Below are 56,585 nucleotides of genomic sequence, written 5' to 3'. Positions count from 1 at the left end.
GCTCCTCGAACTCGTCGCCGACGCGGGGCGGCGGGTGGAGCTGGCCATCGAGACCAAGCACCCCACGCGGTGGGCGGGCCAGGTGGAGGAACGCCTGCTGGTCCTGCTCAAGCGGTTCGGACTGGACGCGCCCGCCACGGCCGCCGACTCCCCGGTGCGGATCATGAGCTTCTCGGCCCGCTCGCTGCAACGCGTGCGTGCCGCGTCGCCGGCGCTGCCCACGGTCTATCTGATGCAGTTCGTCTCGCCCCGGCTGAGGGACGGTCGGCTTCCGGCGGGGGTCCACGTCGCGGGGCCCTCGATCCGGATCGTGCGCAATCACCCGGCATACATCGAGCGGCTGAAACGCGCCGGTCACCAGGTGCACGTCTGGACGGTGAACGAGCCGGAGGACGTGGATCTCTGCGTCGGGCTCGGCATCGACGCGATCATCACCAACCGACCGCGCGCGGTTCTGCGCCAGCTGGGGCGATAGCCAAAACGGCGCCAACTGGTAAAGACCTGTGAAGACATCTTGACCCCGCCCCTCGTGCACCCGCATTCTCCCCATCGGCCATAACGGCGAAATCCGGCCATATGATTACAGGGAGTGCTCCGGCGCGTTCGGACCGTATTCGATCGTGACGAATGCGTCAGCGGACCTTGATTGGCCGGTTTCCGGTACAGGCCAATGGGGCATCCACACCGTGGCGTGGGGCAAAGGAGGTCTCGGGGGTGGCGTTGGTGGTGGCACAGGAGGTGCCCACGTCGTCGAGCATGGCCGTACCCCATGGCCCTGCGGGCGTGGGGGAAGCACGACACCGGATGCGTTCTCAACTGCGCAGGGGTGGTGTGTCGGAGACGGTCATCGACGACGCCGTACTGATTCTTTCCGAACTCTTGAGCAATGCGTGCAAGCACGGTCGGCCCCTGGGTGACGCCCTGGCGGGGGACGGGGATGTCCGGGCCGCCTGGCGCGTGGACACCTGCGGCAGACTCACGGTCGAGGTGACGGACGGCGGTGGGCCCACTCGCCCTGCTCCGGCCACGCCCTCGGTCACCGCGCACGGCGGCCGCGGGCTGAACATCATCACCGCGCTCTCCGACGACTGGGGCGTCCGGGACGACGCCTGCGGTGAGGTCACGGTGTGGGTGGTCGTGCACGACGACGTCCACGACCCGGACGCCGGTCACCGGCGCGACGACTTCGCCACGCGCGTGACGGCCCCGTCGGTCTCGGCGATCGCGGACCTGGACTTCGCGGACGCGTTCACCGACCTGGACTGACGACCCGGTCGGACGACCCAGGCCCGCGGGACATCCCCCGACCCCGCTCAGCCGCCCCGGCAGGCCAAGCCGATCCCGGCCCCCGCGGGCAACCCCGGCACACTCAGCCGACCCCGCCCCCGACCCCGCGGGCGTCGCCGACCCCGACCCCGCGGGCGTTGCCGACCCCGACCCCGCAGGCAACCCCGACCCGCTCAGCCGACCCCGACCAAGGCGAGCAACCCCGGGCCCGCTCAACCGACCCCGACCCCGCTCAGCCGACCCGACCAAGGCGAGCAACCCCGGCGGACACCCCAGGCCCGCTCAACCGACCCCGACCCCGCTCAGCCGCCCCGGCAGGCCAAGCCGATCCCGGCCCCCGCGGGCACCCCCGGCACACTCAGCCGACCCCGACCCGATCCCCGCCCCGGCGGACACCCCGGCCCCGCTCAGCCGACCGGCACGTTGTCCACAGCCTTCCGTCGGCCATCGCCTGAACGGCTAGGCTCCCGCCGTACGAGACCAGCCGTAACCGGGAGACCTCACGATGGCCAAGAAGCGACCCCAGACGAAGGCCAAGCGCCCTCAGATCACGGACGGTGAGATCCCGGTCGTCGGTGCCCGCGAGCCCTGCCCCTGTGGCAGTGGCCGCCGTTACAAGGCCTGCCACGGCCGGGCCGCCGCGCACGCGGTGACCGAGCTGGTGCACCGCCCCTTCGAGGGGCTGCCGGGCGAGGGCGACTGGGTGGCCCTGCGCGAGCTGGTCCCGGCCGCCACCGTCGAACTGACCCTCAAGGGCGGACTCCCCGAGGGCGTCCCCTCGGTCTCGCTGGCCACCGTGCTGCCGATGGCCTGGCCGGCCCTGCGCCGCGACGACGGCTCGGTCCTGCTCGGCCTGCAGAACGACACGGCGTCCGGCGACATCAGCCGCGACCTCGCCGACACCCTCCGCCGTGCGCTGGAGGCCGAGCCGGGCACCCCGGTACAGGGCCGCCGCGCCCCGGCCGAGGGCCCGCGTCTCCAGGACCTGCTCGACCCCGAAGGCGCGTTCGAGCCAGTCGTGCACGCGGGCTTCGAGTTCTGGGTGCCGGACGCGGAGAACGCCACGCCTGAGGTGACCGCCTCCCTGGAGCGGGCCAACGCCGCGGCCATCCCGACCGCCAAACTCCAGGGCGTGGACGCCGCGTACTGGTGCGAGACTCCGGACAAGAACCACCTGCGGTGGGTCATGCCCCATCCCGAGGAGCAGCTTCTGGACGCGCTCGCGCGGCTGCACGCGGCCGGAAAGTCGGGCCTCGGCGAGGGCACCCGGCTCGTGGGTTCCTTCCGTGCGCACGGACTCACCGTGCCGGTCTGGGACCTGCCGAGCGGGGTCACCGCGGAGGACGTGGAGAAGCCCGCGGCCGAGTTCGCCGAGCGGCTCACCGCGGCGCTGGCCTCGGACGCTCCGCTCACCGCGGACGAGCGGCGCGCGCGGGGCGGGCTGACCAACCGACAGGTCACGCTCAGCTGACCCACAGGTTCGACACCCGGGATCCGCTGACCGGTCGGTCAGCGGATCCCGGGGCCCGGGGGACGCAGGGGCCGGTTCACAACTCCCGTCAGTTACAGGTGAGTCGGTGTCCGGAAAGCCGATGGCAGAGTGAGATCGAATTTGCGAACAGCCGATCTCTTGTTACCGTTCCAGTAGCCCGGTTGCTGGTGCATCCCCCGTCGCCAGCAACCGGGTCTTTGCGTATCCGATTCCGTTTACGGAACGCTGCCGAGCGTCAACTGCCGGTAGGTGAACCCGAGTTGGTCACGACGTCGCTCGCGGTGTTGCTTCCGGAGCGCAGCAGGAGCGGCCCCTGACCGCCGCCGCGCCGCGCGAACTCCGCGACCGCCGTGTACGTGCCCGGCTCGCCCTGGGTGCGCTCCCTGGGCGTCTCACAGGCCCCCGGCTCGTCGTCCGCGCTCACGGCACAGCGCATCTGCACGGTCCGCCCGGCGGGCCCCATGAGGCTGAGAACGGCGTCCAGCGCGTCGCCGGTGACGTTGCGGTAGTAGGTGCGCGCCCAGGTGTCCTCGCCCTGCGTCAGCACACAGGTCTGCGCCTCGATGCCCTCGGGGGAGGTGAGTTCGGGCCCGCAGCGGGCGGACGTGGTCAGACCGGGGCCGAGCGGCCACGGCGCACCGTTCGGATCGCCCGCCTTGTCATCGGCACGCGCCGCCCCGTCCTCCGAGACCGCGCCCTCACCCGCGGCGGCCTCCGCACGGGCCGCGGATCCGTCCCGTACGGCCGACTCACCCCGTACGGCGCTCTCGTCGGGCGTGGCCGCGCGTCCGCCCTCGCCGACCTGCCCCGCGGACGCCACGGCCAGAGGAAGCGCGACGGCGCATGCCACGACGCCCGCGAGGGCGAGCAGACGAAGGTTCATGACAGGGGACGATAACGACCGGGCACGGGCGGTCCGTTCCGCGCGCGCCCGACACCCCTACAACTCGGGGGCGCTCACACCCGTACGAGTGAGGGCGTCCACCACCGCGTCCACCACGGCCTCGACATCGGGCACCCACGGGGAGGCCGAGCCGGGCAGCGGGGCGCGCTCCCAGCGGATGACGCCGTGGCCCGTCCCGGACGGGGGCAGGGCGAGGTAGCCGCCCTCGCCGTGGAAGCGCAGGGAGCCGGGGACGAAGTCCTTGGCGTACAGCAGTTCGCCCAACTGCTCCATGGAGTACGGCTTGACGAGGATCGCCCAGCGGTTGGGCGCGGCGACCACCGGACCGAGCCGCATGCCCTGCCGGTCGAGGGCGGCCAGCGCCCGCGAGGCCGCGAGGGCCGGCAGGGAGACCGCGCAGGGTGCCGTGCCGCCGGTGGCCAGGACGATCGGCGCGGTGGGCCGGTTGGTCCACCACCAGCGCACCATGCGCTCGTCGGTGGTGGCCGCGAGGAGCCCGGGGTCGAACGGGTGGGCGCCGGGAACCGTGCACTCGGGATCGGGGCAGCTGCAACGGGCCCGCCCCTGCGGGTCCGGCGCCGCTCCCGGGAGTACGGGCCACTGCCATTCCGTCGCGAAGGTCAGGGCCGCGCTGATCAACTCAGGCGCCCCGTCGTTCCGCTTGGACAGGAGCCTGCGTGCCTTTCCGAGGATCTCGCGCATGAGCGCTCGTTCCTTTCCGTTGCACCGCTGGCAACACCGTGGGCCACATCACACCATGTGTCGATCACTGCACTGTGCGTACCTTTTGGCGCATCACACCCCTGTCCGAGACAAGGGGAACCCCTCTGGGTCGAGCGTTGGCTGCGGCCATGGCAGCCCGACCCACACTGCGTCTATCAAAAGCATGGGCGTGGCGTGGGGGTGGCGAAGTCTGGCGTTTTGCCGTCCCGCGTGTTTCTTCTCGCCTCCGCCACGGAGGATGGGGCACGGTCGTCGGTGGTTAAGACGCCCGGGTCCGTCACCAGGTTCCGGGTGACTGTCAACCACCCCTGGTCTTCTCCGAGTACGTACCCATCACGACCGCTGTGACGCTCAGTGGAGCAAGGCCAGTCGACCGCAATAGGCCGTTGCCCGAGTCAGTTTTCAGCCAACTTTGCTTTTCCGCAAGAGGTGCACCCGTGACGCACGGACACCAGGAATCCCAGCAGGACAATGCTGGACATCCCCTCACGAGTGCGTGTACATGTGGAGACACTGCTAGCGGCGCAGAATGACATGGGGGTTTGCGATGCTTTTGAGCAATACGCACCGGTCGGAAAGCCGGACGCCATGAACGCCCCGCACCCTCCGAAAGTGGCCGGAATCGATTCAACGGTTCCCTCGCCCGCACACACTGTCGCGCCCGCGCCCGCCGCCCCCGAGACCGCACCGGTCCCGCCGCCGAGCACCCCGGGCGTACCGGTCGCACCAGAAGTACCGGCGAGCGCCCTGCTCCAGGACCGGCTCGCGGGCTGGGTCTCGGACCTCACCACGCTCCACGAACTCACCGAACGCCTGGCCCGCACCGGGGCACTTCAGGAAGCCCTCCAGGAAGTGCTGCGCGCCGGAGCCGCCCTGGTGGGCGCCCGGCGCGGTCTCGTCGTCCTGGAGCCGGCCGACGGACTCGGGCCCGACACCACGATCGGCCTGGGCCTCGCCCGGGCCGATCTCGGTCATATCGAGACCGTGCCGCGCAGTGCCATGTCGTACGGCCGGATCCTGGACGGACTGCCGGGCGCCGACGGGGAGATCGCCCAGCCGGACCTGTTCGCCGAGGACGGTCTCGACCCCCGCCACCGCGAGGTGGCCGCCCGCCTCGGCTACGCCGCGTGCTACGCGCTGCCGCTCGCCTCCGAGGCCGCGGGCCGCCTCGGCGCCGCGGTGTGGCTGTACGACGAGCCCGCCGAACCGGCCGAGCGCCGGCGCCATCTGGTCGGCCTGTACGCGCGCTACGCCTCCGAGCACCTCGCGCGCCTCCTCGAGGTCGAGCGCACGCGCGCGTGCATGGCGACGATGTCGGAGGAGCTGCTGCCGTCCCGGCTCCCCCGCGTCGCCGGCATGCGCCTGGCCGCCCGGCACCGCACCGGACCGCGCGGCGGCGGCGACTGGTACGACGCGCTGCCGCTGCCGGACGCGGCCCTGGGGCTCGCGGTGGGCGCGGTGACCGGCTCCGGACCGAGCGCGGTCGCCGCGATGGGACGCCTGAGAGCCTCCTTGCGGGCGTACGCCGTGATGGAGGGCGAGGACCCCGTCGCCGTCCTGTCCGACCTGGAGCTGCTGCTGCGGCTGACCGAACCGGCGCGCTCCGCGACCGCCCTGTTCGCCTACTGCGAGCCCGCGCTGCGCAAGATCACGCTGGCCGGGGCCGGGCACAGCCCGCCGCTGCTGATCGGGGAGCGGCGCACGGAGTTCGTGGAGACGTCCGTGTCGGCGCCGCTCGGGATGCTCGCCTGCTGGGAGGCGCCCGGCGTCGAGTTCACGGCCGAGCCGGGCGAGACGGTTCTGCTGTACACCGACGGGCTGCTGCACCGTACCGGCGACCCCACGGACCGGGCCTTCGCGCGGTTGCACGCGGCCGCGGCGGGGGTGCCGCGGGCGCTGCGGCACGACCCCGACGCGATCGCCGACCATGTGCTGCACACCGTGCTGCCGGACGGGCTCGACGAGGCGGACTCAGCGGACGACGTCGTGCTGCTCGCCGCACAATTCGAGTAGGCCTTCGAACAGCACGTCCCGTAGTGCTACGGGTACCTCTCGGTAACAGGTCCAACGGCCCTGGGCCCCCTTCCGTACGACCGTACGATGGAGGGGGTCCAGTGCCGTATCTAGGAGGATGACCGTGGCCGACGAGCTCAATCCGGCCGAGCCGATCGCTGCTACCGCAGCGGGCCCGGAGACCGAGTCCGAAGAGCCGATCAAGCAGCGGAAGAACGGGCTGTACCCGGGTGTGTCCGACGAGCTCGCCGAGAGCATGAGGTCCGGCTGGGCCGACACCGAGCTGCACGACCTGCGGCCGATCCCCCAGGCCGACCAAACCGCCGCCCGCCGTGCCGCGCTCTCGGCGCGTTTCCCGGGCGAGCGGCTGGTGATCCCCGCGGGCAACCTGAAGACCCGCTCGAACGACACCGAGTACCCCTTCCGGGCCTCCGTGGAGTACGCGTACCTCACCGGCAACCAGACCGAGGACGGCGTGCTCGTGCTGGAGCCGGTCGCCGAGGGCCACAAGGCGACGATCTACCTGCTGCCGCGCTCCGACCGTGACAACGGCGAGTTCTGGCTCTCCGGGCAGGGCGAGCTGTGGGTGGGCCGTCGGCACTCCCTGGCGGAGTCCGAGGCCCTGTACGGCATCCCCGCCTCCGACGTGCGCGAACTGGCGGACGCGCTGCGCGAGGCGACCGGTCCGGTGCGCGTCGTGCGCGGCTACGACGCCGGCATCGAGGCCGCGCTGACCGACAAGGTCACCGCCGAGCGCGACGAGGAGCTGCGGGTCTTCCTCTCCGAGGCCCGGCTGGTGAAGGACGACTTCGAGGTCGGCGAGCTGCAGAAGGCCGTCGACTCCACGGTCCGCGGCTTCGAGGACGTCGTGAAGGTCCTGGACAAGGCCGAGGCGACCTCCGAGCGGTACATCGAGGGCACCTTCTTCCTGCGCGCGCGGGTCGAGGGCAACGACATCGGCTACGGCTCCATCTGCGCCGCCGGCCCGCACGCCTGCACACTGCACTGGGTACGCAACGACGGCCCGGTGCGCTCCGGGGACCTGCTGCTGCTGGACGCCGGCGTGGAGACGCACACGCTCTACACCGCGGACGTCACCCGCACGCTGCCGATCAACGGCACGTACACCGAGATCCAGAAGAAGATCTACGACGCGGTCTACGAGGCCCAGGAGGCCGGTATCGCGGCGGTGCGGCCCGGCGCCAAGTACCGCGACTTCCACGACGCCGCGCAGCGTGTGCTGGCCGAGAAGCTCGTGGCGTGGGGCCTGGTCGAAGGGCCCGTCGAGCGGGTGCTGGAGCTGGGGCTGCAGCGCCGCTGGACGCTGCACGGCACCGGCCACATGCTCGGCATGGACGTCCACGACTGCGCCGCCGCGCGCACCGAGGCGTATGTGGAGGGCACGCTGGAGCCGGGCATGGTCCTCACCGTCGAGCCCGGTCTGTACTTCCAGGCCGACGACCTGACCGTGCCCGAGGAGTACCGGGGCATCGGTGTGCGCATCGAGGACGACATCCTCGTGACGCAGGACGGGAACCGGAACCTGTCGGCGGGGCTTCCTCGGCGGTCGGACGAGGTCGAGGCGTGGATGGCGTCGCTCAAGGGCTGACGTGCGGACCGACGGCCGGGTACCAGCGGGGTGCCCGGCCTTTCGCTGCGGTCGGCGGGGCGGTGGGGGCTGGTCGCGCCCACGCGGCGGTAGCCGCACATCGACACGGCCCCGCGCCTCCTGGGGGTGGATGTGGACCTGCATATCGAGCTCGGGTCTGTAGAGGGGCGGCGCGCCGGGCTTGAGCGTGCCTTGCGGGATGCCGTACGGGAGGGGCGGCTCGCGCCCGGGGCCCGGTTGCCCGCCACCCGGCGGCTGGCGGCCGAACTCGGCGTCTCGCGCGGGACCGTGAAATCGGCCTACGACCAGCTCGTCGCCGAGGGGTACCTGACCGCTCGGCAGGGGTCCGGTACCCAGGTCGCCTCCCTGCCGTCGGTCCACGAGCAGCCACCGGAGGCGTCCGCACGCACGCGTGCCCCGCGTTTCGACCTGCGGCCCGGCAGCCCGGACGTCGGGGCCTTCCCGGCGGCGGCCTGGCTGCGGTCGCTGCGCCGGGCGATCGCGACGGCACCCTCCCTGGCGTACGACTACGGCGATCCGCGCGGGCGCATCGAGCTGCGCACCGCGTTGTCGGGGTATCTGGGGCGGGCCCGCGGGGTGGTGGCGCCGCCCGAGCGGATCGTGATCACCTCCGGGTACGTCCAGGGGCTCGCGCTGCTCACGCGCGTGCTGGACGGCGGCGAGATCGCCATGGAGGACCCGGGGCTGCCCTTCCACCGGGAGGTCGTACGGCGCGCCGGCGGGACCGTCGTGCCCGTGCCGGTGGACGACAGCGGGGCCCGCACCGAGGAGTTGGGGGAGCCCGCGGCCGTCGTGCTCACGCCCGCCCATCAGTACCCGACCGGCGTGACGCTGCGTCCAGAGCGGCGGCGGGCGTTCACCGACTGGGCACGCGCGCGGGGCGGGCTGATCGTCGAGGACGACTACGACGGGGAGTTCCGATACGACCGGCAGCCCGTCGGCGCGCTCCAGGGGATGGCGCCGGGGCACGTCGTGTATCTGGGCACGGCCTCCAAGACGCTGGGCCCCGCGCTGCGGCTCGGCTGGATGGTGCTGCCGCCGCACCTGGTCGACGCGGTCGCCGACGCCAAGCTGCACAGCGACCACCACACCGAGTCCATCGGGCAGTTGGCACTCGCCGACCTCATCGGCAGCCACGCCTACGACCGTCATGTGCGAGCCTGCCGGCTGCGCTACCGGCGCCGCCGGGACCAGTTGTTGCAGCGGCTCGGGGGACGGCGGCCGGTGCGCGGGATCGCGGCCGGGCTGCACGCGCTGGTGGAGGTCGCCGACGAGAAGGAGGCTCTGGCGCGCGCTGGGGCGGAGGGGCTCGCCGTCGGGCACCTGGGGGACCACTGGCACGCGCCGGACGCCGAGGGGCGGCCTCAGGGGCTCGTGGTGGGCTACGGGACGCCACGGGAGCGGATGTATCCCGAGGCGCTGGAGGCGCTGGGGAAGGTGCTGGACGGATCGGGCCGGTGATTGGGCCACTGAAACGGGCGGTCATTGGGTCTGTGGCGGGGTCCAGTTCGCTTCTACCGTCGTAGTCATGACGAACTCCCTCGTCCCGCCCGCGGGTCCGCGACGCGTCCTGGCTCTGGCCCAGTTGACCAACGCCGTCGGTGACGGCGCCTACCTGGTGACCTCCGCGTTCTACTTCACGGACGTCGTCGGACTGTCCCCCGCGCGCGTGGGGCTCGGACTGACCCTCGGCTGGGCGCTCGGGTCGGTGGCGGGGGTGCCGCTGGGGCGGCTCGCGGACCGGCGCGGGGCGCGCGGTACGGCCGTGCTGCTGGCGCTGGCCGCAGGGCTCGCGGTGACGGGGTTCCTCTTCGTCCGCGGCTTCCTGCCGTTCGTCGTCATCGCGTGCGCGTACGCCGCCGCGCAGTCGGGACTGTCGGCGGCCCGGCAGACGCTGCTGGCGTCCCTGGTGCCCGCCGGGCAGCGGACCGGGGCGCTGGCGTACCTCCAGTCGGCCTTCAACGCCGGTCTGGCGGTGGGCGCGGGGCTGGGCGGGCTGGCGATCCAGGCGGGGACGCGGGAGGCGTATCTGGCGGTGTTCGCGATGGACGCGGTGACGTTCGTGGCGTGCGCGGGGGTGCTGTGGCGGCTGCCGTCGGTGGCGGGGGTGCCGGTGTCCTCGGGAGAGGCGCGCGAGGCCCGGCGGCTCGGGGTCGTGCGGGACCGCCGCTATGTGGCCGTCACGCTCCTCAACACCGTCCTGCTGCTGCGGATGCCGCTGCTCAGCCTCGGGCTGCCGCTGTGGATCGCCGAGCGGACGCAGGCGCCGACCTGGCTGGTCTCCGCGCTGTTCGTGCTCAACACCGGGGCGGTGATGGTGTTCCAGGTGCGGATGGCGCGCGGGGTCACGGGGCTCGCGTCGGCCACGCGCGCGGTGCGGCGGTCGGGGTGGGTGATGCTGGCCGCGTGCGCGGTGTTCGCGCTGTCGGCCGGCGCGTCGCCGTGGGTCGCCGCCGGGGTGCTGGTGGCCGGGGCGGTCCTCCAGGTCGTCGCGGAGATGGGGCAGTCGGCCGGATCGTGGCAGCTCTCCTTCGACCTGGCACCGGCCGACCGGGTCGGCGAGTACCAGGGGTTCTTCGGAACGGGCGTGACCGTGGCGCGGACGCTCGGCCCGCTCGTGGTGACCACGCTGCTCATCGGGTGGGGAACGGCGGGCTGGCTGCTGCTGGGAGGAGTGACGCTGGCGGCGTCGTACGCCATGGGCCCGGTGGCGCGCCGCGGCACCGCCTCCCAGCCGGAGGTCAGGCCGCGACCGGCGCTCGTGAACTGACCGCCACCGGGAGCGAGTCCAGGAACAGGGCCCCCGCGAGCAGCCCGGCGCTGCCGCGGGGGCTCCACGCGCGCGCGTGGAGGTCCTCGTCGAAGGAGACCAGGGCCGCGGCGCCCGCCTCGGTGGAGGTGCCGCCCGCCTCCAGGACCCCGCGGGCGCCCGCCTGGACGTGGCGCAGCCCGAGCGGGCCTGCGGCGTACAGCAGTTCGGTGTCCTGGAGGGTGGACATCACGGTGAGCAGGGCGTCGAGGCGGGCCTCGGTCTCGTCGGCACCGGCCGCGCGGGCGGCGGCCAGGGCGTCCAACGCGCGGCGTACATGCGGGAATCCCGCGCGTGCCTCGCCGCGGGCACCGGCGGCGCCGTACTTCGCCGACACCGACGAGCCGTGGGAGGGCCTGCGCGGGGCACGTTTGTCGGTGTGCCGGGCGATGCCCTTGGCGGCGTGGGCGATGTCGGCGGCCCCGGCCCCCGGGTGCAGGGCGGCTGCGGCGACCAGCAGACCGAGCGACCAGATGGCGCCCCGGTGTCCGCCGCCCGCGAGAGCGACCGAGTGCTCGGTGCCGCGGCCGATCGCGCCCAGTTCGGCGCGCAGTTCCGGGGTGGGTTCGCCGGCACGGCGGGCGGCGGCGGCCATCGCGGCGAGGCCGGGCACGAGGGCCTTGGCCGACCAGCGCAGCGATCGGTGGTCCCGGCGGGTGACGCGGGCGTCGAGGTCACGCGGATCGGGCAGCCCCGGCTTGGGGGCCAGGGCCAGTTGCCCGGTCAGCGCGGTCACGGCGGCCTGCGCCAGCGCTTCGTCCTGGCGGCTGCTCACGGCCCCGTACCTTACGAGGACGCCGAGGGGGAGGCGCCGGCGGTCGGCGGTTCGCCCGTCGTGGCACCGCTCGGCGGGGTGCCGCCCGCGCCGCCACCGCTGCCGGCTCCCGTGTTCTCGGCGTCGGGGTCGATGCCGAGGGTGAGGAACCCCTTGTAGCCCTTGGACGGGTCCTTCTTGTGGACGGCCTTGAGGGTGAGCAGGCCACTGGCGGCGCCGCCACCGTCGTAGACCATGTCGTCGTCCAGGGTGGTGTAGCTGCCGGAGTGCCGCGCGTAGGGCTCCAGGGTGAAGATCTCCTCGGCTATGGCGTCGTCGAAGAAGAACTGGCCGGTGTAGTTGACCTTGCCACCCTCGTAGGTGCCGTCCTCCTTCTCGCCGCCGGTGTGGACCTTGACATGGATGTGGCAGGTGCGCGGGGTGTACCAGCCGGGGAAGATCGTCTCGAATGTGACGACCCCGTGGGCGTTGGCGACCTGGTAACCGCGCAGGTACGTCTGGTCGTCGGCGGTCGAACCGTCCTCGCTCTCGGCGGGGGCCGAGCCGCCGGGGTTGGCGGTGGTGTAGCCGGAGTAGTAGCCCCAGGCGTCGCAGTGCCAGATCTCCACGGCCGCGCCGGGCACCGGGGTGCAGCCGTCGGTGGCGTCGACGACGGTCAGGCGCAGGGTCAGCGGGACGCCGCTCTTGCCCTCGGTGATGTCCTTCCTGACCAGCGCACCGTCGAGGTAGTAGGGCCCCTCGGTGACGCTCGTCATGAGCGTCATACACGCGCTGTCGGTGCTCGTGGCGGAGGCGGTTGCCGTCGCCCCGGCGGTGGTCCCGGTGTCGGCGAAGGCCGACTGGTAACCGGCGAACGCGAGGCCGCCGGCGGCGGCCGTGCCGCCGGTCACGGCGATCGCTCGGCGCCTGGTGATCGTCTTGTTCCTGTGGTTTCCCGTCATGAGCGGGAACGTATGGACGCCGTCCGTCAGAGAGGTGGGGGGAGGCTTGGAACCACCTGTGAATTGCGGAAGCCTGAATTCCGCGCCGTTCGCCCTCGCTCAGACCGCCATCAGCGGAGCGTCCTTCTTCCACTTGAGGATCTTGTCGAAGCTCACCACGGCGCCGCCCCGGCCCGGCTTGTTGCCGATGTGGACGTGGTCGGCGAGTTCCCGGATAAGACAGAGCCCGCGGCCGTTCTCGGCCTCGCTGGGCGCGGGCCGCACCGTCGGGGAGGGCCGGCCGAAGCCCGGGCCGGAGTCGGCCACCTCGATACGGCACTTCTCGCCGTCCAGGTACGCGGTGACGCGATACGCCTCGGAGGTGCCCCCGTGCCCGGCGTCCCCGCCGTGCTCGACGGCGTTCGCGCAGGCCTCGCTGAGGGCGATGGAGAGGTCGTAGGAGACGTCGGGGTCGACGCCCGCCGTCTCCATCGTGCCGAGCAGCAGCCGTCGGGCGAGCGGAACGCTCGCGGCTTCGCGGCGCAGATGGAGTGACCACCAGATGCTCATGCTCCAGCCTCCCGGCCGCGGCTCGACATACCGTTACGTATTGCCGCCCGTGGTCGTGTGTAAGCACACGGTTGACGTGATGCCGCCCATATGGACGATGCGTATCGGGTCGTCCATGGGGTATGTGGGGCGATTCGCAGCAGAGAGTGATCTTCCGGTCGTACAACTCGTACGTCATCTAGTGGACCTGCCGTATGGCCGCCGTAGGGCCAGTGCGATGATGAGCCCGCCATGTCTGCCCCCCACCAGCGCACCGGAGCCGATCTCCGGCTCCCGCGGGCCGCGGTCTTCGCCGCGGTCTGTGTCGTGCTGGCCGCGGCCGGGCACACGATGGCCGCCTGCGCCGCCGTCCCGCTGTGGACGCTGGGCGCCGGATTCCTCGGGGTCCTCGCGGTCGTGGCACCGCTCGCCGGGCGGGTGCGCTCGCTGCCGGGGATCGCGGCGCTGCTGACGGTCGGACAGATCGTGCTGCACGCCCTGTTCGGCCTGGGACAGCACGGCACGACGGCGCAGTCCTCCGTGTCGCCGGCGTCGGGGATGCCGGGGATGCCGTCCATGGCGGCCACGGTCTCCGACGCCTCCCTGGTGGAGCAGGCCGCGCGGCTGGTCTGCGGGACCACCGCGGCCGCGATCAGCCCGGCCCAGGCGACCCGGATCCTCACCGAGGCGCGCCTCTACCCGGACCCGGCGCCGCACGCGCGTCACGTGGCCGACACCGTCACCACCGGCTCCTCCACCGCTCTGCTGCCGTCCCTGCCGATGCTGCTCGGCCACGTCCTCGCGGCCCTGACCGCCGGCTGGCTGCTGCGCCACGGCGACCTGGCCCTGCTGCGCCTGAGCGAACTGTCGGCGCACGGGGTGGCCGAAGCGGCGCTCGTACGGTCCCTGCGCGGAGCGCTCGCCCTGGTGCGCGCCCTGCGGGCGGGACTGCCGGGCGCCCCGGCCACCGGCCCGCGTCCGCCGCGCACCGGCCTGCACGCGCCGCCCACGCCTCGTACGACCGCGCTCCGGCACGCGGTGATCCGGCGCGGCCCGCCGGCCGCCGACGGTCTCGTCCTCGCCGCCTGACACGACGCGAGCCCCCGCTTCCCCGGACACCGAGGAAGAGGTGCCGCCGTCGTGCGGCCACACACGCGCGTGCCCGTGTTCCGACCGATCGGGCACCTCCACGCGCGCGTGCCCCTCTTCACCTCCGGAAACCCAAGCGAAGTAGGAGTGCTCCCTTTCATGAAGGCTTCTCGTCTCGCCGCCACCGGCGCCCTCGCCGCGGCCGCCGTCATCGCCGTGTCCTCCCCCGCGTTCGCGCACGTCACCGTGCAGCCCGAGGGCACCGCCGCCAAGGGCGGTTACGCGGTCATCGACTTCAAGGTGCCCAACGAGCGCGACAACGCCTCGACGACCAAGCTCGAGGTCACCTTCCCCACCGACCACCCGCTGGCCTCCGCCATGCCCGAGCCGGTGAACGGCTGGGACATCAAGGTCACCAAGTCCACGCTGGCCAAGCCCATCGAGCTGCACGGCAAGAAGATCTCCGAGGCCGTCTCCAAGATCACCTGGACCGCCGACGGCAAGGGCATCAAGCCGGGCTTCTTCGAGAAGTTCCCCGTCTCGGTGGGCACGCTGCCCGAGGACACGGACGAACTCACCTTCAAGGCGATCCAGACGTACTCCAACAAGGAGGTCGTCCGCTGGATCGAGGTCGAGCAGGAGGGCCAGGAGGAGCCCGAGAACCCGGCCCCCGTGCTGGCGCTCTCGGCCGCCTCCGAGGACGGCCACCACGGCGGCGCGGCGGCCGACGAGGCCTCCGACGACAAGGACGACACCGAGAAGGCCGCCACCGAGACCGCCGCCCCCGCCGACAGCAGTGACACCACCGCACGCGTGCTCGGCGTGGTCGGCATCGCCCTCGGCGTGCTCGGCGTCGGATACGGCGTCCTCGCCGGCCGTCGCCGCACCGGCGCCGACGCCTGAGGTCCACCCCGTCCGCGGTGCACCGGGGTCGTACGCCCTGTCCGTACGGCCCCGGTGCACCCCGGAGCCTTCACATCTGGGACATTTCTCTATGCGCAAGAAGACGTTCGCCGCGGCCGCGCTGCTCGCCGCCGCCTCCCTGACCCTGACCGCCTGCGGCAGCGGTGACGACAGCGACTCGCCCGTCGCGGTGGTCTCCGAGGACACCGGCTCCGACAAGGCCGCCACCATCCTCGACAAGCCGTTCGAGAAGCCGGACCTCGTCCTCACCGACACCACCGGCAAGAAGTACGACCTGCGCGAGCGGACCAAGGGCCGCCCGACGCTGATCTACTTCGGCTACACCAACTGCCCCGACGTCTGCCCGCTGACGATGAACAACATCGCCGTCGCCAAGAAGCAGCTCAGCAAGGCCCAGCAGGACAAGCTGCGCGTCGTGTTCGTCACCACCGACCCCGCCCGGGACACCGCGAAGGAACTCGGCACCTGGCTCAAGGGCATCGACCCCCAGATCGTCGGCCTGACCGGCGACTTCGCCACCATCCAGGCCGGCGCCCGCACCCTCGGCATCTCCATCGAGCCGCCGCACAAGGACAAGAACGGCAAGATCGTCTCGACCCACGGCACCCAGGTCGTGGCGTTCTCACCGAAGAACGACGGCGGATACGTCCTGTACGGCGAGGACGCCACCGTCGACGACTACACCAAGGACCTCCCCAAGCTCATCAAGGGAGAGAACCCGTGAGGTCCCCGGCGCTCCCCGCCCTGACCCTGGCCGGCGCCCTGGCCCTGGCCGGCTGCTCGGACTCCTCCGACCCGGGCGACGCCCACGCCGAACTGTCCGTCAGCGCCGCCTACATGCCCCAGCCGGTCTCCGCCGACATGGCCGCGGGCTTCCTCACCCTCACCAACAAGGGCGGCGCGAAGGCCGAACTGACCTCCGTCACCAGCGACATCGGCGAGGTCACCGTCCACGAGACGGTCGACTCCGCGATGCGGGAGGTCAAGCGCCTCCCCGTGCCCGCCCACGGTCGACTCGTGTTCAAGAGCGGCGGCAACCACCTGATGTTCGAGAAGCTGAAGCGGAAGCCGCAGCAGGGCGAGACGGTCTCCGTGAAGCTGCACTTCGCGCAGTCCGACCCGATCACCGTCGAGATGCCGGTCAAGCCCGCGACGTACACCCCGAAGACCGGGCACTGAGGGAGGGACCACCTTGACACAGACCATCGCCCCCCGCGTCCGGATCCTGGTACTGCTGCTCCTGGCGGCCACCGGACTGCTTCTCGCCGGTGCTGGACCGGCCTCCGCGCACGCCGCGCTCACCGGCAGCGACCCCCAGCAGGGGGTGGTGGTCGACAAGGCACCGACCCAGGTCTCGCTCACCTTCTCCGAGAAGGTCGCGATGTCCGACGACTCCCTGCGGATCCTCGACCCCAAGGGCAAGCGCGTCGACAGCGGCAAGCCGTCCAACCTCAGCGGCACCACGTACTCCGTGGGACTGCACAGCGGACTGCCCGACGGCACCTACACCGTCACCTACCAGGTCGTCTCCGAGGACAGCCATCCGGTCGCCGGGGCCTACACCTTCTCCGTCGGGGCGCCGTCGAAGACGACCGTCTCGGTCTCCGGCCCGACCGCCGGCGGCGGAGTCGTCGGCTGGCTCTACGGCCTCGGACGCTACGTCTCCTACGCCGGGTTCATCGTCATGGTCGGCGGCGCCGCCTTCGTCCTGGCCTGCTGGCGGCGCGGCTCCGGCGTACGGGCCCTGCAACGGCTCGTCGTCTCCGGATGGCTCGCCCTCACCTCCGCCACGCTCGCGCTGCTGCTCCTGCGCGGCTCGTACACCGGCACCGGCAAGGTCGCGGACGTCTTCGACCTGAACCTGCTCGGCCAGGTCCTGCAGACCAAGACGGGCGCCTCCCTGGTCTCCCGGCTGCTGCTGCTCGCCGCCGCCGCGCTGTTCATCGCCGTGCTCTTCGGGGCGTACGACAAACGCGAGGGCCAGGAGAAGCGGGACCTCACCTTCGGGCTCGCGATCGGCGGCACCGTCGTGGCCGCCGGGCTCGCCGCGAGCTGGGCGATGGCCGAGCACGCCTCGACCGGGCTCCAGACCGCGATCGCGATGCCCGTCGACGTGGTGCACCTCCTGGCGGTCGCCGCCTGGCTGGGCGGGCTCACCGCGCTCCTGGTGACCCTGTATCGGGCGGACACCCCGATCGAACGCACCGCCGTACGCCGTTTCTCGCGCCTCGCCTTCAGCAGCGTCCTCACCCTCGTCGCCACCGGCGTCTACCAGTCGTGGCGCCAGCTCGGCTCCTGGTCGGCGTTCACCGACACCACGTACGGGCAGCTGCTGCTCGTGAAGATCGGGCTCGTGACGCTGCTGGTGGGCATCGCGTCGATCTCCCGACGGTGGACCGCGCGGCTGGCGGAGACGGTGTCGGCCGAGGACGGGACGGGCACGGGGTCCGTCGAGGACGGGACGGACATGGAATCCGCCCAGGACGTGAGGAAGGGCTCGGCGTCGGAGCCGCGGCGGGCGGAGGAACGGGACTCCCGGCGGGCCGAGGAGCGGGAGCCGGAGCCGGAGCCCGTGCAGGAGCGGGAGCCGGAGAAGGAGCGCGTCGGCGTCGGTGCCGCGAGCGTGGACCCCGCCCGTGCCGCCCAGCTCGCCCGGCAGCGGGCCGCGGTCGACACGGCGCGGCAGAAGCGACAGCGGGACGCCGACCCCGGCCGGTCCGGGCTGCGCCGCTCGGTGCTCGCCGAGGCGAGCGTCGCCGTCGTACTCCTCGCCATCACCACCGTGCTGACCCAGACCGAGCCGGGCCGCACCGAGGAGGACGCCAAGGCGGCCACGTCGTCGTCCTCCTCCCCGGCCGACACCTCGTCCTCGGGCGCCCTCACGCTCGACATGCCGTTCGACACCGGCGGCGAGGACGGCAAGGGCATCGCGCGCATCGACATCGACCCCGCGCGCGTGGGCGCCAACGAGATGCACGTCTACGTGGAACGCCCCAACGGGCGCGGCTTCGACGTACCCGAGGTGAAGGTCTCCTTCACCCTGGAGTCCAAGGACATCGGGCCGCTGCCCGTCGCCCCCGACCACATCACCACCGGTCACTGGGCGGCGAGCGGCATCCAGCTCCCCATGGCGGGCGACTGGAAGATCTCGGTGACCGTGCGGACCTCCGACATCGACCAGACCACCGTCTCCAAGAACGCGCAGATCGGCTGAACCACTATGGCTGACCAGTCCATCCCGGAGGCCCTCACTCCCGAGACGCCACTTAATGACGGCGCTTCGGAGACGGCCCCCCGTGCAGAAACGGCTCCCCGTGCGGAAGCGGCTCCCCGTGAGGGGGGCGTCTCGCGGCGCCGGCTGCTCGGGACCGCCGGTGCCGCCGGGCTCGTCCTCGGCGCGGCCGGCGGGGCCGTCGGGTACGCCGCACGGCCCGCCGAGGCCACCCCGCTGACCTCGGTCGGCGCGGACGAGGTGATGTTTCACGGGAAACATCAGCCCGGCATCCTCCAGGGCCTCCAGGCCCGCGGCCACCTCGTCGCCTTCGACCTCGCGGCCGGCGCGGGCCGCAAGGGCGCTGCCGCGCTGCTGCGCCGCTGGTCGGAGACGGCCAGGCGACTGATGGCCGGCGAGGCAACGGCCGCGCGGGACACGGACGTCGCCCGTGACGCCGGGCCCTCTTCGCTGACGATCACCTTCGGTTTCGGGCACAGCTTCTTCGCCCGGACCGGTCTGGAGAAGCAGCGCCCGGTCGCCCTGGACCCGCTGCCCGACTTCTCCTCCGACCACCTCGACAAGGGGCGCAGCAACGGCGACCTGTGGGTGCAGATCGGCGCGAACGACGCCCTGGTGGCCTTCCACGCGCTGCGCGCGATCCAGAAGGACGCCGTCGGCGCGGCCAAGGTCCGCTGGCAGATGAACGGCTTCAACCGCACCCCGGGCGCCACCGCCCACCCCATGACGGCCCGCAACCTGATGGGCCAGATCGACGGCACGCGCAACCCCAAGCCGAGCGAGTCCGACTTCGACCAGCGGATCTTCGTGCCCGCGTCGGGGACCCCGGCGTGGATGGCGAACGGGTCCTACGCCGTCGTCCGCCGGATCCGCATGCTCCTCGACGACTGGGAGCAGCTGTCGGTCGGCGAGCAGGAGAACGTCATCGGGCGCCGCAAGGCGAACGGGGCGCCGCTGTCCGGGGGTTCGGAGACGGCCGAGATGGACCTGGAGAAGACGGACTCGCGGGGCGACCTGGTCGTCCCGATCAATGCCCACGCGCGGATCACCCGGCCCGACCAGAACGGTGGCGCGGCGATGCTGCGGCGCCCGTTCTCCTTCCATGACGGCATCGACCCCGACGGGGTGCCGGACGCGGGGCTGCTCTTCGTCTGCTGGCAGGCCGACCCGCTGCGCGGCTTCGTCACCGTGCAGCGCAAGCTCGACCGCGGGGACGCCCTGTCCCGGTTCATCCGGCACGAGTCGAGCGGACTGTTCGCGGTGCCGGGCGGGGCGGCGGAGGGGGAGTACGTGGGGCAGGGGTTGCTGGAGGGGTGATCACGGCGGCCGGGCCTCGCGGAAGCGGTTCACGCGAACGTCCGGGGTGGCCCGGGGTCACGCCGGTTCACTCAGCGGTGGGGCTGTGACGGGACGCGTGCCCCGGGTTTGGCAAGGCCCATTAGGGTGAGGTCATGCCAGCGAGCTACGCGTATCTCGGCCCCGGGGGCACCTTCACCGAGGTCGCCCTGCGCACGCTTCCGGAGACGGCCACCCGGGAGCTGATCCCGTACGTGTCCGTGCAGTCCGCGCTCGACGCGGTGCGCGCGGGTGAGGCCGAGGCCGCGTTCGTGCCGATCGAGAACTCCGTCGAGGGCGGCATCACCACCACCCTCGACGAGCTGGTCGCGGGCACCCCGCTGATGATCTACCGCGAGGTGCTGCTGTCGATCACCTTCGCCCTGCTCGTCCGGCCCGGCACCGCGTTGTCGGAGATCAAGACGGTCTCCGCCCACCCGGCCGCCCAGCCCCAGGTGCGCAACTGGCTGAAGAAGAACCTCCCGGACGTCCACTGGGAGTCCGCCGCCTCCAACGCGGACGCCGCCCGACTGGTCCAGGAGGGCCAGTACGACGCCGCCTTCGCCGGGGAGTTCGCCGCCGCGCGGTACGGCCTGGAGGCCCTGGAGACGGGGATCCACGACGCGGAGAACGCGCAGACCCGTTTCGTGCTGGTCGGCAGGCCGGCCCGGCCCGCGGCCCCGACGGGCGCCGACAAGACCTCCGTCGTGCTGTGGCAGCGCGACGACCACCCCGGTGGCCTGCGCGACCTGCTCGGCGAGTTCGCCACCCGCGGCATCAACCTGACGGTGCTCCAGTCCCGGCCCACCGGTGCCGGCATCGGCAACTACTGCTTCTGCATCGACGCCGAGGGCCATATCTCCGACCGCCGGGTCGCCGAGGCCCTGATGGGGCTCAAGCGGATCTGCCTCGATGTGCGGTTCCTCGGTTCGTACCCGCGTGCCGATGTGACCGCGGCCGATGTGCGGGCGCCGCTGCGCGGGACCTCGGACGAGGAGTTCGTGGCGGCGGCGGACTGGGTGGCGCGCTGCCAGGACGGACGCTTCTAGCCCGTCCCGCCCGGTTCAGGGAGCGTTGCCGCCCTCGTCAGCCGGCGTTGCCGTCACGTTCGGGCCGCGTTTCCGGCATCGTCGGGGAGCGTTTCCGTCCGTTCCTACCTGCATATTTTCGTTATCCACAGGAGTTATCCACAGGCTGCCATCTCGACCTGGGGACAAGTCGACACGGAAGCACCACCTAGTCGACAAATCGGCCTACAGCACCCAACCTCGTCCACAGCCCCACAGGTCACCCTTCGTCCACCTGTTTCCTTCGATCAATCCTTTGGAGCGACCCATTTCCACCCGAAAGTGGGCGCACAGAGGGTTTGGCTCGGGAATTTCTCGCGCCGCACGCCCGAATCGGAATGATCGCCTCCGGCGTCCACAGATCTTTCGCACAGGCTGTGGATAACTCATTCGGGTTGTGGATTGCTGTGGACGGAGACGCCTCCAAGTCCCGTTCTCCTCAAGGGAGTCCGGTCAACGCGGCGCCCGGAACCTGATCCGTTCCAGGGAGTGGGCTGTCCCATATTGACACGGCACGCAATTCCCCCATAACGGTATGTAAGGCGTGGTTCGGAATAGTGAGTCGTGGGCTCTCACCAGGCACCGGTAGCCTTGGCCGCGTGATTGACCTTCGCCTGCTCCGTGAGGACCCCGACCGAGTGCGCGCCTCGCAGCGCGCCCGTGGAGAGGACGTCGCGCTCGTCGACGCCCTCCTGTCTGCCGACGAGCGGCGCAGGTCGTCCGGCGTCAGCTTCGACGAGCTGCGTTCCGAGCAGAAGGCGCTCGGCAAGCTCATCCCCAAGGCCACTCCGGAGGAGCGTGCCGAGCTGCTCCAGAAGGCGGAGCAGCTCAAGGCCGACGTCAAGGCCGCCGAGGCCGCGCAGAACGACGCCGACGAGGAGACCAAGCGCCTCGCCCTCCAGCTCGGCAACCTCGTCCACCCCGACGTCCCCGTCGGCGGCGAGGAGGACTTCGTCGTCCTGGAGACGCACGGCACCATCCGCGACTTCGGCGCCGAGGGCTTCGAGCCCAAGGACCACCTGGAGCTCGGCGAGGCGCTGGGCGCCATCGACGTCGAGCGCGGCGCGAAGGTCTCCGGCTCGCGCTTCTACTACCTCACCGGTGTCGGCGCGCTCCTGGAGCTCGCCCTCGTCAACGCGGCGATCGCCCAGGCCACCGAGGCCGGCTTCATCCCGATGCTCACCCCCGCGCTGGTCCGCCCGCGCGCCATGGAGGGCACCGGCTTCCTCGGCCAGGCCGCGGAGAACGTGTACCACCTGGAGAAGGACGACTACTACCTGGTCGGCACCTCCGAGGTCCCGCTCGCCGCGTACCACATGGACGAGATCATCGAGGCCGACAAGCTGCCGCTGCGCTACGCCGGCTTCTCGCCGTGCTTCCGCCGCGAGGCCGGCACCTACGGCAAGGACACACGCGGCATCTTCCGCGTGCACCAGTTCGACAAGGTCGAGATGTTCTCGTACGTCGCCCCCGAGGACGCCGAGAACGAGCACAAGCGGCTCCTGGACTGGGAGAAGCAGTGGCTGACCGGCCTGGAGCTGCCCTTCCAGGTCATCGACGTGGCCTCGGGCGACCTGGGCGCCTCCGCCTCCCGCAAGTACGACTGCGAGGCGTGGATCCCGACCCAGGGCAAGTACCGCGAGCTGACCTCGGCCTCCAACTGCGACAGCTTCCAGGCCCGCCGCCTGTCGGTGCGCCAGCGCGACGGCAAGAAGGTCCAGCCGCTCGCGACGCTCAACGGCACGCTGTGCGCCGTACCGCGCACGATCGTGGCGCTCCTGGAGAACCACCAGCAGGCCGACGGCACCGTGTACGTGCCGCCGGTGCTGCGTCCGTACCTGGGCGGGCGGGACGTGCTCGAGCCGGTCGCCAAGTGACCGCGCCCTTTCCCTACCGGCTGATCGCGACCGACCTCGACGGAACGCTGCTGCGCTCCGACGAGTCGGTCTCGCAGCGCACCCGTGACGCTCTCGCGGCGGCGACCGAGGCCGGTGCGGCGCACATCGTCGTCACCGGCCGCGCGGTGCCGTGGACGCGGCACATCCTCGACGACCTCGGCTACGACGGCCTCGCGGTCTGCGGACAGGGCGCGCAGGTGTACCACGCCGGCGAGCACCGCCTGCTGACGTCCGTGACCCTCGACCGGCAGCTGGCCGGGGTCGCCCTCGCGAAGATCGAGGCGGAGGTCGGGCCGCTGTACCTCGCGGCGAGCCGGGACGGGCTGGAGGGCGAGGTGCTGGTGGGGCAGGGCTACGCGCTCACCGGCGAGCTGCCCGTGACTCCGTTCACGGACCCCGCGGATCTGTGGTCCGCCCCGCTGAACAAGATCTACATCCAGCATCCTCAGCTGTCCGACGACGAGCTGGCGGCGGTCTCGCGGCAGGCCGCCGGTGGCTTCGTGACGGTCGCGATGGCCGGCGCGGGCATCGTCGAACTGCTTCCGCTGGGCCTGTCGAAGGCGACGGGGCTGTCGCTGGCCGCGCGTCGGCTGGGGTTGAAGGCCGCGGACACGATCGCCTTCGGCGACATGCCGAACGACATCCCGATGTTCGGGTGGGCGGCCCGGGGTGTGGCCATGGCCAACGCGCACGAGGAGCTGAAGGCGGTGGCCGACGAGGTGACCTCCTCGAACGAGGAGGACGGGATCGCGGTGGTCGTGGAGCGTCTGCTGGGTTGAGGTCGTGGGGCGGCTGCTGGGTTGAGGTCGTGGGGCGGCTGCGGGCCGTTTGTGGCTGGTCGCGCAGTTCCCCGCGCCCCTTGGGTGGGTCCGGTCCAGCGTGTTTCGACGTGTTGCGGAGGATGCACGGATCGAACGTGCGCGGGGTTTCCCCCGACCACGGCTTAGCAAGCCGGTGCCTTACCACTCGGCCAATCCTCCGGGTGGGCGGCCCACGCGAGAGCGACGTCGCGTGCTCGAAGCGGCCGCCCGGGCAGTGCCCGTGCGCGGGTTCGACGGTGGCGTAACTACACCGGAACCCGCCGCGGACTGCCCTGCAGGGTGCTCGACAGACTGTCGTGCATGGACATCGTCGAACACCTCCCCAGTCGATGGCGCCGGATCATCCCGGCCTCGCGGACACAACCATCGTGCCCGTACGCCGGGTTGGACGCCACCGAATAAAACAGCCGTACGACTGCGTCAGCGTCGCCACCACTTGCGGCGCGCCTTGCTGAAGAACCAGCCCGCGGGCGGCTCGTCGGAGCGCCACGGTTGCGGCTCGGGCTCCTCGCCGTGCCAGCGGGCCGCGAGCATGCGGGCCCGGGCGGACGGCTCGGAGGTCTCCGCGGAGCGTATGAAGTCCTCGTCCAGGACAAGGTCGTCCCAGGTCTCGTCCCCGGACCGGGCCCGAGCGTCGTCGTGCGCGTCCGCCATCCCCGTTCCTCCCAGCAGGTGCGTTCCCGAAGTCCCAGCGTGGCCGGACAGAGGTCAAGCCCCTGTCAACAAGCGGGCCGTGTGCGTCCCGCCCGGTGACTCCACCGGGCGGGCTGCCCGCCCCGGGAGGGCTACTCCTCGCCCGCCAGTTTCAGCGTCCGCAGCTTCTGGCCCGCGTACCAGGTCGCGAGGACCGTCACCAGGACCAGCAGCACCGTCGCCGTCGGCAGTCCGACGTCCGAGGTGACCAACTCGCCGCCGGCGACCTTGTGGGCCACGGCCAGCGACCACTGCTGGACGCTGAGCGTGCGCGCCCCGGCGACCAGGGAGCCGAACAGGGCCTCCCAGACCAGGGCGTAGACCAGGCCGAAGACCACCGCGTGCCGTGACACCGTGCCCAGCAGCAGGAACAGCGCGGCGTAGGCGATGGAGGAGACCAGCGCGGCCACCGTGTAGGCGACGGCGATCTGCTGGCCGTTGCCGTTGAGGATGAAGCCCGCGATCAGGGTCGGCAGGGCCGAGAAGACCATCGTGACCGCGATCGCGACGATCAGCTTGGTGAAGATGATCGTGGGCCGTTTGATCGGCTTGGACAGCAGGTACACCACCGAGCCGTCGTCGATCTCCGGGCCGATCGCGCCGGTGCCGGCGATGACGCCGATGATCGGCACCATCGTGGCGAGCGCGAGTCCGCCGAGGAGGTCGGAGGCCGTCTGGTCGTCGGCGCCGACCAGGGCGCGCACGATCACCGCGATCACGATCAGCAGGACGGGCAGGGCGCCCAGGATGAGGGCCCGGCGCCGGCCGAGCAGGGCCCGGTAGGTGAGTCGGGCGACTGTGGGGTCGTACATCTTGGGCCTCCTACGCCGCGACCAGGTACGAGAACACGGACTCGAGGGACTCGTCGGACGGCGAGACCGTGAGCAGCCGGATGCCGTGGTCGCGGGCGACCTTGGGCAGCAGCGTGGTGAAGCGGCCGAAGTCGACGGCCTGGACGCGCAACGCGCCCTCCGCCAGGTCGACCTCGATACCGGCCGTCGACGGGTCCGCGATCAGCGCGGCCGCGAGGGCGCGGTCGTCGCTGGAGCGCACCAGGTAGCGGTGCGGGCGGTCCGTCATCAGGCGGCGGATCTTGCGGAAGTCGCCGCTGGCCGCGTGCCGGCCGGCCACCACGACCTCGATGTGCCAGGCGAGTTGCTCGACCTCTTCGAGGATGTGGGACGAGAACAGGACCGTGCGACCCTCGTCGCCCATGCGCCGCAGCAGGTCCATCAACTGCATGCGCTGGCGCGGGTCCATGCCGTTGAAGGGCTCGTCGAGCAGGAGCAGGGACGGGTCGTGGACCAGGGCGGACGCCATCTTCACGCGCTGGCGCATGCCCTTGGAGTACGTCTGGATCTTGCGGTCCTGCGCGTACTCCATCTCCACCGTGGCCAGCGCCTTCTGGGCGGCCTTGGCGCCCAGGCCGTGCAACTCGGCGTTGGCGACGACGAATTCGCGGCCGGTGAGGAAGTCGTACATCGCCTCGCGCTCGGGGACGATGCCGATGTGCCGGTAGATCGCCTCGTTGCGCCACACCTGCTCGCCGTCGAGGGTGACGGTGCCGGTGGAGGGGGCGAGGAAGCCGCCCATCATGTTGATCAGGGTGGACTTCCCGGCGCCGTTGGGGCCGAGCAGGCCCGTGACACCGGGGCCGATCGTCATGGTGATGTCGTTGACGGCGACCACGTTGCCGAACCAGCGGGAGACGTGGTCGATCTGGAGCGTGGTCACAGTCCCACCTTCTTGTAGCGGCGGATCAGCAGGCCGTAGCAGGCGGCGATGACGCCGAGAACGACCAGGACGTAGACCACGCCCTCGCCGTTCGACGGGCCGACGCCGCCCGGGAACGCCGAGCTCGCGCCCAGGAACGCGCTCTGCAGTCCGTCGATGAGCGTGACCGGCGAGAACAGGCCGATCCACGGAATGGCGCTGCTGCTGCCCTGGACGTCGGCGATGGCCTGGAGGGTGGAGACCGCGCCGTAGGAGATGGTCATGACGGCGATCACGGCCGCGATGCCGAAGCCGCGGCGCGGGGTGACCGAGGCGATGACCAGGCCGAGGCCGGCGAACAGCAGGGAGAGCAGCGCCACGGAGACGAGTGCCTGCGCGAACCCCTTGGTCTGGTCGGCGAAGTCCAGCTTCGCGAGCAGGGCGCCCACGTAGAGCACCAGCAGCGGGGCCGCGGTCAGGATGAACAGGGCCGAGGCCAGCGCCGCGTACTTCGCGCGGACGTAGTCGGCGGTCTCGATCGGCCGCGAGAAGTACAGCGGCACGGTCTTGAAGCGCAGGTCGCGCGAGACGGACTGCGGTGCCTGGGAGGCGACGTAGAGGCTGATGACGGCCTGCATGACGATCGCGTAGCGCGTGTAGTCGACGGGCAGGTCGTTGGCCTTCGTGGCGACCGCGACGGCCACCATGATGGCCGCCGGCACGCACATCACCACGAACAGCAGCATCGGCAGCACCTTGGACTTCACCGAACGGCCGAGACCGTAGGCGCCGCGCAGGGACTGCGAGTAGAGCGAGCGGGTGGCGTAGGAGCGGCCGAGGCGCGGGCCGTCGTAGGTGCGGTAGCCGATGTTGTGGATGCGGGTCTGGTCGCCCTGGGTCCCGGCTACGGGGTGCTCAACTGCCATGGCCGACGGCCTCCTTCCGCTGCTCGTTGGTGTTCTGGTCGTCCGTGAAGACCTCGGAGATGTGGTGCCGGCGCTGCTCCATGCGCACCAGACCGAGACCGAGGTCGGCGACCGTGTCCCGGACGACGTCGTAGGTCTCCTCGCCCTGCGCGGTCAGCAGCAGGATGTGGCCGGCGCCCGGCAGGGCGCTGTTGGCGTCGAGAACCTCCACCCCGCGCGCGTGGAGCGCTTCTCGCACCGCGCGGGTGCCGTCGGGGTGCGCGTCGGTGTCGGTGACCTCGATCGCGAGAGTGGTCGTGATCTGGGTGAAGTCGGTGGTGGAGCTGGAGCGCAGCAGCTTGCCGCCGTCGACGACGACCACGTGGTCGCAGGTGCGTTCCAGTTCGCCCAGCAGGTGCGAGGTGACCAGGACCGAGATGCCGAAGTCGGTGTAGATGCGCCGGATGAGGCCCAGCATGTCGTCGCGGCCGACCGGGTCGAGGCCGTTGGTCGGCTCGTCCAGGAAGACCAGCTGCGGGTCGTGGACCAGGGCCTGGGCCAGCTTCACGCGCTGTTTCATGCCGGTCGAGTAGCCGCCGATGGGGCGGTACCGCTCCTCGTACAGCCCCACGTGGCGCAGCGTGTCCGCGGTGCGTTCGCGGGCCGCGGCGGGCGGCAGCCCCGACATGCGCGCCATGTGGACGACGAACTCGGTCGCCGAGACGTCGGGCGGCAGACAGTCGTGCTCCGGCATGTACCCGACACGCTCACGGATGGCACCGCCCTCGGTGGCGACGTCGAGTCCGAGGACCTCGGCGCGGCCCTCCGTGGCGGGGGACAGACCCAGCAGGATCTTGATCAAGGTGGACTTGCCGGCTCCGTTGGCTCCGACGAGCCCGGTCACACCGGGTCCGACGTCGACGGAGAGCCGGTCCAGCGCGGTCACCCGGGGGAACCGCTTGCTCAGGCTTTCGGTCGCGATCACAGTCACGTTCTAGACGGTAGTGACGCGGACCACGCCGGTCGTCACACCCCAGAGCTGTCTTCGGGTCAGCCTCCAGTCGTACGGGCCCGTAGGGGATGCCATGCCTGAGGGCTACACGGGGCGTTTTCCACAGGCCGGCACCCCCTATTGACGCTGCCTGCAACGACTGTCACATTCACTGATGTCACGTTGCGGACACGTAGCGCAGTCGACGCGACCTGCCGCAGGTGCGGCGCTGGACGGAGGACGAGTGACGGTGCCGGGGCGAGGACGTGGGCGAGGGCGAGGGCGGAGGAAGGGAACGGGGATGGCACGCGCTGAGGTGACCGGGGCAGGCCTCGACGGCGCGCGCGAACGCCGGGTGCGCACCGGCGGCATCGAGCTGTGCGTCGCGGAACTCGGGGACCCGTCCTGGCCGACGGTCGTCCTGGTGCACGGCTACCCGGACAGCAAGGAGGTGTGGTCGCAGGTCGCCGCGCGGCTCGCGGACCGCTTCCACGTCGTGCTCTACGACGTCCGGGGCCACGGCCGTTCGACCGCGCCGCGTCCGCTGCGGGGCGGGTTCACCCTGGAGAAGCTGACGGACGACTTCCTCGCCGTCGCGGACGCGGTCAGCCCCGGCCGGCCCGTGCACCTCGTCGGGCACGACTGGGGCTCGGTGCAGGGCTGGGAGTTCACCACCGTCCGCCGCACCGAAGGCCGCATCGCCTCCTTCACCTCGATGTCCGGACCGTCCCTGGACCACTTCGGACACTGGATCGACAGCCGCGTGCGGCGCCCCACCCCCCGCCGGGTCGGCCAGCTCCTCGGCCAGGGCGCCAAGTCCTGGTACGTGTACGCCCTGCACACGCCCGTGCTGCCGGAACTGGCCTGGCGCGGCCCCCTCGGCAGGGTGTGGCCGCGCATCCTGGAGCGCGCGGAGCGGATACCCAGCCGCGACTACCCGACCGCGTCCCTGCCGACGGACGCCGCCCACGGGGCATGGCTGTACCGCGACAACGTACGGGCCCGGCTGCGCCGCCCGCGCGACGACGCGTACGCGCACGCGCCCGTGCAGCTCATCACGCCCCTGGACGACGCCTTCCTCTCCGAGCGGCTCTACGACGATCTGGAGCAGTGGGTCCCGCGGCTGACCCGGCGCACCCTCCAGGCCCGGCACTGGGTACCGCGCACCCGGCCCGACCTGCTGGCCTCCTGGATCGGCGAGTTCGTGACGTCCGTCGAGGGCGGCGGACCCCGGCCGGCCACCGTCACCGGCAAGTACGCCGACCGCTTCGGCGGACAGCTGGTGCTGGTCACCGGCGCGGGCAGCGGCATCGGACGGGCGACGGCATACGCCTTCGCGGAAGCCGGCGCGCGCGTGATCGCCGTCGACCGGGACCCGGAGTCCGCGGCCCAGACCGCCGAGATGTCCCGCCTGCTCGGCTCCCCCGCGTCCTGGGCCGAGACGGTCGACGTCTCCGACGAACAGGCCATGGAGAAACTCGCCGCGAAGGTCGCCGCCGAGTACGGCGTGGTGGACGTCCTGGTGAACAACGCCGGGATCGGTCTGGGCGGTTCCTTCCTCGACACCACCCCCGAGGACTGGAAGAAGGTCCTCGACGTCAACCTGTGGGGCGTCATCCACGGCTGCCGGCTGTTCGGCGCGCAGATGGCCGCACGCGGCCAGGGCGGCCACATCGTCAACACCGCGTCGGCCGCGGCCTACCAGCCCTCCAAGGCACTGCCCGCCTACAGCACCTCCAAGGCGGCGGTGCTGATGCTCAGCGAGTGCCTGCGCGCGGAGTTGGCCGGACAGGGGATCGGGGTGAGCGCGATCTGCCCCGGCTTCGTCAACACCAACATCACCTCGACCGCGCGGTTCGCGGGGGTCGACGCCGAGGAGGAGAAGCGGCGCCAGAAGAAGACCGCGCGGCTGTACCGGCTGCGCAACTACCCGCCGGAGAAGGTCGCCGACGCGATCCTGCGCGCGGTCATGCGCAACGAGGCGGTGGTGCCGGTGACACCCGAGGCCCGCGCGACCCACCTGCTGTCCCGGTTCGCACCCCGGGCCCTGCGGGCGATCGCGCGGGTGGAGCCACCGCTGTGAGGTGCGGGGTGGTCGTGGCGTGGTGAGTCGGGGGGTGGTCGTGGCGTGGTGAGGCGGGGGAGGCGATCGCCGGGGGTGAAGCGGGGGAGGCGCTCGCCGGGGTGAGGCCGGGGGCGCTTCGAGGCAGGTGTTGAGGCGCTCCGAGGCGGGCGTTGAAGAGCTCCTGAGGCGGGCGTCGGGGATGAGATGAGACGGGCGGAGGGTGGGCTCATGGACGGTGTGGGGGACGGTCCGATGAGCGGTGTGGGGGACGGCCCGATGGGCAGCGGGAGGCACGGCTCGATGGGCAGCGTGGCGGACGGCCCCGCCCGTAGCGCGGGGGCCGCTCCGACCGGCGATCCGGGAAACGGCCCGACCGGCGATGTGCCGGACGCGCCGGTGATCCGCCCCCACGACGTGCCACCGCTCCGGATCGAGGACCTCGCCCACCTCAGCGGCACCACCGTCCGCACCATCCGCGCCTATCAGGACCGCGGCCTCCTCCCCCGCCCCGAGCGCCGCGGCCGCGCCAACCTCTACTCCGACGAACACCTCGTCCGCCTGCGCCAGATCGCCGACCTTCTCGACCGCGGCTACACCCTGGCCGCCATCAGGGACCTCCTGGAGGCCTGGGACGCGGGCCGGGGCCTGGGCGGGGTGCTCGGACTGGTCGCCGAGGTCGACGGGCCGTGGAGCGACGAGGAGGCGGTACGGATCTCGCGCGCCGAGCTGGAGGAGCGGTTCGGCGGCACGCCCGACGAGGCGGCGATCGCCGACGCCGTGGAACTCGGCGTACTGGAGCCGGTGCCCGGCGACGGGGACCACTTCGTCGTGCCGAGCCCTCAAGAGCTGGCTGTGGCCGTCGAGTTGCATGGCGCGGGGGTGCCGCTGTCCGCGATCTCGGGCCACCTGCGGGAGTTGAGGGGGCAGGTCGAGCACATCGCCGCCCGTTTCCTGGAGTTCACCACCGAGCACGTCTTCGCTCGCTACCTCGACGGTTCCCACCTTCCGAGCGACGCCGACGCCGCCGAGGCGGCCTTGCTCGTCCGCCGCCTTCGGCCTCTTGCCCAGCAGACGGTGGACGCCGAACTCGCGCGCGCGATGCGCCTGTTGGCGGTGCGACAGTTGCGCCGGCGGTTGGGGGACGGGGAGGGTGCGACGGAGAGGGTCGGGTCGCGTTCTGTGACGTTGCCCGAGGAGACAATGCGGGCGGTGGAGCGGCTGGTTGGAGAGGAAGGTGCGGCGGAGTTCGTGGCGTTGGCGGCTGAACGGGAGGTGCGGGCAAGGGGGTTGGACGCGCTCACGTCAACGTGGCTCCCCCCGACTGATCTTGACGAAGAGGACTGACACGAAGGCGAGTTGTCCACAGAAACGCCAAGTAGCCTGTGGATAACTACAGTTGGTTGTGGATCAAACCTGCGAGTCAAAACCAAGTGCGTGATCCGCGTCTCTCCCTCCATGCTGAGTGGATGGACGAAAGACGCACCGTGAAGGTGTCGAAGTACCTCTCGAAGCACCTGCGCCATCAACCCGAGCGGATCGGGCTCACGCTCGACGAGGCCGGTTGGGTCGAGATCGACGTACTGATCACCGCGGCCACCGCACACGGCTTCCGGTTCACCAGGGACGAGCTGGACCACGTCGTCGCCGCCAACGACAAGAAGCGCTTCGCGGTCGACGGCACCCGCATCCGCGCCAGCCAGGGCCACAGCATCGAGGTCGACCTCGGTCTGCCCCCGGCCACCCCGCCGGCGTACCTCTACCACGGCACCGTCGCCCACCACCTGGACGCCATCCGCGCGGAGGGCCTCCGGCCCATGAACAGGCACGACGTCCATCTCTCCCCCGACCGCGAGACGGCGACCCGGGTCGGCGCCCGCCGCGGCCGACCGGTGGTGCTCTCCGTGGACACCGGGGCGATGCACCGCGACGGGCACGTCTTCCACGTCAGCGCGAACGGGGTGTGGCTGACGAAGGCCGTGCCACCGCGCTATCTGCGCTTTCCCGAGCCGCACTGACCCTCTTCCCGGCATGATCAGTGGTATGGACCACCTCCCCAGCACAGAGGCCGCCGTCATCGCGTTGCGCGCACTCGCCGCCGAGTACGCCCTCGAGATCGAGGTGACGCACGACATCGGCGCCGACCAGACCTCCCGCCGCACCGCAGCGGGCATCGGCGTCACCGCGGACCCGGACGGCTCCCTGCCCCATGAGGCCTACGTCGAGCTCGGCGGGAGGCCCCAGGTGGTCGTGCGGCTCTTCCCAGACGACGATGCGCTGATCACCGTCGACGGCGTGGAGTGCCCGGATGTCGCCCGCGACGACGTGCCCGCCTTCCTGCGCGCCCTCTACGACGGCCACGCCTGGGTCAAGACGCGCCGCTTCCCGCCGGGCAACTACCTGATGGTCCCGCTGCCGGGCGACCGCGTGCACAAGGAGTTCATACTCGTCGGCCTCAGCCCATGGCTCAGTGGCCGCGCACGATGACGGGCGGTCACTGTTTCACGTGAAACCGACCGCAGTCACATAGGTCCGCACGCCTCCGGACGCGACCGAGCAAGGCGCGGAACCGTACACGGTGACCGCGGCGGACTGTCAGCCGTGACGGGTCCGGCGCCTCGAACCGGTGGACCAGACGGGTCGCGGCGACGGCCAGGATGAGCACGGCGCTGACGACCAGGGCAGTACCCATGGCGGTCACACCCCCACGGCGCGTCGCTGATCCCGGCCGTGGGGCGGGAGGACACCACCACCCCTGTCGATCCCGGCCACCGGCGCCGCTAGGCGGACTTGTTCGGTCGTCATGAGTGCGGTCGCGGTCCTCTGCGGGCCGGTGTCGGCGCTGGCGGCGGCCATCAGCCGTGCGGCCGAGGCGGCGCCTGTCTCCGGCGGGATCACCAGGAGGTTCCAGCGACCCGTGGTGGAGGACAGCAACAGGATCGCGTGCGGGTCCAGCTCGGAGGTGAACCAACCGACCTTCAGCACATGGCCGTTGACGTAGATCCTGGACGGGGGGACCGGCCAGTTGCGGGGGTTCACAGCGATCCGGTCGATCCTTCCCCACAGCGGATCCAACACGTCCGCCAGAGCGGCGAGCTCGCCGGGCAGGTCACGTGACCGAGGCCACCAGGCGCCGTCCAGCGCTGCGGAGCCCGCGGAAAGACTCTCGGACTTCAGCGCGAGGCGCGTGGTCGGGGCCCTGAACGGGACGGCCCGCAGCGGGGGATGAGGGGAAAGGATCGCGGACATCGCGCAAACCCGTCTCCGGGCCCTTGCGGTGAGCACAAGCGCCCGAGGTCGTCGCTCACCGGAAACGGCACCGGCATCGAGGCCGGCGCGCGAAGTGCTCCCGATGCGTTCACGCTACTCCCCGCAAGGTCCGGACGGGCCGTTCCGGGACGGCTCACTCGCTCCGGTGGTCGTCCTCAGCGGACCGGCTGGTCTCCAGCCAGGACCGTACGGGTTGGGCCGCGCGGGTGGTGTCCACGGTGAGGTCGAGGCGGGTTCCTCCGTCGACGCCCGAGGGGTAGCTGCGCTGCTCGGTGGTGGCGAAGCAGTGGCGGAGGGCCTCCGCGACCCGGCGCGCGACCTCGGGTGAGGCGGCGATGATGCGGACCTCGGCGTGCCCGTCCGAGGCTGCTTGCGTGGACTGCATGGTGACCTCGGAGTTCGATGCCCTGGCGGGGGGACGGACTGGGTCCCTCACTCTACTCCGTGTCCCACAGGCCCCATTGTGGCTTGCCGTCCGTCACCGGCACCCGAACCCGCACCGCCACGGGCGCCCGAACCCGCAACGCCCACCGGCACCGGAAGCCGCACCGCAACGGGAACCCGAAACCCGCGCCGGTCCCGGTACCCGCACCGGAACCGGCACCAAGCGCGCGTCGTCCGAGACATGAGCGACGGTCAGCCGCGGCGGTCCCCGGGCGTGGCCGTCGCGGGCGCCGGGATGGCGGCCGTGTCGAGCGCGCCCGAGATGATCTGAGCGGCCAGGTCCGACAGGCACAGACGATGGGCGTGGGCGTAGGACCGGAACGCGGCGAAGGCGTCGTCGACGGAGGTGTTCCAGCGTTCCGCCAACACACCCTTGACCTGCTCGACCAGCACCCGACTGGTCAGCGCGGCCTCCAGTTGGCCGTTCTCGACATGCGGCTGCTCCAGCGTGCGCTGCTGGAGGATCGCGATCGTGGCCACGTCGGCGAGAGCCTGGGCGAGCGCGACGTCACCGTCACCGAGGCGGTGCTGCGGGGTCGTCTGGAAGAGGTTGAGGGCGCCGATGATCCGGTGCCGCAGGCGCAGCGGAATGGCGTGGGTCGTCACGTACCCCGTCTCGCGTGCCCGCGCGGCGAAACGCGGCCAGCCTTCGGTCGCCTCCGGCCGCGTCAGGTCGATGTTCGTCCGGGCGGTGCCTGAGCGGTAGCACTCGACGCACGGCCCCTGGTCGTGCTGGAGCGCGAACAGCTCCAGCAGCCGCGTGTGCTCGTCGGAGGCGGCGATGATCTGCAGCTCACCGTGCGCGTCCGCGAGCAGGATCCCGGCCGCCGAGACGTCGAGCAGCTCGACGCAACGCGCGGACAGCCGCTGCAGCAGTTCGATCACGTCGAAGTCCTCCACGAGGGAGTCCGTCACCTCCACGAAGACCTCAGTCAGACGCTGTTCCCGGGCCATGCCGATCATCCCTTTCCACCGTCGGGCGAATACGGCCCGCTCACATCGTCGTCGAAGTCCTCGTCGAAGCGCAGTCTGCGAGCGACCACGTCCGCCGACACCTCGCCGAGGGGACGCTCACTGCTGTAGGCATGAGCCCGCAGCCGCAGCATCGCCTCCTCCATGGACACACCGAGCTGGACGCTGACCATCCCCGTGGCCTGGTGCACGACCGCGCGGCGCAGCCCCGAGGGAGGCTCCGGTGGTCTGCCGGGGCCAGGGCCGCCGCCCTCCCCGTCGCGGGGGCCACCGTCCAGGAAGGCGCTGGTCAGTGCGGCGGTCAGGGCGGTGGTGTCCGTGTACTGCTGCTCACTCAGTCGCCGTTTCTCGTCGCAGAGCACAGTCAGTACGCCGATCCGAATGGCCCCGACACCCAGCGGGAAGCAGCACACGCCGTGTACCCCCAGCTCCCGCGCGGCCGACAGCAGCGCCGGCCACCGCTCCGGGCGCACCCGCTCCAGGTCCGGCGTCATGATGGGCACCCCGGTGCGGACGGCGTCCGGCCCAGGGCCCTCGCCCAACGTGAACTGGAGCTCCTCGAACCGCGCGCTCGTCTCGGGATGGCACCAGACGGGCTCGGCGACCCGAGCCGGTCCGACCAGGAGCGACAGCGCGACGCCCTCGGCACCCAGCGCCCGCGCGGCCGCCTGCGCCAGGTCCTTGATCCCGCCGAGGCGCAGCGACCGCAGGACCTCGGCCATGCCGTCGCTGATCACCTGTCTCCGTTCCGCGGCGGCCGGAACACCCCAGGATGGGGCGCCGCTCGCCCTGCGCCGTACCTGTGCGGTGCCAGGACGGCCACCGCACGGTCCGCGAGTATGCCCTGCCAGGCGTCCTGGGCGCTCGCGTACCGCGGGAACCTCTCCGCCAGGCCGCCGGCCAGGAACACCAGACCCGCCCCCTGCCGGGTGTGGACGACACGCAGCCAGCCGTGCCGCCGGTCGCAGTCGTGCCATGCCGCGCACAGCGGGTCCAGGACGCTGCCGTCCATGAACGTCACGCCGCCCAGATCGACGATCAGGAACAGCCGGCCCCTGCCGTGGCGGGCCGCCTCCAGGTCTCGTGCGAAGGCCGGGGCGGTCGTCAGGTCCAGCTCACCGCCGGAGCGGACCACACGGCACTCTTCGAACAGGTCGGGACAGCGGCCCATGGGCGCGCATCTCCTCTGCCAGGGATGGCTTTCGCCTTGCGCAGGGCCTCTGTTGCGCGGAAAGGACGTCACGGAGAGGGCCAGGGTCATGGGCGACCGTAAAGCCAACCTACTGCCGGGGAAGAAGGGGCGGACCTGTTCTGCGGTTATTGACGGGATGGTCGAACATCCCCCAATACTTGGCGATTGCCACATCGGCAACGCTGTCCGGCCGGAACGCAGGGGCTGTTCCTCCGTACGGTCCGTTCGGCCTGCCCGGGGAGTACGCTGGAAGGACCGAGGATATTTCGCGCACCGGCTTCCAAGCCCGTGTCGTTTTCGGCGATCGAATATGCCGGGCCGGTCGCAGCCGGCCCGGGGCAGGGTCCGCGTCATGACTGCGCCCATCTCCCCCTCGCCGACGCCCGAAGCCGAAGACCGGTTCTCCCCGCCTTCTGCGTCCTCCTCGTCCCCGCTCCGGCTGTCGCTGGCTCCCACCGGTCCCGCACCGGCTCTGCTGGACGGCGCCTGGTGGCCCCGCTCCCGCGATCTCGGGGCGGAACTCCCCTCCCTGACCGCGGCACTGGACCCGCTGTGGGGCCGGATCACCCGGGTCACCGTGAACCCCACCCACTGGCCGGCCCTCCCGCGCAGGGTGCCCGTCGCCGGGCACGTGCTGAAGGTGGGCTGGTTCCTGGCCGAGCAGGATCCGCACGAACTGCTGCTGCTCTCCTACCGGATGGGCCGCTGGAACCTCTTGGTGGTGCCGCCGCAGACACCTCCCCACACGGCCGCCTGGCTGATGGCCGCCGCCAGCGACCCGCTGGGCAGGTCGACCGCGAGCCGGCTGATGGAGGAGGCCGCGAGTCTGCGCACGGTGCACGAGGCGGACCGCGCCGTGGAAGCGGTCTGGGACTCCGAAGGCGGGCACGAGGCATTCGATCCGGCCGCCCGCCCAAGGATCCCCGCGGTGACCGCCGGACCGTCGCACCAGTCGGCAAGGTGGTGAGGGCGGTGGAGACATTCGTGACCGTGACCGTGATCGTGGCGGTGATCGCCTTCGGAGTGGTGATCATCCACCTGCTCAACTCGCAGCACGGCAAAGGCATTTCCGCCTTCCACTACGGCCGCTCCGGGCTGCCCTCCCCAGGACCGGACTCGCCGGTTCAGCGCGGGGCGCGTGGCAGGGCGGGGGCGCGCGGCACCGGCGGGCGCCGTGAGCACCACCTGGGCGGGCGCGGGCGGCTTCGCCCTCGGTGACCCACTCGTACGGCAGCGGGGTGAGCCCACTGCTGCGTCGCGCTCTTCCAGCCCGTCACTGAACCGATCCGGCAGGCGGCCGCGAGCGACAGCACGGTCCGCAGTCCATGACCCCGGCCACAGCACCGCACGGGACAGGCCGGGGTCCTCCCGCATCCTGCGCCCCCCGAATCGATCGTCCGAGGCCGCCCGGTCCGGAAACAGCACTCCTCCCGGACAAGTTCGCCGGGCGCGGAGCCGCGGAACGCCGCCCGGACCCGGCCCGGCCCCGCCTCACGGAATCCCCGACCGACACATCGAACCGAGGAGCCATGCCCCTTCCTCAGCCGAACGTCTCCCGGTACAACGGCCCCAAGCAGAACGTCTCCCGGCACGACCGCCCCGCCACCGCGGGCGGTGCGCCGTGACCGCTCCGCTCCCCCCGGACCCGGCACAGGGCGAGGGACGCATCCGGATTCCCGCTCACGCGCTACGCCTGCGCCGGCTGAACCGCTGGCAGGCCGAGACCCTGCGGGAGGACCTGGCCGACCTGTACGTGGAGTCCACCCAGGCCCAACCGGGCCAGGAGTACCGGGGCCGGGAGGCGTTCCTGCGACGGCTCACCGGAGACATCCGGCGACTCGGATTCTCGCTGCTGGTCGCCGAGGACGTGTCCCTCGCCGGATGCGCCTACGGCTTCCCCGTCCCGCGCCAGGGGTCCTGGTGGAGCGGGTTCGACGGAACCCTTCCGCAGAGCATCGAGCAGCTCACCGCGTCCGGTCACGTCCTCGCCGTCACCGAGATCGTCGTACACCCCCACACCGACGACCGGGGCCTCGCCCGCCGGCTCCAGGAACAACTGCTCGCCGACCACCACGCCTCGCTCGGGGCGACGCTCGTCGCCCCGACCGACGCTCGTGCCTACGAGGCCTTCCTGTCCTGGGGATGGCAGGACATCGGGACCCTGCGCAGGCCGCCGGATCCCACGGCCCTCCGGCCGACGGACCCCGTGACGCTGCGGGCCCTGGTCCTGCCCACCGGCCCGGACACGGCCGCCCACCAGGACGGCCTCGCCCACGAGAGCCGCACCCAACGACCCGACTGACGACCGCCGAACGGCCCGCCCAGGACACCTGTGTACCGATCACGTCTTTCCGCGAATCGCCGGTTGATCTGCGCAGACGCGAGCTGGGTACCGCTCAGCGCAGCTGCGCCGGTGCCTCCATGGCGATCTGCTCGAAGACCTTCTCGTCCGCGGCGAAGTCCGAGTCGGGGATGGGCCAGTGCACGACGATCTCCGTGAAGCCCACCTCCCGATGGCGCCCCGCGAAGTCCACGAACGCGTCGAGGGACTGAAGCGGCCCGCCGCGGTCCGGGGTGAATCCGGTGAGGAGGATCTTGTCGAGACCGTTCGCGTCCCGCCCGATCTCGGCGCACGCGTCGGCCAGCCGTTCAGCCTGTCCGCGAAGGGCCTGCAGCGACTGATCAGGAGTGCCGTTCTCGTACAGCTTCGGGTCCCCGGTGGTCACCCACGCCTGTCCGTACCGCGCGGCGAGCCGCAGCCCGCGCGGACCCGTGGCCGCCACCGCGAAGGGCAGCCGGGGCCGCTGCACACAGCCCGGGATGTTGCGGGCCTCGTGCGCCGAGTAGTAGTCGCCCTCGTAGGACACGGAGTCCTCGGTCAGCAGCCGGTCCAGCAGCCGCACGAACTCCCCGAACCGGTCGGCACGCTCACGCGGCGTCCACGGGTCCTGGCTGAGGACCGTGGCGTCGAAGCCGGTGCCGCCCGCGCCGATGCCAAGGGTGATCCGGCCGCCGGACACGTCGTCGAGGGAGATCAGTTCCTTGGCGAGGGTCACCGGGTGACGGAAATTGGGCGACGTGACGAGCGAACCCAAGCGCATCCGCTCCGTGACGCCCGCCGCGGCCGTCAGCGTCGGGATCGCGCCGAACCACGGGCCGTCCCGGAACGACCGCCAGGAGAGGTGGTCGTAGGTGTACGCGGTGTGAAACCCGAGCTCCTCCGCGCGCCGCCATGCGGCACGGCCCCCCTCATGCCAGCGGCGGTACGGAAGGATCACGGTGCTCAGGCGCATACTCATGGCTCACAAGCCTACGGCGCCCCTCCACGTGTCCAGAGCGAGGCGCTCGGCAGGGAGCCGCCCAGCTGGGGGCAACGGACCACCGCCCTGGAGCTCCGGCCCGGTCACGATTGCTTCGCGGTGGCGGTCACCAACCCGCGCGGACTCCGGCTCGCCGCCCGCCACGGACAGGCGTGGGCGACCGCCGAGGACCGAGGCTGTACGAGCACGGCACTTCTGAACAGTCGATTCAAGCCATTCGCGGACGGGTCGAGAAGCCCGCGAACGCCCGCGCGGAGATCGACCGTGACACGCAGGGTCTCGACAAGATCCTCCCCACCGGATCCACCCCCGGCCGCACCCGCCCACCGCAGTCGCCCGACGCCTACGTCGACTTCGCGGGCGGGCACCGGGAGTTGGGCTGCACGGCGATCGTCAGGCACGCACCGAACCCGACTCGGACTCCGCCGCGGACGGAGAAGGTCCTCGATCAGAGCGCCACCGAGGCCACGACACAGCCGAGCCGGGGCGACAGAGAGTGATCGACCCGGTGGGGTCGGTAACCACTCACATGCGCACTCTGCCGCACGGCCGTGCGGGCATATGCGGGAGAATGAACGGGTGACCTCAGCGACTCGACAGCCCGAGACCCCGGCCTCCACCGTCCCGCCCCGCCTGATAGCCACGGATCTGGACGGCACCCTGCTGCGCGACGACAAGTCCGTCTCCCCGCGCACGGTCGCGGCCCTGGCCGCCGCCGAGGAAGCGGGCATCGAGGTCTTCTTCGTCACCGGCCGCCCCGCCCGCTGGATGGGCGTCGTCAGCGACCACGTCCACGGCCACGGCCTGGCGATCTGCGGCAACGGCGCCGCCGTGGTCGATCTGCACGGCGGCCCCGGCGCGCACCGGTTCGTGAAGGTCCGGGCACTGGCCCGGGAGAACGCGCTGGACGCCGTACAGCTGCTGCGGGAGGCGGCGCCGGGCACGGTCTACGCGGTGGAGCAGACGTACGGCTTCCACCAGGAGCCGGACTATCCCAAGCTGCACATGGAGATCCCCGACGAGCTCCAGCCCGCCGAGAAGCTGCTGGCGCCGGACGGTCCGGGCGCCGACGAGCCGGTCCTGAAGATCCTCGCCTTCCATCCCACGATCGACCCGGACGCCTTCCTCACCCTCGCCCGCCTCGCCATCGGCGAGCGCGCCAACGTCACCCGCTCCAGCCCCAGCGCCCTGCTGGAGATCAGCGGCCCCGGCGTCTCCAAGGCCAGCACCCTCGCCCTGTGCTGCGCCGAGCGCGGCATCTCGCACGAGGAGGTCGTCGCCTTCGGGGACATGCCGAACGACGTCGAGATGCTGACCTGGGCCGGCCAGTCGTACGCCATGGGCAACGCGCACCCCGACGTGATCGCCGCCGCCTCGGGCCGGACGGTCGCCAACAACGAGGACGGCGTGGCGGTCGTGATCGAGCGGCTGCTGGCCGGACGCCCGTAGCCGAACGTCCGCCCGGTCCACCCGGTCAGCCGAGGGGCACGCCCCGCGCCGCCAGCCACGGCACCGGGTCCACGCCCGAACCCAGCTCCGGGGTCACCCGGACCTCGAAGTGCAGATGCGGTCCGGTGGAGTTGCCGGTGGTACCGGACTGGCCGATCCACTGCCCCGGCACCACCCGGTCCCCCTGGTCGACGGTGACGGCGGCGAGATGCGCGTACTGCGTGTAGTAGCCGCCCATGTGCTCGATCACGATCTCGATGCCGAAGGCGCCCCCGCAGGACACCTTCACCACCCGGCCCGCGCCCACCGCCCGCACCGGCGTGCCGATCTGCACCGCGAAGTCCTGCCCGGTGTGCCGGTTCGCCCACCGTGAGCCGCCGCTGCCGAACCCGGCGGAGAGCTCGTACGTCTCCACCGGTGCGACCCAACCGCCCGTGACCTGCGTCGGAGGCTGGTCCAGCCGGACCGCGCCACGGCACGCACCCGCCGCGGCCGACGCGTCCGCCTGCCCCTGCAACCGCTGACGGGCCTCTTCGAGCTTCTCCTCGATGCCCTTCTTCAGAGCGACCAGTTCGACGTTCCGCTGCTCCAGGGACTCCCACGCCGCGGCGGCCCTCGCCTCGTCCTTCGCGAGTCGCGCCTCGGCCCGTCGGCTCTTGTCGATGGCGTTGTTCACGGCCAGGTTCGCCTGGGAGAACACCTGCTGACCACGCATCAGCCCCTCCGGACTGCCGGCGAGGAGGATCTGCGCGGTCAGCGGGAGGTCGCCGCCGTTGCGGTACTGGGCACGCGCGATCCGGCCCAGGTCCTCGTGCATGACGGCGATCTTCTGCCGCTCCCGGTCCAGCAGTTCCTCGAGCCGCTGCGCCTCCGCCCGCTGCGCCTCCGCCTCTTTCCGCCCCTGCTCGTACTGCTGTGTCGCGACGGCCGCGTCCTCGTACAGCCGCGCCACCTGCGCGCTGATCCCGGAGTCACCGCCGTCCCGCCGCTTCTCCGCGGCATCGGTGGGGCGGGCCATGAGCACGGCGAGCGCGCACAGCACGACCGGGACGAACAAAGGGTGGCGGCGGGACAGTCGCATGTCAGCGATCGTGGCCCCGGGCGCGTGCAGGGGCACGTTCAGGTCGTACAGCCGGGGGAATCACGGCACCGTTTGGCGGAGTAGTACGACTGAACGGGCGGCTGCCGACTCAATGCTGACGACGCGTCATCGCCGGTCCCTCCGTCAGTCAAGCGGAGTCGATCAGGCTCTTCAGTCGAGCGGTACGTCGAGCGGTGCGTCGAGCGGTGCCTCCCACACCACCGTCGTGCCGCCGCCGTTCTCCCCGATCCCCGGCCCGTACCGGCTGTCGCCGCCCAGCGACTCTGCGCGTCGTCGGAGGTTCCTCAAGCCGCTGCGCCGCCCGCCCTCGGGAATGCCGACGCCGTCGTCCGCGACGGTCAGCCGTACGGCCCGCCGCCCGTCCGGCAGGGTGACGTCGGCATCGACGACGACGTCGATACGGGAAGCCCCGGCATGCCGAAAGGCGTTGGAGAGGGTCTCGCGCAGCGCCGCGATGAGGTTCTTGCCGATCGGGTCGCTCACGGCGGCGTCGACCGGGCCGACGAAACGGTGCGAGGGCTTGAAGCCGAGCGGTACGGCGGCGGTGTTGATCTCCCGCAGCACACGCGTGCGCAGCCCCGCGGGCACCTCCGTGGGCCCCTGCTGGAGCGCGAAGACCGCGGTCCGGATCTCCTGGATGGTGACGTCGAGTTCGTCGACGGCCCTGCCGACGCCCTGGCGCACCTCGGGCACGACCGATCCGCGCTGTGCGCTCTCCAGCATCATCCCGGTCGCGAACAGCCGCTGGATGACCAGGTCGTGCAGGTCACGCGCGATACGGTCGCGGTCCTCGTAGACGGCCAGGCGCTCCCGGTCCCGCTGTGCGTCGGCCATCATCAGCGCCAGCGCGGCCTGTGCGGCGAACTGGGTCGCGAGCGTGCGTTCCGTCTCGGTGAAGGGCCGCCCTCCTCGCTCGCGCGGTGTGACCAGGGCACCCAGAACACGGCCGTCGCTGTGCAGGGGCAGCATCATGGTCGGCCCGTACCCGTGGGCCAGACCCGTGATCAGGCGGGGGTCGGTGGCCGCGTCGTCCACGAACACGGCGTGTCCGTCGAGGAGTTCGGTGACGACCTTGCTCTCCGGCGGGACGACGGTGCCCAGGACGTTCGACGACTGGTCGGCGGCGACCGCCGCGATCTCCAGGCCGCCCTCGTCGGCGGGCAGCAGCACGATGCCGGCCGTCGCCCCGGACAGTCGGCGGGCCTGCTCCGCGACGACCTGAAGGGCGTCGTCCGTGTCCCCGCCCGACAGCAGGGCGGTGGTGACGGCGACCGAGCCGTCGATCCAGCGCTCACGCTGCTGGGCGGCTTCGTACAGCCGGGCATTCCCGATGGCGATACCGGCCTCCGTGGCCAGCACCCGGACCACGTCGAGGTCGTAGTCGTCGAACGGCTCCCCGCCGCGCTTCTCCGTCAGATACAGGTTCCCGAAGACCTCGCCCTGGACGCGGATCGGGAGGCCGAGGAAGCCGCGCATCGGCGGATGGTGCTCGGGAAAGCCGCAGGATCGCGGATCGGCCGCCAGATCTGCCAGCCGCACCGGCTCCGGGTCCCGGATCAGCGCGCCGAGCAACCCCCGGTGCCCGTCCGGCAGTCGTCCGATGCGCCGCGCGGTCGCCTCGTCCACACCGTGGAAGACGAAGTCGGCGAGGCCTCGGCCGTCCTCGTCCACGACCCCGATCGCCGCGTAGCGGGCCTCGGTCAGCGCCGCCGCGGTCTCGCAGATCCGGTCCAGCGTGGAGTGCAGCTCCAGACCGCTGCCTACGGAGCGCATCGCCTCCAACAACTGCGGCACCCGCGCGGCCAGTTCGGTCGACCGGGGCGGAGGGGCCGCAGGTTCTGGAGGAACCGGTGGGGCCCCAGGTTCCGGAGGGGCCGGAGGCGGGGGGCCGGGGGCCGGTGCGTCGGGCATGAGCTGAGCGTAATTAGTCCCCTTTGATCCAGAAAGTCGGGCGGGGAGGACTGGTGGGCCGACAGGGCTGGTGGGCCGCGAGGAGTGGTGGGCGGGGAGGGCTGGTGGGCCGGTAGGAGTGGTGGGCGAGGAGGACTGGTGGGCGGGGCTTCGTGCGAGGCTCACGCCGTCAGGGTCAGTGCCTCCGACTCCGCCTCCTGCTCCACCATCCCCCGCAGCGGCCCCGCCACCGCGGCGAGCTCGGCGTACGCACCCCGCTGCACGACCCGCCCCTCGTCCAGCACGATCACCTCGTCCACCGCTTCCAGCCCGGCCAGCCGGTGCGTGATCAGCAGCGTCGTACGCCCCTCGGTGGCGGCCAGCAGATCGGCGGTGAGCGCGTCCGCGGTGGGCAGGTCGAGGTGTTCGGCGGGTTCGTCCAGCACGAGGACGGGGAAGTCGGCGAGCAGCGCGCGGGCGAGCGCCAGCCGCTGTCGCTGCCCCCCGGACAGCCGAGCCCCGTGCTCGCCGACCAGGGTGTCCAGACCGTCGGGCAGGGCATCGGCCCAGTCGAGCAGCCGGGCCCGCCGCAGCGCGTCGCGCAGGTCCGTCTCGGTGGCGTCCTTCCTTGCGAGGAGCAGGTTCTCCCGCAGGGAGCTGTCGAAGAGGTGCGCGTCCTGCGCGCACAGTCCGACGAGCCGCCGTACGTCGTCGCCGTCCAGCGCGCCGGCGTCCACACCACCCAGCGTGTACGAGCCCGTCTCCGCGTCCAGGAACCGCAGCAGCACCTGTGCCAGGGTCGTCTTGCCGGACCCCGACGGACCTACGACGGCGACGCGGCGACCCTGCGTGAGCGTCAGGTCGAACCCGGCCAGGGCGTCCCGGTCCTGCCCCGCGTACCGGGCGGACAGTCCGTTCACGGAGAGCGGGAACGGTGCTGCGGGCGCCTCCCGAGGCCGCTCCGGCTCCCGCACCGGCTCCGGGGCGTCCAGCACCTCGTACACCCGCTCCGCACTCCTGCGGACCCGCTGGCGGTACTGCACGGCGAGGGGGAGGCCGAGGACGGCCTCGAAGGCGGCCAGGGGGGTGAGGACCACGACGGCCATCACGACCCCGTCCAGCCGTCCGTCGATGACGCCCTGGGCGCCGACAAGGGCGGTCGCGGCGACGGTCAGGCCGGAGACCAGTGCGGTGAGTCCGTCACCGAGGGCGGTCGCGGTGGCGGCGCGCGAGGTGATCCGCGCGAGCACCCCGTCGGCCTGCCGCGCCTCGGCCGTGCGGGTCGGCAGGGCACCGGCCACGGCCAGTTCGGCGGTCCCGGTGAGCAGGTCGGTCACGCGGGTCGCCAGCACGCCGCGTGCGGGGGCCAGTCGCCGTTCCGCACGCCGGGCCACGGCCCCGGTGAGCAGGGGAACCCCGACCCCGGCCGCCAGCAGCCCGACGGCCAGCACGGCGCCGGCCTCGGGCAGCAGCCACGCGGTGAAGCCGACGGAGGTGGCCGACACCACGAGCGCCGCACCGGCGGGCAGCAGCCAGCGCAGCCAGTAGTCCTGGAGGGCGTCGACGTCGGCGACGAGCCGCGACAGCAGGTCGCCCCGTCGAGTGCGGCGCAGTCCGGCGGGCGCCAGGCGCTCAAGACGCTGGTAGACGGCCACGCGGGTGTCGGCGAGCATCCGCAGCACGGCGTCGTGCGACACGAGCCGCTCGGCGTACCGGAAGACGGCCCGCCCGATCCCGAAAGCCCGCGTCGCCGTCACGGCCACCATCAGATACAGCACGGGCGGCTGCTGCGAGGCCCGCGAGATGAGCCACCCGGAGGTGGCCATGAGCCCTACGGCACTGCCGAGGGCGAGGCTGCCGAGCAGCAGGGCGAGCACGAGACGACCCCGCCGGGCGCCGGACATGGCCCGGACGCGAGCGAGGACGCCGCCTGTCCTCCCCGTCGCCGGGGTCGACGTCATGGCCGGTACGGTGCCGGGCACTTCGCGTTCGGCAGGACCGGCCTCGGCCACCCCGGCCTGGACGGCCGCGGGCTCCGCGGGGGCGGTGGAAGCGGCGGGCTCCGCAGGTGCGGTCGAGGCCGGGGACTCCGCAGGTGCGCCGGGAGCCGCGGGCTCCGCGAGTCCGGTGGGAGTTTCGGGCTGCGCGGGTGCGGTGGGAGTTTCGGCCTGCGCGGGGCCGGTGGAAGCGGCTCGCTCCGCGAGGCCGGTGGGAGTCTCGGCCCGTGCGGGTGCGGCGAGGGCGGGCTCCTCCAGCCGTATCACCCGGTCCGCCACCCCCAACAACGCCGGCCGATGGACCACGAGCAGCACGGTCCGCCCCACGGCCAGCCGCCGGACCGCCGCCACGACCTCCGCCTCGGTGGCCCCGTCGAGCGCCGCCGTCGGCTCGTCGAGCAGCAGCACGGGCCGGTCCGCGAGGAACGCCCGGGCCAGTGCGAGCCGCTGCCGCTGCCCGGCGGACAGCCCGGCCCCGTCCTCGCCGAGCACGGTGTCGGCACCCTGCGGCAGCGCGTCGACGAACTCCAGCGCCCCCGCGTCCCCGAGCGCCCGCCGTACGGCGTCACCGTCCGCGTCGGGCCGTGCCAGTCGCACGTTCTCGGCGATCGTCCCGGCGAACAGATGCGGCCGCTGCGGCACCCACGCGACCTGCGTCCGCCATTGCTCCAGATCGGCCTCGGTGAGATCGACTCCCCCGACCAGCACCCGCCCCTCGGTCGGCGGCACGAACCCCAGCAGCACGTTCAGCAGCGTCGACTTGCCCGCACCGCTCGGCCCCACCAGTGCGACCGTCTCCCCGGGCTCGACGGCGAGGGACACCCCGGAGGCGGCGTCCCCGGAACGGCCGGGGTAGCGGACGGTGATGCCCTCGAAGGTCAGTGCACCGGCCCGCACGGCACGGGTGCCCGCCGCCGGCGCCGGTGTCTCCAGCACCTGGAAGATCTCCTCGGCGGCGGCCAGGCCCTCCGCTGCCGCGTGGTACTGCGCTCCCACCTGACGCAGCGGCAGATAGGCCTCAGGCGCCAGCACGAGGATGACCAGGCCGATGTACAGGTCCATCTCCCCATGCACGAGTCGCATGCCGATCGTCACGGCGACCAGCGCCACCGAAAGCGTCGACAGCAACTCCAGGGCGAAGGAGGAGATGAAGGCGATCCGCAGCGTGCGCAGGGTGGCCCGCCGGTACTCGCCGGTGATACGCCGGATGGAGTCGGCCTGCGCCTTGGCCCGCCCGAACACCTTCAGGGTCGGCAGCCCGGCGACGACGTCCAGGAAGTGCCCGGACAGCCGGGACAGCGTCTTCCACTGGCGGTCCATGTGGGACTGCGTGGCCCAGCCGATGAGCATCATGAAGATCGGGATGAGGGGGAGGGTGCCGACGATGATGGCCGCCGAGACCCAGTCCTCGGTGACGACGCGCGCCAGCACCGCCACCGGGACGACCACGGCCAGCCCCAACTGCGGCAGGTAGCGGGAGAAGTAGTCGTCCAGAGCGTCGACGCCTCGCGTGGCGAGCGCGACCAGCGACCCGGTCCGCTGCCCGCTCAGCCACCCCGGGCCGAGCGCCGCGGTCCGCTCCAGCAGCCGCCCTCGCAGCTCGGACTTCACCGCCGCGCTCGCCCGGTGCGCGGCGAGTTCGGTGAACCAGGCGACCAGTGCCCGCCCGCCCGCGACCGCGACCAACTGCAGCAGGGGAGTGTGGAGTTCAGAGACCGACAGGCCGTGCTGGAAGGCGCCGACCACCACCTCGGCGATGAGCATCGCCTGAGCGATGACCAGCGCCGCCCCGACGACCCCCAGGCCGACAACCGCCACCATGAACAGGCGGGTGGCGCGGGCGTATCGGAGCAGACGCGGGTCGATCGGTTTCACGTGAAACACACCCTCTTCTCAGCAGGGCCCAAGAGGCATGTTTCACGTGAAACACACCCCACATCGGACACGGTGCACGGCGCCCCGGAGGTGGCGCAGGGCACCTCCGGGTCAGTGCGAGACATCCGCCGCGATGTGCTGCGTACCGATCCGCTTGCGGAACACCCAGTAGGTCCAGCCCTGATAGAGCATCACGATGGGCGTGGCGATCACCGCACACCAGGTCATGATCTTCAAGGTGTACGGGCTCGACGAGGCGTTGGTGACCGTGAGGCTCCAGTCCTCGTTGAGCGAGGACGGCATGACGTTCGGGAAGAGCGTCAGGAAGAGCATCGCCACAGCGGCCGCGATCGTGACGCCGGACAGCGCGAACGACCAGCCCTCACGCCCTGCCTGATTGGCCACCAGAGCGGAGACCAGGGCGGCGACCGCCACGACCATGGCGACCAGACTCTTGCCGTCACCGCTCTCGACCTGCGTCCAGAGCAGGAAGAGCAGTGCTGCCGCGGCCGCCACGAGTCCGACCCGCAGGGCCAGCTTCCGCGCCCGCTCCCGGATCTCGCCGACGGTCTTGAGTGCCGTGAACACCGCCCCGTGGAAGGTGAACAGCGTCAGCGTCACCACCCCGCCGAGCAGCGCGTACGGGTTGAGCAGATCCCAGACGTTGCCGACGTACTCGAAGTCCTGGTCGATCTTCACGCCGTGGACGATGTTGCCGAAGGCCACGCCCCACAGGAACGCCGGCAGCAGCGAGGTCCAGAAGATCGCGTTCTCCCAGTTGCGCTGCCAGTTCTCCTCGGGCCGCTTCACCCGGTACTCGAAGGCGACGCCCCGGACGATCAGGCAGACCAGGATCAGCAGCAGCGGCAGATAGAAGCCCGAGAAGAGCGTGGCGTACCACTCGGGGAAGGCGGCGAAGGTCGCGCCGCCCGCCGAGAGCAGCCAGACCTCGTTGCCGTCCCATACGGGGCCGATGGTGTTGATCAGCACCCGCTTCTCGGGCCGGTTGCGGGCCAGCAGCTTGGTGAGGACACCGACGCCGAAGTCGAAGCCCTCCAGGAAGAAGTAGCCGGTCCACAGGACGGCGATGAGCACGAACCAGACGTCGTGAAGTTCCATGACTCGATCCCCCTCTGCCTAGTACGAGAAAGCCATCGGCTTGTCGGCGTCCCGCGCGTCGCCGCCGATCTTCGTGGGCGGGTTGAGGTCGGCCTCGGTGAGCTCGGGCGGGCCGGCCTTGACGTACTTCGCGAGCAGCTTGACCTCGACGACCGCGAGGATGGCGTACAGGCTGGTGAAGACGATCATCGAGGTGAGGACCTCGCCCTGGGAGACGCCGGGGGAGACCGCGTCCCGGGTCCGCAGCACGCCGTAGACGACCCACGGCTGGCGGCCCATCTCGGTGAAGATCCAGCCCCAGGAGTTGGCGATCAGCGGGAAGCCCATGGTGAGGACCGCGACGCGCCAGGCCCACAGGGTCAGCTTCGGGCCGAGGGGCTTGTTCCCCTTGGGGAGCAGCACGAGATGAGGGAGCTCGTCGTCCGCGACCCTCAGGGACTGCGGCAGCATGAACTTCTTCCGCGTCAGCCAGAGGCCGAGCAGGCCGATGGCGAAGGACGTCATACCGAAGCCGATCATCCAGCGGAAGCCCCAGTAGGCGACCGGGATGTTGGGCCGGTAGTCTCCGGGCCCGTACTTCTCCTGCTCGGCCTTGTTGACGTCGTTGATGCCCGGGACGTACGAGGTGAAGTCGTCCTTGGCGAGGAAGGACAGCAGACCCGGGACCTCGATCGCGACCCTGTTGTGGCCCTTGTCGACGTCCCCGACGGCGAAGATCGAGAAGGGCGCGGGCTTCTCGCCGTCCCACAGAGCCTCGGCGGCGGCCATCTTCATCGGCTGCTGCTCGTACATGATCTTGCCGAGGGTGTCACCGCTGATCGCGGTAAGCAGTCCACCGATGACGACGGTGACCAGGCCGAGCCGCAGTGAGGTCTTCATGTCGCTGATGTGCTTCTTGCGCAGCAGATGGAAGGCGGAGATGCCGACCATGAACGCGCCGCCGGTGAGGAACGCGGCGGACAGGGTGTGGAAGGCCTGGGCGAGCGCGGTGTTCTGGGTCAGGACCAGCCAGAAGTCGGTGAGCTCGGCCCGCCCCTTCGCCTCGTTGATGCGGTAACCGACGGGGTGCTGCATCCATGAGTTGGCCGCGAGGATGAAGTACGCCGACAGGATCGTGCCGATCGAGACCATCCAGATGCAGGCCAGGTGGATCTTCTTGGGCAGCTTGTCCCAGCCGAAGATCCACAGGCCGATGAACGTCGACTCGAAGAAGAAGGCGATCAGGGCCTCGAAGGCCAGCGGAGCGCCGAAGACGTCACCGACGAAGCGTGAGTAGTCGGACCAGTTCATGCCGAACTGGAACTCCTGCACGATGCCGGTGACCACGCCCATCGCGATGTTGATCAGGAAGAGCTTGCCCCAGAACTTCGTCGCCCTGAGGTACTTCTCCTTCTCCGTACGCACCCACGCGGTCTGCAAGCCCGCCGTGAGGGCGGCCAGGGAGATCGTCAGGGGGACGAAGAGGAAGTGGTAGACGGTGGTGATGCCGAACTGCCATCGCGCCAGTGTCTCCGGCGCCAGAGCCAGGTCCACGTCGTCAGTCTCCTTACGCGCTTGTGAACGCGTTCACATTCACAAGCCCAGTATGCAGCACTGGTTTTCGACGAACGACAGGGGGGTGGTGTCTCCTGGGTCACGTCAACCCCTTGGCAAGCACTTCAACACATTGTTGAATTTCATGCCGTGCAGATACGAATCTCGTGGCCCTCGGGCCACCTCATCGCGACCCTCGACGACACCCCGACCGCCCTGGCCCTCACCCGGGCTCTGCCGCTGGTCTCCACCGCGCACACCTGGGGTGCAGAGGTCTACTTCGACACCGGCCTCTCGGTTTCACGTGAAACCGGCGCGCAAGAGGTGGTGGAGCCGGGCACCGTGGCCTTCTGGACCGACGGCGACGCCCTCGCGCTCCCCTACGGCCCCACACCGATCTCGCGAGGCGACGAATGCCGCCTCGCGAGCCCGTGCAATGTTCTGGGCCGCTTGGACGGCGACCCATGCTTGTTGTCGACGGTGCGGGACGGCGACCCCGTCCGCGTCGAGCTTGTGGAGAGCTAGAGCGGAGGAGCTGGACTGAAGAGCCGGAGCCAAGAGCTAGAGGTGAAGAGCCGGAGCCAAAGCCAAGAGCTGGCGCTGAGGAGCTAGAGCTCCTTACGGAACCCTTCCGTCACCTTCAGGAAGATGTCGTTCGCCTCGGTCTCGCCGATCGTCACCCGCACACCCTCGCCGGGGAACGGCCGGACCACCACACCGTGCCTGTCGCAGGCCGCCGCGAAGTCCACCGTGCGCTCCCCCAGCCGCAGCCACACGAAGTTGGCCTGGGTCTCGGGCACCGTCCAGCCCTGGGCGCGCAGCCCCTCGACCACCCGCTGGCGCTCGCACACCAACGAGCCGACCCGGCCGAGCAGTTCGTCCTCGGCCCGCAGCGAGGCGACCGCCGCGTCCTGCGCGAGCTGGCTGACCCCGAAGGGCACCGCGGTCTTGCGCAGCGCCGCGGCCACCGGCTCATGGGCGATCGCGAAGCCGACGCGGAGGCCGGCGAGTCCGTACGCCTTGGAGAAGGTCCGCAGGACACAGACGTTGGGCCGGTCCCGGTAGAGCTCCACGCCGTCCGGCACCTCAGGGTCCCTGATGAACTCGCGGTACGCCTCGTCCAGCACCACGAGGACGTCACTCGGCACGCGGTCGAGGAAGCGCTCCAGCTCGGCCCGCCGGACGACGGTGCCCGTGGGGTTGTTGGGGTTGCAGACGAAGATGAGCCGGGTCCGGTCGGTGATGGCCTCGGCCATCGCGTCGAGGTCGTGCACATCGCCCGGCGTCAGCGGCACCTTCACCGAGGTCGCCCCGCTGACCTGCGTGATGATCGGGTAGGCCTCGAAGGACCGCCAGGCGTAGATGACCTCGTCGCCCGGTCCCGAGGTCGCCTGGACGAGCTGCTGGGCGACACCGACCGAGCCGGTGCCGGTGGCCAGGTGGGAGAGCGGGACGCCGAAGCGTTCCGACAGCTCGTTCATCAGGCCGGTGCAGGCCATGTCCGGGTAGCGGTTGAAGGAGGAGGCCGCGGCCGCGACGCTCTCCATCACGCCCGGCAGCGGCGGATAGGGGTTCTCGTTGGAGGACAGCTTGTAGGCGACCGGGCCGTCGGCCGCTGCGGGCTTGCCCGGCTTGTAGGTGGGGATACCCTCCAGCTCGGCGCGCAGCTTGGGGCTCGTCTCGCTCACCGCAGTCCTCCTCATGACCACCGGCATCCAATACTCCACACCTTATGAGGATTGGGCGTCTGTGCGAACCGGTGCGACGTCACCTCATCTGTCACACCGGCATCAGGGGCATCACCGTACGAAGACAGACGAATCACAGGGCGCGCTCACATATATCTACGCGCCGGTGGCTCGCGCCGTGGCGCGCATCCCCCGTGAAGGTGAGTTGAGACCTCTTCGAAACATCGGGGACTTGGCAGGCCTATCCGCGTCGACAAGTAACGTAGTGCCATTGCATCGTTCAACTCCCTTCCTTTCAAAGGGGATTGACGGTTTTCGACCATGCAGAAACGTGCCTGTCAACGCGTGCATATGCGTCCGCCCTACCCCACCGTCGGAGCCCTACTATCGGCTCGCCATGACAGCAGCAGGGAAGCACCAGGTGAGCCGCGCGGAAACCTCACGCCGAGGCAGCCGGCCGGGTCGTGCGGGCATCAGAGACGTTGCCGCCGCCGCCGGAGTCTCCATCACGACCGTCTCCGACGCCCTCAACGGCAAGGGGCGGCTCCCGGACGCCACCCGCCGCCATGTCCGCGAGGTGGCCGACCGGTTGGGATATCGTCCGTCAGCCGCCGCCCGAACCCTCCGTACCGGCAAATCGGGCCTCATCGGCCTGACCGTGACGACGTACGGGGATGAACCTTTCACCTTCACGGAGTTCGCGTACTTCGCCGAGATGGCCCGGGCCGCCACCTCGGCCGCGCTCGCCCGCGGCTACGCGCTCGTCATCCTGCCCGCCACCTCGCGCCACGACGTGTGGTCGAACGTGGCCCTGGACGGGACGGTCGTCATCGACCCCTCCGACCAGGACCCGGTGGTCAGCGAACTGGTCCGGCAGGGTGTGCCGGTCGTCTCCGACGGCCGCCCGGCCGGCGCGCTGCCGGTCACCGCATGGGTCGACAACGACCACGAGGCCGCCGTCCTCGGCATCCTCGACCACCTGGCCGACGCCGGCGCCCGCCGCATCGGCCTGCTGACCGGGACCACGACCGACACGTACACCCATCTGTCGACCACCGCGTATCTGCGCTGGTGCGAGCGGGTCGGCCAGGACCCGGTCTACGAGGCCTACCCGGCGCACGACCCGTGCGCGGGCGCCGTCGCCGCCGACCGGTTGCTGGCCCGGCCCGACCGCCCCGACGCGGTCTACGGACTGTTCGACCCCAACGGCACCGATCTGCTCGCCGCGGCCCGCCGCTACGGACTGCGCGTACCGGAAGACCTGCTTCTGGTCTGCTGCTCCGAGTCCACCGTCTACGCCAGCACCGAACCGCCCATCACCACGCTCTCCCTGAAGCCGCGGCGCATCGGGACGGCCGTCGTCCAGCTCCTCATCGACGCCATCGAGGGGGTCGAATCGGACCAACCGGTCGAGCAGGTGATACCGACGGAGCTGATCGTGCGCACCTCGTCCCAGCGGCGGGCGACCCGGACGACCGTCAGCCCGCCCCGGACGTCCGAGGAGGAGTAGAAACGGAAGCCGTCAGCAACGGCAGAAGCCCGGCCCAATCGGGGCGAATGCCGCGATGAACAGGTGTCTTGCTCCGATTCACCACCCCTGGGTCATCACACGGCGCGATCCGCATTCCTATGATGGGCCCACGACACCGCGGGCCGCTGCGACCAGGCAGTCCGAAGCGGTGCAGATGCGGCGTGATGGTGGAGGGGTCTGATGACTCAGGGGGCCGGTCAGGGACCCGAGGCGGAGCGGACGGCGACGTTGCGCGACTTCCGGGTACCCGCGTACGTCCACGAGACCGGTCCGTACGGCCACAGCGCGCACCCCGGTGACGTCGTGCCGCCGCACGAGGCGGACTTCCCCGACGGGTACACGCCCACCGAGCGCGACCTGCCGATCGTCAACCGCGGTGACACGCTTCAGGTGACCGTGGACCCCTCGACCGTCCCCCAGCCGGTCTCCGGCGCCGGGCCGGGCGCGCTGTTCGTCGTCGGTGACGTGCACGGCTATCTCGACGAGCTGGTGGCGGCCCTCCAGGAGAAGGGCCTCATCGACGCCGCGGGCAACTGGTGCGCGGGGACCGCCCGGCTGTGGTTCCTCGGCGACTTCACCGACCGCGGGCCGGACGGCATCGGCGTCATCGACCTCGTGATGCGGCTGTCCGCGGAGGCGGCCGCGGCCGGCGGCTACTGCAAGGCCCTCATGGGCAACCACGAGCTGCTGCTGCTCGGCGCCAAGCGGTTCGGCGACACCCCTGTCAACTCCGGCGCGGGCACCGCCACGTTCCAGGCGGCCTGGCTGCTCAACGGCGGCCAGAAGACCGACATGGACCGTCTCCAGGACCACCACCTGCAGTGGATGGCCCGCCTGGACGCCATCGAGTCGGTCGACGGCCATCTGCTCGTGCACTCCGACACCACCGCCTACCTCGACTACGGCGACTCGATCGAGGCGGTCAACGACACCGTCCGCGAGACGATCACACGCAACGACGCGGACGAGGTCTGGGACCTGTTCCGGAAGTTCACCAAGCGCTTCTCCTTCCGCGACGAGGGCGGCGCCGACCATGTGCGCTCGCTGCTCGATACGTACGGCGGCACCCGGATCGTTCACGGACACAGCCCGATCCCCTATCTGCTGGGTGAGGTCGGCTCCGAGGACGGCGAGGACTCCTCGGGTCCCCACGTCGAAGGACCGCACGTCTACGCCGAAGGGCTGGCCATCGCCATGGACGGCGGTGTGACCATGGCCGGAAAACTGCTGGTCCAGCAACTTCCCCTGGATATCTGAACGTTCACCGGGCAGCCGATCCCCCGTGCCGGACCGAGCAGAAACGGCGCAGGCCAGGGCCCAATTTCTGGAAACCCCCTGTCAACGCGTGCCGTCGCCGCTCTACCATCGGCTTATCCGTAGCAGGCTCCCCTCCGTTTCTGCCCGACGGCTCACAGTCATGCGAGCCCCAAGCCCTACGGAGCATCGGGGGATGCACATGAACAGCGTTCCGCAGCACCTGCTGAGCGAGGACCGCCAGGATTACGAGCGGATCCTCGATGAGGCGCTGCGCTCCGCACCACACCGCCCGGAACTGGCCGCTGTCGGACAGCGGCTCAATCCCGAACAGCTGCGCACCATGGCGCTCAACGCCACCGCCATCATCACGGCGGCAGCGGCGACCGAGTACCAGCACTACGTCAAGGTGCGCGAGGACCTGCGCCGCCCGGCGCCGTCCACCCCGACGTCCGTGCGCGAGACCGGCTCCCCGGAGTCGGGCTCGGGCGCGGTGGGGCTCGCCGCCACCATGGGAGAGGTCGCCGAGACCGCCGGCGCGGGCGCCGTCGCCGTCGTCGCGGTCCTGGCTCCCGTCCTCGCCGGCACCGCCGCGGCGATCTTCCTGCTGGTGGGGTACATCCTGAAGATGCTCGACCCCCAGCCGGCGTTCGCCCAGACCATGCTGACCACCGGTTGGGTGTTCGGCGCGGTGACCGCGATCGCCATCCTGGTCGCCGCGGTCGGCCTGCTGCTCACCGCCCTGCGCAACCGGCCCTCGCTCGACACCGGGCCGTACGGCGAGCTGAGCGGTGAGGTGTCCCGGGCCAGGGAAGCCTGGTGCGAGGCCCTGCTGGAGCGGGGTGTCCTGCCGTTCCTGCGGGACGCGCTGGCCGATCCCGGGACGGCGGCCGCCCTGCACCGCCCGGCACCGCCCGCACCGACCAGCCGCATGCCGCAGCTCGGCTACGACCGCCCCGGCTTCACCAGCCCGGACGACGGCCCCGCCAGCCCCCGGCCCAGCTTCACGAGCCCGGACTACACCAGCCCGGACTTCGGCGGCCCGGAGCACCATCCGGAGTGACCCCCGGCTTGCGCCCCTCGCCCGGCGAGACCCGCCGCCGGGGGCGCGCAAGCCGCCGTCCGGCTCGGGACGCCGGGCTCCCCCGGCGTGCGCACCCGTGGCGGGGCGTCTGACACGCCGTGCGCCGGGCCCGCGGCTCGGCCGAGCCACGGAACCGATCAGCGGGGGCCGGGGTCAGTCGGCGAGGGGCAGATAGACCCGGTTCCCCGCCGCCGCGAACTCCTTCGACTTCTGGGCCATGCCCTCCTCGATCTCCTCCTGACTTCCGCCGTGCCGACGACGGATGTCCTGGGAGATCTTCATCGAGCAGAACTTCGGGCCGCACATCGAGCAGAAGTGGGCTGTCTTGGCCGGTTCGGCGGGCAGGGTCTCGTCGTGGAACTCGCGGGCCGTGTCGGGGTCGAGGGCCAGGTTGAACTGGTCCTCCCAGCGGAACTCGAAGCGGGCGTCCGACAGCGCGTCGTCCCACTCCTGTGCGCCGGGGTGTCCCTTGGCGAGGTCCGCCGCATGGGCCGCGATCTTGTAGGTGATGACGCCGGTCTTGACGTCGTCGCGGTTGGGCAGGCCCAGGTGCTCCTTGGGCGTGACGTAGCAGAGCATGGCCGTGCCCCACCACGCGATCATCGCGGCGCCGATGCCCGAGGTGATGTGGTCGTACGCCGGGGCGACATCCGTGGTCAGCGGGCCGAGGGTGTAGAACGGCGCCTCTTCGCAGATCTCCTGCTGGAGGTCGATGTTCTCCTTGATCTTGTGCATCGGGACATGCCCCGGGCCTTCGATCATGGTCTGTACGTTGAAGCTCTTGGCGATCGTGTTGAGCTCGCCCAACGTGCGCAGCTCCGCGAACTGCGCCTCGTCGTTGGCGTCCGCGATCGAACCGGGCCGCAGGCCGTCGCCGAGCGAGTACGTGACGTCGTAGGCGGCGAGGATCTCGCAGAGTTCCTCGAAGTTCTCGTACAGGAACGACTCCTTGTGGTGCGCCAGGCACCACGCCGCCATGATCGAGCCGCCGCGCGAGACGATGCCGGTCTTGCGGTTCGCCGTCAGCGGGACG

The 56,585-nt window shown here is 71.3% G+C and carries 51 protein-coding genes, 1 tRNA gene and 1 pseudogene (2 of these 53 only partly in view); 29 read left to right on the top strand and 24 right to left on the bottom strand.

Annotated elements, in window-relative coordinates; translation table 11 throughout:
• The 3 genes from ACZ56U_RS08795 to ACZ56U_RS08785 all read left to right on the top strand — a co-directional run.
• Positions 1 to 475 carry the 3' portion of a glycerophosphodiester phosphodiesterase gene (locus ACZ56U_RS08795; protein WP_469083313.1) on the top strand. It extends 335 nt beyond the left edge of the window, so only the last 475 of its 810 coding nucleotides appear in the window; its start codon lies beyond the left edge, outside the window; it ends in the stop codon at positions 473 to 475.
• A 152-nt stretch (positions 476 to 627) separates the two neighbouring features.
• Positions 628 to 1,266: an ATP-binding protein gene (locus ACZ56U_RS08790; RefSeq protein ID WP_469083312.1), complete on the top strand. Its 639-nt coding sequence runs from the start codon at positions 628 to 630 to the stop codon at positions 1,264 to 1,266.
• A gap of 526 nt (positions 1,267 to 1,792) precedes the next feature.
• The gene (locus ACZ56U_RS08785; RefSeq protein ID WP_469083311.1) at positions 1,793 to 2,758 is read left to right on the top strand and encodes a DUF5926 family protein; all 966 of its coding nucleotides are present in this window, start codon (positions 1,793 to 1,795) and stop codon (positions 2,756 to 2,758) included.
• Between the two features lie 256 nt (positions 2,759 to 3,014).
• Here the strand turns inward: ACZ56U_RS08785 and ACZ56U_RS08780 are convergent, their stop codons facing one another.
• Both ACZ56U_RS08780 and ACZ56U_RS08775 read right to left on the bottom strand, forming a co-directional pair.
• On the bottom strand, positions 3,015 to 3,662 hold the full coding sequence (locus ACZ56U_RS08780) for a hypothetical protein (protein WP_469083310.1): 648 nt from the start codon (positions 3,660 to 3,662) through the stop codon (positions 3,015 to 3,017).
• A 57-nt stretch (positions 3,663 to 3,719) separates the two neighbouring features.
• Entirely contained in the window at positions 3,720 to 4,385 is a 666-nt protein-coding gene (locus tag ACZ56U_RS08775) for a bifunctional DNA primase/polymerase (protein ID WP_469083309.1), read from the bottom strand.
• Between the two features lie 492 nt (positions 4,386 to 4,877).
• Here ACZ56U_RS08775 and ACZ56U_RS08770 point away from each other — a divergent pair, with 492 nt between their 5' ends.
• The 4 genes from ACZ56U_RS08770 to ACZ56U_RS08755 all read left to right on the top strand — a co-directional run bounded on the left by ACZ56U_RS08770 (position 4,878) and on the right by ACZ56U_RS08755 (position 10,819).
• The gene (locus tag ACZ56U_RS08770; RefSeq protein WP_469083308.1) at positions 4,878 to 6,419 is read left to right on the top strand and encodes a PP2C family protein-serine/threonine phosphatase; all 1,542 of its coding nucleotides are present in this window, start codon (positions 4,878 to 4,880) and stop codon (positions 6,417 to 6,419) included.
• A gap of 118 nt (positions 6,420 to 6,537) precedes the next feature.
• Positions 6,538 to 8,028, top strand: coding sequence for an aminopeptidase P family protein (locus tag ACZ56U_RS08765; protein ID WP_469083307.1), 1,491 nt, complete (start codon positions 6,538 to 6,540; stop codon positions 8,026 to 8,028).
• Positions 8,029 to 8,160: 132 nt separating this feature from the next.
• Positions 8,161 to 9,510: a MocR-like pyridoxine biosynthesis transcription factor PdxR gene (gene pdxR / locus ACZ56U_RS08760; RefSeq protein WP_469083306.1), complete on the top strand. Its 1,350-nt coding sequence runs from the start codon at positions 8,161 to 8,163 to the stop codon at positions 9,508 to 9,510.
• Between the two features lie 67 nt (positions 9,511 to 9,577).
• Positions 9,578 to 10,819, top strand: coding sequence for an MFS transporter (locus tag ACZ56U_RS08755; protein ID WP_469083305.1), 1,242 nt, complete (start codon positions 9,578 to 9,580; stop codon positions 10,817 to 10,819).
• On the opposite strand, the gene ACZ56U_RS08750 is transcribed toward ACZ56U_RS08755, so the two are convergent.
• The 3 genes from ACZ56U_RS08750 to ACZ56U_RS08740 form a co-directional block, all read right to left on the bottom strand.
• Positions 10,791 to 11,633: a triphosphoribosyl-dephospho-CoA synthase gene (locus ACZ56U_RS08750; RefSeq protein ID WP_469083304.1), complete on the bottom strand. Its 843-nt coding sequence runs from the start codon at positions 11,631 to 11,633 to the stop codon at positions 10,791 to 10,793. The two genes, ACZ56U_RS08755 and ACZ56U_RS08750, sit on opposite strands and share 29 nt — an antisense overlap.
• 11 nt (positions 11,634 to 11,644) lie before the next feature.
• The gene (locus tag ACZ56U_RS08745; RefSeq protein WP_469083303.1) at positions 11,645 to 12,574 is read right to left on the bottom strand and encodes an intradiol ring-cleavage dioxygenase; all 930 of its coding nucleotides are present in this window, start codon (positions 12,572 to 12,574) and stop codon (positions 11,645 to 11,647) included.
• Positions 12,575 to 12,673: 99 nt separating this feature from the next.
• Positions 12,674 to 13,123, bottom strand: a complete 450-nt coding sequence (locus ACZ56U_RS08740; RefSeq protein ID WP_469083302.1) for an ATP-binding protein — start codon at positions 13,121 to 13,123, stop codon at positions 12,674 to 12,676.
• A gap of 231 nt (positions 13,124 to 13,354) precedes the next feature.
• Here ACZ56U_RS08740 and ACZ56U_RS08735 point away from each other — a divergent pair, with 231 nt between their 5' ends.
• The 9 genes from ACZ56U_RS08735 to ACZ56U_RS08695 all read left to right on the top strand — a co-directional run bounded on the left by ACZ56U_RS08735 (position 13,355) and on the right by ACZ56U_RS08695 (position 23,426).
• A complete protein-coding gene (locus ACZ56U_RS08735; RefSeq protein WP_469083301.1) occupies positions 13,355 to 14,191 on the top strand; it encodes a hypothetical protein in 837 nt (278 codons plus the stop codon).
• A gap of 159 nt (positions 14,192 to 14,350) precedes the next feature.
• Positions 14,351 to 15,094, top strand: a complete 744-nt coding sequence (locus ACZ56U_RS08730) for a YcnI family copper-binding membrane protein (RefSeq protein WP_469083300.1) — start codon at positions 14,351 to 14,353, stop codon at positions 15,092 to 15,094.
• A 91-nt stretch (positions 15,095 to 15,185) separates the two neighbouring features.
• Complete coding sequence (locus tag ACZ56U_RS08725) at positions 15,186 to 15,839, top strand: SCO family protein (RefSeq protein ID WP_469083299.1); 654 nt, start codon at positions 15,186 to 15,188, stop codon at positions 15,837 to 15,839.
• Positions 15,836 to 16,294: a copper chaperone PCu(A)C gene (locus tag ACZ56U_RS08720; RefSeq protein WP_469083298.1), complete on the top strand. Its 459-nt coding sequence runs from the start codon at positions 15,836 to 15,838 to the stop codon at positions 16,292 to 16,294. The genes ACZ56U_RS08725 and ACZ56U_RS08720 overlap by 4 nt, the downstream gene beginning before the upstream one ends.
• A 13-nt stretch (positions 16,295 to 16,307) precedes the next feature.
• Positions 16,308 to 18,329, top strand: coding sequence for a copper resistance CopC/CopD family protein (locus ACZ56U_RS08715; protein ID WP_469083297.1), 2,022 nt, complete (start codon positions 16,308 to 16,310; stop codon positions 18,327 to 18,329).
• A 6-nt stretch (positions 18,330 to 18,335) separates the two neighbouring features.
• Positions 18,336 to 19,664 (top strand): iron uptake transporter deferrochelatase/peroxidase subunit, encoded by a 1,329-nt coding sequence (gene efeB, locus ACZ56U_RS08710; protein WP_469083296.1) that lies wholly within the window; start codon positions 18,336 to 18,338, stop codon positions 19,662 to 19,664.
• 134 nt (positions 19,665 to 19,798) lie between these two features.
• Positions 19,799 to 20,731, top strand: a complete 933-nt coding sequence (gene pheA / locus ACZ56U_RS08705) for a prephenate dehydratase (RefSeq protein ID WP_469083295.1) — start codon at positions 19,799 to 19,801, stop codon at positions 20,729 to 20,731.
• Positions 20,732 to 21,348: 617 nt separating this feature from the next.
• Positions 21,349 to 22,626, top strand: a complete 1,278-nt coding sequence (serS, locus tag ACZ56U_RS08700; protein WP_469083294.1) for a serine--tRNA ligase — start codon at positions 21,349 to 21,351, stop codon at positions 22,624 to 22,626.
• Complete coding sequence (locus tag ACZ56U_RS08695) at positions 22,623 to 23,426, top strand: HAD family hydrolase (protein WP_469083293.1); 804 nt, start codon at positions 22,623 to 22,625, stop codon at positions 23,424 to 23,426. Before serS ends, ACZ56U_RS08695 begins: the two co-directional genes overlap by 4 nt.
• Before the next feature lie 116 nt (positions 23,427 to 23,542).
• Here ACZ56U_RS08695 and ACZ56U_RS08690 read toward each other — a convergent pair.
• From ACZ56U_RS08690 to ACZ56U_RS08665, 6 genes are all read right to left on the bottom strand, one after another.
• Positions 23,543 to 23,627: transfer RNA gene (locus ACZ56U_RS08690), tRNA-Ser, on the bottom strand.
• 261 nt (positions 23,628 to 23,888) lie between these two features.
• The gene (locus tag ACZ56U_RS08685) at positions 23,889 to 24,122 is read right to left on the bottom strand and encodes an SGM_3592 family protein (protein WP_469083292.1); all 234 of its coding nucleotides are present in this window, start codon (positions 24,120 to 24,122) and stop codon (positions 23,889 to 23,891) included.
• Positions 24,123 to 24,253: 131 nt separating this feature from the next.
• Positions 24,254 to 24,973, bottom strand: a complete 720-nt coding sequence (locus ACZ56U_RS08680) for an ABC transporter permease (RefSeq protein WP_391233539.1) — start codon at positions 24,971 to 24,973, stop codon at positions 24,254 to 24,256.
• Between the two features lie 10 nt (positions 24,974 to 24,983).
• Complete coding sequence (locus ACZ56U_RS08675) at positions 24,984 to 25,895, bottom strand: ABC transporter ATP-binding protein (protein ID WP_391233538.1); 912 nt, start codon at positions 25,893 to 25,895, stop codon at positions 24,984 to 24,986.
• Complete coding sequence (locus ACZ56U_RS08670; RefSeq protein WP_469083291.1) at positions 25,892 to 26,800, bottom strand: ABC transporter permease; 909 nt, start codon at positions 26,798 to 26,800, stop codon at positions 25,892 to 25,894. Before ACZ56U_RS08670 ends, ACZ56U_RS08675 begins: the two co-directional genes overlap by 4 nt.
• The gene (locus ACZ56U_RS08665; RefSeq protein ID WP_469083410.1) at positions 26,790 to 27,764 is read right to left on the bottom strand and encodes an ABC transporter ATP-binding protein; all 975 of its coding nucleotides are present in this window, start codon (positions 27,762 to 27,764) and stop codon (positions 26,790 to 26,792) included. Before ACZ56U_RS08665 ends, ACZ56U_RS08670 begins: the two co-directional genes overlap by 11 nt.
• 307 nt (positions 27,765 to 28,071) lie before the next feature.
• Between ACZ56U_RS08665 and ACZ56U_RS08660 the strand changes: the two genes are divergently transcribed.
• The 4 genes from ACZ56U_RS08660 (at position 28,072) to ACZ56U_RS08645 (ending at position 32,319) form a co-directional block, all read left to right on the top strand.
• Positions 28,072 to 29,853, top strand: coding sequence for an SDR family oxidoreductase (locus tag ACZ56U_RS08660; protein ID WP_469083290.1), 1,782 nt, complete (start codon positions 28,072 to 28,074; stop codon positions 29,851 to 29,853).
• A 210-nt stretch (positions 29,854 to 30,063) separates the two neighbouring features.
• On the top strand, positions 30,064 to 31,179 hold the full coding sequence (locus ACZ56U_RS08655) for a MerR family transcriptional regulator (RefSeq protein WP_469083289.1): 1,116 nt from the start codon (positions 30,064 to 30,066) through the stop codon (positions 31,177 to 31,179).
• Between the two features lie 122 nt (positions 31,180 to 31,301).
• Positions 31,302 to 31,850 carry an RNA 2'-phosphotransferase gene (locus ACZ56U_RS08650; RefSeq protein WP_469083288.1) on the top strand — a complete coding sequence of 183 codons (549 nt, stop codon included), beginning with the start codon at positions 31,302 to 31,304 and terminating at the stop codon, positions 31,848 to 31,850.
• Positions 31,851 to 31,875: 25 nt separating this feature from the next.
• Complete coding sequence (locus tag ACZ56U_RS08645) at positions 31,876 to 32,319, top strand: hypothetical protein (RefSeq protein WP_469083287.1); 444 nt, start codon at positions 31,876 to 31,878, stop codon at positions 32,317 to 32,319.
• 210 nt (positions 32,320 to 32,529) lie between these two features.
• On the opposite strand, the gene ACZ56U_RS08640 is transcribed toward ACZ56U_RS08645, so the two are convergent.
• The 5 genes from ACZ56U_RS08640 to ACZ56U_RS08620 form a co-directional block, all read right to left on the bottom strand.
• Positions 32,530 to 33,081, bottom strand: a complete 552-nt coding sequence (locus tag ACZ56U_RS08640; protein ID WP_469083286.1) for a DUF5994 family protein — start codon at positions 33,079 to 33,081, stop codon at positions 32,530 to 32,532.
• A 154-nt stretch (positions 33,082 to 33,235) separates the two neighbouring features.
• Positions 33,236 to 33,487 (bottom strand): hypothetical protein, encoded by a 252-nt coding sequence (locus ACZ56U_RS08635; protein WP_469083285.1) that lies wholly within the window; start codon positions 33,485 to 33,487, stop codon positions 33,236 to 33,238.
• Positions 33,488 to 33,738: 251 nt separating this feature from the next.
• Complete coding sequence (locus ACZ56U_RS08630; protein WP_469083284.1) at positions 33,739 to 34,509, bottom strand: GAF and ANTAR domain-containing protein; 771 nt, start codon at positions 34,507 to 34,509, stop codon at positions 33,739 to 33,741.
• Positions 34,506 to 35,255, bottom strand: coding sequence for a GAF and ANTAR domain-containing protein (locus tag ACZ56U_RS08625; protein ID WP_469083283.1), 750 nt, complete (start codon positions 35,253 to 35,255; stop codon positions 34,506 to 34,508). Before ACZ56U_RS08625 ends, ACZ56U_RS08630 begins: the two co-directional genes overlap by 4 nt.
• Positions 35,252 to 35,689, bottom strand: a complete 438-nt coding sequence (locus tag ACZ56U_RS08620; protein WP_469083282.1) for an STAS domain-containing protein — start codon at positions 35,687 to 35,689, stop codon at positions 35,252 to 35,254. Before ACZ56U_RS08620 ends, ACZ56U_RS08625 begins: the two co-directional genes overlap by 4 nt.
• A gap of 373 nt (positions 35,690 to 36,062) precedes the next feature.
• Here ACZ56U_RS08620 and ACZ56U_RS08615 point away from each other — a divergent pair, with 373 nt between their 5' ends.
• The 3 genes from ACZ56U_RS08615 (at position 36,063) to ACZ56U_RS08605 (ending at position 38,012) form a co-directional block, all read left to right on the top strand.
• Entirely contained in the window at positions 36,063 to 36,677 is a 615-nt protein-coding gene (locus ACZ56U_RS08615) for a DUF5994 family protein (protein ID WP_469083281.1), read from the top strand.
• 17 nt (positions 36,678 to 36,694) lie between these two features.
• Entirely contained in the window at positions 36,695 to 36,928 is a 234-nt protein-coding gene (locus ACZ56U_RS08610; protein WP_469083280.1) for a hypothetical protein, read from the top strand.
• A 403-nt stretch (positions 36,929 to 37,331) separates the two neighbouring features.
• Positions 37,332 to 38,012: a hypothetical protein gene (locus ACZ56U_RS08605; RefSeq protein WP_469083279.1), complete on the top strand. Its 681-nt coding sequence runs from the start codon at positions 37,332 to 37,334 to the stop codon at positions 38,010 to 38,012.
• Between the two features lie 94 nt (positions 38,013 to 38,106).
• Here the strand turns inward: ACZ56U_RS08605 and ACZ56U_RS08600 are convergent, their stop codons facing one another.
• Complete coding sequence (locus tag ACZ56U_RS08600) at positions 38,107 to 39,009, bottom strand: LLM class flavin-dependent oxidoreductase (protein WP_469083278.1); 903 nt, start codon at positions 39,007 to 39,009, stop codon at positions 38,107 to 38,109.
• Positions 39,010 to 39,123: 114 nt separating this feature from the next.
• Between ACZ56U_RS08600 and ACZ56U_RS08595 the strand changes: the two are divergent.
• Both ACZ56U_RS08595 and ACZ56U_RS08590 read left to right on the top strand, forming a co-directional pair.
• A pseudogene (locus ACZ56U_RS08595) lies at positions 39,124 to 39,530 on the top strand (LLM class flavin-dependent oxidoreductase); the annotation flags it as partial.
• A 79-nt stretch (positions 39,531 to 39,609) separates the two neighbouring features.
• Positions 39,610 to 40,479: a Cof-type HAD-IIB family hydrolase gene (locus tag ACZ56U_RS08590; RefSeq protein WP_469083277.1), complete on the top strand. Its 870-nt coding sequence runs from the start codon at positions 39,610 to 39,612 to the stop codon at positions 40,477 to 40,479.
• 25 nt (positions 40,480 to 40,504) lie between these two features.
• Here ACZ56U_RS08590 and ACZ56U_RS08585 read toward each other — a convergent pair whose 3' ends face one another.
• The 5 genes from ACZ56U_RS08585 to ACZ56U_RS08565 all read right to left on the bottom strand — a co-directional run bounded on the left by ACZ56U_RS08585 (position 40,505) and on the right by ACZ56U_RS08565 (position 49,995).
• Complete coding sequence (locus tag ACZ56U_RS08585; RefSeq protein ID WP_469083276.1) at positions 40,505 to 41,560, bottom strand: peptidoglycan DD-metalloendopeptidase family protein; 1,056 nt, start codon at positions 41,558 to 41,560, stop codon at positions 40,505 to 40,507.
• Between the two features lie 171 nt (positions 41,561 to 41,731).
• Entirely contained in the window at positions 41,732 to 43,492 is a 1,761-nt protein-coding gene (locus tag ACZ56U_RS08580) for a GAF domain-containing sensor histidine kinase (protein WP_469083275.1), read from the bottom strand.
• A 161-nt stretch (positions 43,493 to 43,653) separates the two neighbouring features.
• A complete protein-coding gene (gene cydD / locus ACZ56U_RS08575) occupies positions 43,654 to 47,343 on the bottom strand; it encodes a thiol reductant ABC exporter subunit CydD (RefSeq protein ID WP_469083274.1) in 3,690 nt (1,229 codons plus the stop codon).
• Positions 47,344 to 47,454: 111 nt separating this feature from the next.
• On the bottom strand, positions 47,455 to 48,462 hold the full coding sequence (cydB, locus tag ACZ56U_RS08570; RefSeq protein WP_469083273.1) for a cytochrome d ubiquinol oxidase subunit II: 1,008 nt from the start codon (positions 48,460 to 48,462) through the stop codon (positions 47,455 to 47,457).
• Positions 48,463 to 48,480: 18 nt separating this feature from the next.
• Entirely contained in the window at positions 48,481 to 49,995 is a 1,515-nt protein-coding gene (locus ACZ56U_RS08565) for a cytochrome ubiquinol oxidase subunit I (protein WP_469083272.1), read from the bottom strand.
• 150 nt (positions 49,996 to 50,145) lie between these two features.
• On the opposite strand from ACZ56U_RS08565, the gene ACZ56U_RS08560 reads away from it, so the two are divergent.
• The gene (locus ACZ56U_RS08560) at positions 50,146 to 50,520 is read left to right on the top strand and encodes a cyclophilin-like fold protein (RefSeq protein ID WP_469083271.1); all 375 of its coding nucleotides are present in this window, start codon (positions 50,146 to 50,148) and stop codon (positions 50,518 to 50,520) included.
• 83 nt (positions 50,521 to 50,603) lie between these two features.
• Here the strand turns inward: ACZ56U_RS08560 and hisC are convergent, their stop codons facing one another.
• Positions 50,604 to 51,683, bottom strand: coding sequence for a histidinol-phosphate transaminase (gene hisC, locus ACZ56U_RS08555; RefSeq protein WP_469083270.1), 1,080 nt, complete (start codon positions 51,681 to 51,683; stop codon positions 50,604 to 50,606).
• Between the two features lie 397 nt (positions 51,684 to 52,080).
• Between hisC and ACZ56U_RS08550 the strand changes: the two genes are divergently transcribed.
• The 3 genes from ACZ56U_RS08550 to ACZ56U_RS08540 all read left to right on the top strand — a co-directional run bounded on the left by ACZ56U_RS08550 (position 52,081) and on the right by ACZ56U_RS08540 (position 55,531).
• Complete coding sequence (locus ACZ56U_RS08550; RefSeq protein ID WP_469083269.1) at positions 52,081 to 53,193, top strand: LacI family DNA-binding transcriptional regulator; 1,113 nt, start codon at positions 52,081 to 52,083, stop codon at positions 53,191 to 53,193.
• Between the two features lie 201 nt (positions 53,194 to 53,394).
• The gene (locus ACZ56U_RS08545; protein WP_469083268.1) at positions 53,395 to 54,471 is read left to right on the top strand and encodes a metallophosphoesterase; all 1,077 of its coding nucleotides are present in this window, start codon (positions 53,395 to 53,397) and stop codon (positions 54,469 to 54,471) included.
• Positions 54,472 to 54,664: 193 nt separating this feature from the next.
• Positions 54,665 to 55,531: a hypothetical protein gene (locus ACZ56U_RS08540; protein ID WP_469083267.1), complete on the top strand. Its 867-nt coding sequence runs from the start codon at positions 54,665 to 54,667 to the stop codon at positions 55,529 to 55,531.
• 174 nt (positions 55,532 to 55,705) lie between these two features.
• Here ACZ56U_RS08540 and thiC read toward each other — a convergent pair whose 3' ends face one another.
• Positions 55,706 to 56,585, bottom strand: partial view of a phosphomethylpyrimidine synthase ThiC gene (thiC, locus tag ACZ56U_RS08535; RefSeq protein WP_469083266.1) — the 3' portion only. The gene runs 926 nt beyond the window's last position; the window shows 880 of its 1,806 coding nt (coding positions 927-1,806); its start codon lies beyond the right edge, outside the window; its stop codon occupies positions 55,706 to 55,708.

Source organism: Streptomyces sp. NPDC034103 (assembly GCF_055575395.1).
The sequence above is the reverse complement of the archived record's forward strand: the minus strand, read 5'-3'. Positions and strand labels throughout refer to the sequence as shown.

Coding starts and splice junctions, on each gene's coding strand:
- ACZ56U_RS08790 (WP_469083312.1), top strand. CDS start 628: ATGCGTCAGCGGACCTTGATTGGCCGGTTTCCGGTACAGGCCAATGGG.
- ACZ56U_RS08785 (WP_469083311.1), top strand. CDS start 1,793: ATGGCCAAGAAGCGACCCCAGACGAAGGCCAAGCGCCCTCAGATCACG.
- ACZ56U_RS08780 (WP_469083310.1), bottom strand. CDS start 3,662: ATGAACCTTCGTCTGCTCGCCCTCGCGGGCGTCGTGGCATGCGCCGTC.
- ACZ56U_RS08775 (WP_469083309.1), bottom strand. CDS start 4,385: ATGCGCGAGATCCTCGGAAAGGCACGCAGGCTCCTGTCCAAGCGGAAC.
- ACZ56U_RS08770 (WP_469083308.1), top strand. CDS start 4,878: ATGCTGGACATCCCCTCACGAGTGCGTGTACATGTGGAGACACTGCTA.
- ACZ56U_RS08765 (WP_469083307.1), top strand. CDS start 6,538: ATGACCGTGGCCGACGAGCTCAATCCGGCCGAGCCGATCGCTGCTACC.
- ACZ56U_RS08755 (WP_469083305.1), top strand. CDS start 9,578: ATGACGAACTCCCTCGTCCCGCCCGCGGGTCCGCGACGCGTCCTGGCT.
- ACZ56U_RS08745 (WP_469083303.1), bottom strand. CDS start 12,574: ATGACGGGAAACCACAGGAACAAGACGATCACCAGGCGCCGAGCGATC.
- ACZ56U_RS08740 (WP_469083302.1), bottom strand. CDS start 13,123: ATGAGCATCTGGTGGTCACTCCATCTGCGCCGCGAAGCCGCGAGCGTT.
- ACZ56U_RS08735 (WP_469083301.1), top strand. CDS start 13,355: ATGTCTGCCCCCCACCAGCGCACCGGAGCCGATCTCCGGCTCCCGCGG.
- ACZ56U_RS08730 (WP_469083300.1), top strand. CDS start 14,351: ATGAAGGCTTCTCGTCTCGCCGCCACCGGCGCCCTCGCCGCGGCCGCC.
- ACZ56U_RS08725 (WP_469083299.1), top strand. CDS start 15,186: ATGCGCAAGAAGACGTTCGCCGCGGCCGCGCTGCTCGCCGCCGCCTCC.
- efeB (WP_469083296.1), top strand. CDS start 18,336: ATGGCTGACCAGTCCATCCCGGAGGCCCTCACTCCCGAGACGCCACTT.
- pheA (WP_469083295.1), top strand. CDS start 19,799: ATGCCAGCGAGCTACGCGTATCTCGGCCCCGGGGGCACCTTCACCGAG.
- ACZ56U_RS08685 (WP_469083292.1), bottom strand. CDS start 24,122: ATGGCGGACGCGCACGACGACGCTCGGGCCCGGTCCGGGGACGAGACC.
- ACZ56U_RS08680 (WP_391233539.1), bottom strand. CDS start 24,973: ATGTACGACCCCACAGTCGCCCGACTCACCTACCGGGCCCTGCTCGGC.
- ACZ56U_RS08670 (WP_469083291.1), bottom strand. CDS start 26,800: ATGGCAGTTGAGCACCCCGTAGCCGGGACCCAGGGCGACCAGACCCGC.
- ACZ56U_RS08660 (WP_469083290.1), top strand. CDS start 28,072: ATGGCACGCGCTGAGGTGACCGGGGCAGGCCTCGACGGCGCGCGCGAA.
- ACZ56U_RS08655 (WP_469083289.1), top strand. CDS start 30,064: ATGGACGGTGTGGGGGACGGTCCGATGAGCGGTGTGGGGGACGGCCCG.
- ACZ56U_RS08650 (WP_469083288.1), top strand. CDS start 31,302: ATGGACGAAAGACGCACCGTGAAGGTGTCGAAGTACCTCTCGAAGCAC.
- ACZ56U_RS08645 (WP_469083287.1), top strand. CDS start 31,876: ATGGACCACCTCCCCAGCACAGAGGCCGCCGTCATCGCGTTGCGCGCA.
- ACZ56U_RS08640 (WP_469083286.1), bottom strand. CDS start 33,081: ATGTCCGCGATCCTTTCCCCTCATCCCCCGCTGCGGGCCGTCCCGTTC.
- ACZ56U_RS08635 (WP_469083285.1), bottom strand. CDS start 33,487: ATGCAGTCCACGCAAGCAGCCTCGGACGGGCACGCCGAGGTCCGCATC.
- ACZ56U_RS08630 (WP_469083284.1), bottom strand. CDS start 34,509: ATGATCGGCATGGCCCGGGAACAGCGTCTGACTGAGGTCTTCGTGGAG.
- ACZ56U_RS08620 (WP_469083282.1), bottom strand. CDS start 35,689: ATGGGCCGCTGTCCCGACCTGTTCGAAGAGTGCCGTGTGGTCCGCTCC.
- ACZ56U_RS08615 (WP_469083281.1), top strand. CDS start 36,063: ATGACTGCGCCCATCTCCCCCTCGCCGACGCCCGAAGCCGAAGACCGG.
- ACZ56U_RS08600 (WP_469083278.1), bottom strand. CDS start 39,009: ATGAGTATGCGCCTGAGCACCGTGATCCTTCCGTACCGCCGCTGGCAT.
- ACZ56U_RS08585 (WP_469083276.1), bottom strand. CDS start 41,560: ATGCGACTGTCCCGCCGCCACCCTTTGTTCGTCCCGGTCGTGCTGTGC.
- ACZ56U_RS08580 (WP_469083275.1), bottom strand. CDS start 43,492: ATGCCCGACGCACCGGCCCCCGGCCCCCCGCCTCCGGCCCCTCCGGAA.
- cydB (WP_469083273.1), bottom strand. CDS start 48,462: ATGGAACTTCACGACGTCTGGTTCGTGCTCATCGCCGTCCTGTGGACC.
- ACZ56U_RS08550 (WP_469083269.1), top strand. CDS start 52,081: ATGACAGCAGCAGGGAAGCACCAGGTGAGCCGCGCGGAAACCTCACGC.
- ACZ56U_RS08545 (WP_469083268.1), top strand. CDS start 53,395: ATGACTCAGGGGGCCGGTCAGGGACCCGAGGCGGAGCGGACGGCGACG.
- ACZ56U_RS08540 (WP_469083267.1), top strand. CDS start 54,665: ATGCACATGAACAGCGTTCCGCAGCACCTGCTGAGCGAGGACCGCCAG.